Annotated in this window: 56 protein-coding genes (2 of these 56 running past the window's edge); 26 read left to right on the top strand and 30 right to left on the bottom strand. The window is 43.9% G+C overall.

Translation table 11 applies throughout. The features are described 5' to 3' along the window. The 3 genes in view from J502_RS00790 to thyA are tightly spaced (at most 27 nt apart) and all read right to left on the bottom strand, a layout consistent with a single transcriptional unit that may run on beyond the window. On the bottom strand, positions 1–6 hold the start of the coding sequence (locus tag J502_RS00790; protein ID WP_005405678.1) for an Lnb N-terminal periplasmic domain-containing protein. Its footprint begins 1,050 nt before the window's first position; 6 of the gene's 1,056 nt are visible here — the first part of the coding sequence; it begins with the start codon at positions 4–6; its stop codon lies beyond the left edge, outside the window. Positions 7–33: 27 nt separating this feature from the next. Continuing rightward, positions 34–546, bottom strand: a complete 513-nt coding sequence (locus J502_RS00785; RefSeq protein ID WP_005405827.1) for a dihydrofolate reductase — start codon at positions 544–546, stop codon at positions 34–36. Then, positions 543–1,385: a thymidylate synthase gene (gene thyA, locus J502_RS00780; RefSeq protein ID WP_005023318.1), complete on the bottom strand. Its 843-nt coding sequence runs from the start codon at positions 1,383–1,385 to the stop codon at positions 543–545. The genes J502_RS00785 and thyA overlap by 4 nt, the downstream gene beginning before the upstream one ends. 367 nt (positions 1,386–1,752) lie before the next feature. On the opposite strand from thyA, the gene J502_RS00775 reads away from it, so the two are divergent. From J502_RS00775 to J502_RS00760, 4 genes are read left to right on the top strand one after another with little or no spacing between them, the layout of a single operon-like run. Continuing rightward, positions 1,753–2,739, top strand: coding sequence for an acyl-CoA dehydrogenase family protein (locus tag J502_RS00775; RefSeq protein ID WP_005405908.1), 987 nt, complete (start codon positions 1,753–1,755; stop codon positions 2,737–2,739). Next, a complete protein-coding gene (locus J502_RS00770; protein ID WP_005405847.1) occupies positions 2,727–3,506 on the top strand; it encodes a PIG-L deacetylase family protein in 780 nt (259 codons plus the stop codon). The genes J502_RS00775 and J502_RS00770 overlap by 13 nt, the downstream gene beginning before the upstream one ends. Continuing rightward, the gene (locus tag J502_RS00765; protein ID WP_005405792.1) at positions 3,499–4,095 is read left to right on the top strand and encodes a class I SAM-dependent DNA methyltransferase; all 597 of its coding nucleotides are present in this window, start codon (positions 3,499–3,501) and stop codon (positions 4,093–4,095) included. The genes J502_RS00770 and J502_RS00765 overlap by 8 nt, the downstream gene beginning before the upstream one ends. Continuing rightward, positions 4,092–4,763 carry a glycosyltransferase family 2 protein gene (locus tag J502_RS00760; protein ID WP_005016618.1) on the top strand — a complete coding sequence of 224 codons (672 nt, stop codon included), beginning with the start codon at positions 4,092–4,094 and terminating at the stop codon, positions 4,761–4,763. Before J502_RS00765 ends, J502_RS00760 begins: the two co-directional genes overlap by 4 nt. A 48-nt stretch (positions 4,764–4,811) precedes the next feature. Here the strand turns inward: J502_RS00760 and J502_RS00755 are convergent, their stop codons facing one another. The 3 genes from J502_RS00755 to lgt all read right to left on the bottom strand — a co-directional run bounded on the left by J502_RS00755 (position 4,812) and on the right by lgt (position 6,450). Then, positions 4,812–5,183, bottom strand: a complete 372-nt coding sequence (locus J502_RS00755) for a hypothetical protein (RefSeq protein ID WP_005405700.1) — start codon at positions 5,181–5,183, stop codon at positions 4,812–4,814. Beyond that, a complete protein-coding gene (locus tag J502_RS00750; RefSeq protein WP_005405707.1) occupies positions 5,183–5,569 on the bottom strand; it encodes a hypothetical protein in 387 nt (128 codons plus the stop codon). Before J502_RS00750 ends, J502_RS00755 begins: the two co-directional genes overlap by 1 nt. Positions 5,570–5,640: 71 nt before the next feature. Beyond that, complete coding sequence (gene lgt / locus J502_RS00745; protein ID WP_005405807.1) at positions 5,641–6,450, bottom strand: prolipoprotein diacylglyceryl transferase; 810 nt, start codon at positions 6,448–6,450, stop codon at positions 5,641–5,643. Positions 6,451–6,544: 94 nt separating this feature from the next. On the opposite strand from lgt, the gene J502_RS00740 reads away from it, so the two are divergent. Further along, positions 6,545–7,330, top strand: coding sequence for an NRDE family protein (locus J502_RS00740; protein WP_005405928.1), 786 nt, complete (start codon positions 6,545–6,547; stop codon positions 7,328–7,330). 40 nt (positions 7,331–7,370) lie between these two features. Here the strand turns inward: J502_RS00740 and J502_RS00735 are convergent, their stop codons facing one another. From J502_RS00735 to tatA, 4 genes are all read right to left on the bottom strand, one after another. Then, positions 7,371–9,701, bottom strand: a complete 2,331-nt coding sequence (locus J502_RS00735; RefSeq protein WP_034675074.1) for a PhoX family protein — start codon at positions 9,699–9,701, stop codon at positions 7,371–7,373. Between the two features lie 158 nt (positions 9,702–9,859). Continuing rightward, positions 9,860–10,642: a twin-arginine translocase subunit TatC gene (gene tatC, locus J502_RS00730; RefSeq protein WP_034682698.1), complete on the bottom strand. Its 783-nt coding sequence runs from the start codon at positions 10,640–10,642 to the stop codon at positions 9,860–9,862. Beyond that, positions 10,639–11,100: a Sec-independent protein translocase protein TatB gene (gene tatB / locus J502_RS00725; protein ID WP_005405961.1), complete on the bottom strand. Its 462-nt coding sequence runs from the start codon at positions 11,098–11,100 to the stop codon at positions 10,639–10,641. The genes tatC and tatB overlap by 4 nt, the downstream gene beginning before the upstream one ends. A 10-nt stretch (positions 11,101–11,110) precedes the next feature. Further along, complete coding sequence (tatA, locus tag J502_RS00720) at positions 11,111–11,335, bottom strand: twin-arginine translocase TatA/TatE family subunit (RefSeq protein WP_005405724.1); 225 nt, start codon at positions 11,333–11,335, stop codon at positions 11,111–11,113. 152 nt (positions 11,336–11,487) lie between these two features. On the opposite strand from tatA, the gene J502_RS00715 reads away from it, so the two are divergent. Beyond that, a complete protein-coding gene (locus J502_RS00715) occupies positions 11,488–12,363 on the top strand; it encodes an AEC family transporter (RefSeq protein WP_005405935.1) in 876 nt (291 codons plus the stop codon). 58 nt (positions 12,364–12,421) lie between these two features. Here J502_RS00715 and rdgB read toward each other — a convergent pair whose 3' ends face one another. From rdgB to J502_RS00680, 7 genes are all read right to left on the bottom strand, one after another. Continuing rightward, a complete protein-coding gene (gene rdgB, locus J502_RS00710) occupies positions 12,422–13,054 on the bottom strand; it encodes an RdgB/HAM1 family non-canonical purine NTP pyrophosphatase (protein ID WP_005023345.1) in 633 nt (210 codons plus the stop codon). Between the two features lie 110 nt (positions 13,055–13,164). After that, positions 13,165–13,755 (bottom strand): tetratricopeptide repeat protein, encoded by a 591-nt coding sequence (locus J502_RS00705; protein ID WP_005016576.1) that lies wholly within the window; start codon positions 13,753–13,755, stop codon positions 13,165–13,167. Next, entirely contained in the window at positions 13,752–14,345 is a 594-nt protein-coding gene (metW, locus tag J502_RS00700; protein ID WP_005016574.1) for a methionine biosynthesis protein MetW, read from the bottom strand. The genes J502_RS00705 and metW overlap by 4 nt, the downstream gene beginning before the upstream one ends. Continuing rightward, entirely contained in the window at positions 14,345–15,505 is a 1,161-nt protein-coding gene (metX, locus tag J502_RS00695) for a homoserine O-succinyltransferase MetX (RefSeq protein WP_034428673.1), read from the bottom strand. The genes metW and metX overlap by 1 nt, the downstream gene beginning before the upstream one ends. Before the next feature lie 84 nt (positions 15,506–15,589). Next, a complete protein-coding gene (gene leuA, locus J502_RS00690) occupies positions 15,590–17,287 on the bottom strand; it encodes a 2-isopropylmalate synthase (RefSeq protein ID WP_034682697.1) in 1,698 nt (565 codons plus the stop codon). Positions 17,288–17,626: 339 nt separating this feature from the next. Then, positions 17,627–18,310 carry a Fe2+-dependent dioxygenase gene (locus J502_RS00685; RefSeq protein ID WP_034682695.1) on the bottom strand — a complete coding sequence of 228 codons (684 nt, stop codon included), beginning with the start codon at positions 18,308–18,310 and terminating at the stop codon, positions 17,627–17,629. 102 nt (positions 18,311–18,412) lie between these two features. Then, complete coding sequence (locus J502_RS00680; protein ID WP_005405988.1) at positions 18,413–20,641, bottom strand: TonB-dependent receptor; 2,229 nt, start codon at positions 20,639–20,641, stop codon at positions 18,413–18,415. 499 nt (positions 20,642–21,140) lie between these two features. Here J502_RS00680 and tig point away from each other — a divergent pair, with 499 nt between their 5' ends. From tig to J502_RS00660, 4 genes are all read left to right on the top strand, one after another. Next, positions 21,141–22,472, top strand: a complete 1,332-nt coding sequence (gene tig, locus J502_RS00675; protein ID WP_005023356.1) for a trigger factor — start codon at positions 21,141–21,143, stop codon at positions 22,470–22,472. Positions 22,473–22,668: 196 nt separating this feature from the next. Next, the gene (clpP, locus tag J502_RS00670; protein ID WP_005016556.1) at positions 22,669–23,274 is read left to right on the top strand and encodes an ATP-dependent Clp endopeptidase proteolytic subunit ClpP; all 606 of its coding nucleotides are present in this window, start codon (positions 22,669–22,671) and stop codon (positions 23,272–23,274) included. Between the two features lie 28 nt (positions 23,275–23,302). Beyond that, entirely contained in the window at positions 23,303–24,619 is a 1,317-nt protein-coding gene (gene clpX, locus J502_RS00665) for an ATP-dependent protease ATP-binding subunit ClpX (protein WP_034682694.1), read from the top strand. Positions 24,620–24,770: 151 nt separating this feature from the next. Further along, positions 24,771–25,505 carry a DUF2846 domain-containing protein gene (locus J502_RS00660; RefSeq protein ID WP_005405667.1) on the top strand — a complete coding sequence of 245 codons (735 nt, stop codon included), beginning with the start codon at positions 24,771–24,773 and terminating at the stop codon, positions 25,503–25,505. 120 nt (positions 25,506–25,625) lie between these two features. On the opposite strand, the gene J502_RS00655 is transcribed toward J502_RS00660, so the two are convergent. Continuing rightward, entirely contained in the window at positions 25,626–27,152 is a 1,527-nt protein-coding gene (locus tag J502_RS00655) for a fumarate hydratase (RefSeq protein ID WP_005016550.1), read from the bottom strand. Positions 27,153–27,687: 535 nt separating this feature from the next. Here J502_RS00655 and J502_RS00650 point away from each other — a divergent pair. Then, on the top strand, positions 27,688–28,296 hold the full coding sequence (locus J502_RS00650) for a class I SAM-dependent methyltransferase (protein ID WP_005405924.1): 609 nt from the start codon (positions 27,688–27,690) through the stop codon (positions 28,294–28,296). Positions 28,297–28,364: 68 nt separating this feature from the next. On the opposite strand, the gene pta is transcribed toward J502_RS00650, so the two are convergent. The 4 genes from pta to J502_RS00630 all read right to left on the bottom strand — a co-directional run bounded on the left by pta (position 28,365) and on the right by J502_RS00630 (position 33,864). Further along, entirely contained in the window at positions 28,365–30,509 is a 2,145-nt protein-coding gene (gene pta, locus J502_RS00645) for a phosphate acetyltransferase (protein WP_005405832.1), read from the bottom strand. Positions 30,510–30,563: 54 nt separating this feature from the next. After that, a complete protein-coding gene (locus tag J502_RS00640) occupies positions 30,564–31,778 on the bottom strand; it encodes an acetate/propionate family kinase (RefSeq protein WP_005016542.1) in 1,215 nt (404 codons plus the stop codon). 278 nt (positions 31,779–32,056) lie between these two features. Beyond that, positions 32,057–32,470 carry a hypothetical protein gene (locus tag J502_RS00635; protein WP_005023368.1) on the bottom strand — a complete coding sequence of 138 codons (414 nt, stop codon included), beginning with the start codon at positions 32,468–32,470 and terminating at the stop codon, positions 32,057–32,059. A gap of 128 nt (positions 32,471–32,598) precedes the next feature. Continuing rightward, positions 32,599–33,864 carry a glutamate-5-semialdehyde dehydrogenase gene (locus J502_RS00630; protein ID WP_005405421.1) on the bottom strand — a complete coding sequence of 422 codons (1,266 nt, stop codon included), beginning with the start codon at positions 33,862–33,864 and terminating at the stop codon, positions 32,599–32,601. A gap of 309 nt (positions 33,865–34,173) precedes the next feature. Between J502_RS00630 and J502_RS00625 the strand changes: the two genes are divergently transcribed. Next, positions 34,174–35,493, top strand: coding sequence for an alpha/beta fold hydrolase (locus J502_RS00625; protein ID WP_005023373.1), 1,320 nt, complete (start codon positions 34,174–34,176; stop codon positions 35,491–35,493). A gap of 23 nt (positions 35,494–35,516) precedes the next feature. Here J502_RS00625 and J502_RS00620 read toward each other — a convergent pair whose 3' ends face one another. Both J502_RS00620 and nagZ read right to left on the bottom strand, forming a co-directional pair. After that, positions 35,517–36,371, bottom strand: coding sequence for a class I SAM-dependent methyltransferase (locus J502_RS00620; protein ID WP_005023376.1), 855 nt, complete (start codon positions 36,369–36,371; stop codon positions 35,517–35,519). A gap of 84 nt (positions 36,372–36,455) precedes the next feature. Continuing rightward, entirely contained in the window at positions 36,456–37,481 is a 1,026-nt protein-coding gene (gene nagZ, locus J502_RS00615; RefSeq protein ID WP_005405761.1) for a beta-N-acetylhexosaminidase, read from the bottom strand. A 194-nt stretch (positions 37,482–37,675) separates the two neighbouring features. Between nagZ and J502_RS00610 the strand changes: the two genes are divergently transcribed. From J502_RS00610 to J502_RS00545, 14 genes are all read left to right on the top strand, one after another. Continuing rightward, on the top strand, positions 37,676–39,865 hold the full coding sequence (locus J502_RS00610) for a carboxy terminal-processing peptidase (RefSeq protein WP_034682692.1): 2,190 nt from the start codon (positions 37,676–37,678) through the stop codon (positions 39,863–39,865). Positions 39,866–40,011: 146 nt separating this feature from the next. Continuing rightward, on the top strand, positions 40,012–41,289 hold the full coding sequence (locus tag J502_RS00605) for a glycosyltransferase family 4 protein (RefSeq protein WP_005406005.1): 1,278 nt from the start codon (positions 40,012–40,014) through the stop codon (positions 41,287–41,289). Positions 41,290–41,317: 28 nt separating this feature from the next. Next, the gene (locus J502_RS00600) at positions 41,318–41,869 is read left to right on the top strand and encodes a phosphatase PAP2 family protein (RefSeq protein ID WP_005023384.1); all 552 of its coding nucleotides are present in this window, start codon (positions 41,318–41,320) and stop codon (positions 41,867–41,869) included. Positions 41,870–41,956: 87 nt separating this feature from the next. Then, positions 41,957–42,157, top strand: coding sequence for a Fe-S cluster assembly protein IscX (iscX, locus tag J502_RS00595; RefSeq protein WP_005023385.1), 201 nt, complete (start codon positions 41,957–41,959; stop codon positions 42,155–42,157). Between the two features lie 114 nt (positions 42,158–42,271). Then, positions 42,272–42,703, top strand: a complete 432-nt coding sequence (gene ndk / locus J502_RS00590; RefSeq protein ID WP_005016515.1) for a nucleoside-diphosphate kinase — start codon at positions 42,272–42,274, stop codon at positions 42,701–42,703. A 122-nt stretch (positions 42,704–42,825) separates the two neighbouring features. Beyond that, positions 42,826–44,061: a dual-specificity RNA methyltransferase RlmN gene (gene rlmN / locus J502_RS00585; protein WP_005016509.1), complete on the top strand. Its 1,236-nt coding sequence runs from the start codon at positions 42,826–42,828 to the stop codon at positions 44,059–44,061. Positions 44,062–44,085: 24 nt separating this feature from the next. Beyond that, positions 44,086–44,889, top strand: a complete 804-nt coding sequence (pilW, locus tag J502_RS00580) for a type IV pilus biogenesis/stability protein PilW (RefSeq protein WP_005016505.1) — start codon at positions 44,086–44,088, stop codon at positions 44,887–44,889. Next, positions 44,880–45,683 carry a helix-turn-helix domain-containing protein gene (locus J502_RS00575; RefSeq protein WP_034682691.1) on the top strand — a complete coding sequence of 268 codons (804 nt, stop codon included), beginning with the start codon at positions 44,880–44,882 and terminating at the stop codon, positions 45,681–45,683. The genes pilW and J502_RS00575 overlap by 10 nt, the downstream gene beginning before the upstream one ends. A gap of 22 nt (positions 45,684–45,705) precedes the next feature. Then, positions 45,706–46,821 carry a flavodoxin-dependent (E)-4-hydroxy-3-methylbut-2-enyl-diphosphate synthase gene (ispG, locus tag J502_RS00570; protein ID WP_005016500.1) on the top strand — a complete coding sequence of 372 codons (1,116 nt, stop codon included), beginning with the start codon at positions 45,706–45,708 and terminating at the stop codon, positions 46,819–46,821. Further along, positions 46,818–48,113, top strand: a complete 1,296-nt coding sequence (gene hisS / locus J502_RS00565) for a histidine--tRNA ligase (RefSeq protein ID WP_005405955.1) — start codon at positions 46,818–46,820, stop codon at positions 48,111–48,113. The genes ispG and hisS overlap by 4 nt, the downstream gene beginning before the upstream one ends. A gap of 31 nt (positions 48,114–48,144) precedes the next feature. After that, positions 48,145–48,849, top strand: a complete 705-nt coding sequence (locus tag J502_RS00560) for a YfgM family protein (RefSeq protein WP_005016495.1) — start codon at positions 48,145–48,147, stop codon at positions 48,847–48,849. Continuing rightward, entirely contained in the window at positions 48,849–49,997 is a 1,149-nt protein-coding gene (bamB, locus tag J502_RS00555) for an outer membrane protein assembly factor BamB (RefSeq protein WP_005405755.1), read from the top strand. The genes J502_RS00560 and bamB overlap by 1 nt, the downstream gene beginning before the upstream one ends. Positions 49,998–50,165: 168 nt before the next feature. Next, complete coding sequence (gene der / locus J502_RS00550) at positions 50,166–51,575, top strand: ribosome biogenesis GTPase Der (protein WP_005405976.1); 1,410 nt, start codon at positions 50,166–50,168, stop codon at positions 51,573–51,575. A gap of 106 nt (positions 51,576–51,681) precedes the next feature. Further along, entirely contained in the window at positions 51,682–52,314 is a 633-nt protein-coding gene (locus tag J502_RS00545) for a 4'-phosphopantetheinyl transferase family protein (protein WP_005405786.1), read from the top strand. Positions 52,315–52,363: 49 nt separating this feature from the next. Here J502_RS00545 and secF read toward each other — a convergent pair whose 3' ends face one another. The 6 genes from secF to J502_RS00515 form a co-directional block, all read right to left on the bottom strand. Continuing rightward, entirely contained in the window at positions 52,364–53,329 is a 966-nt protein-coding gene (secF, locus tag J502_RS00540; protein WP_005404573.1) for a protein translocase subunit SecF, read from the bottom strand. An 8-nt stretch (positions 53,330–53,337) separates the two neighbouring features. Then, on the bottom strand, positions 53,338–55,239 hold the full coding sequence (gene secD, locus J502_RS00535; protein ID WP_034682689.1) for a protein translocase subunit SecD: 1,902 nt from the start codon (positions 55,237–55,239) through the stop codon (positions 53,338–53,340). A 54-nt stretch (positions 55,240–55,293) separates the two neighbouring features. Then, positions 55,294–55,623: a preprotein translocase subunit YajC gene (gene yajC, locus J502_RS00530; protein WP_005016486.1), complete on the bottom strand. Its 330-nt coding sequence runs from the start codon at positions 55,621–55,623 to the stop codon at positions 55,294–55,296. 105 nt (positions 55,624–55,728) lie between these two features. Beyond that, a complete protein-coding gene (gene tgt / locus J502_RS00525; protein ID WP_005405794.1) occupies positions 55,729–56,859 on the bottom strand; it encodes a tRNA guanosine(34) transglycosylase Tgt in 1,131 nt (376 codons plus the stop codon). Between the two features lie 154 nt (positions 56,860–57,013). After that, positions 57,014–57,580, bottom strand: coding sequence for a LemA family protein (locus J502_RS00520; RefSeq protein ID WP_034428670.1), 567 nt, complete (start codon positions 57,578–57,580; stop codon positions 57,014–57,016). 21 nt (positions 57,581–57,601) lie between these two features. Continuing rightward, positions 57,602–57,671: the 3' end of a hypothetical protein gene (locus tag J502_RS00515; RefSeq protein WP_005405844.1), read on the bottom strand. It continues 962 nt past the right edge of the window; only the last 70 of its 1,032 coding nucleotides appear in the window; the start codon falls outside the window, past its right edge; the stop codon is at positions 57,602–57,604.

Here is a 57,671-nt window from a genome sequence, read left to right as displayed (position 1 = left end):
GTGCATTAGTGATCAAGTCAGTCTGAGTCCCTTCTATTTCTGATAGGTTGCAAACTCAAACTCAATTCCGCTTTTGTCATCTTTTTGTGGCGTACTTTGAATCTTTTTAAAAACTTCAGGAATTTCAGGATAATAAGCTTCACCCTGCACATTTAGTTTAACATGAGTAAGCTCCAGACGGTCAGCCATCTCCAGCGTCTGTCTAAAGATTTCTCCACCCCCAATGATGAATAAACTTTCAGGTTTTTCACTGGTTTTGACATCAGCGATGGCCTGTTCTAGAGCATCCTCGATGCTATGTGCAACCTTGGTACCTTCAAACGACCAGTCTGGATCACGGGTAATTACCCAGTTGACCCGTTTAGGTAGAGCACGTCCCATGGATTCCAGGGTCTTGCGGCCCATGATTACTACACCGCCCTGAGTAATCTCTTTAAAATGCTTGAGGTCAGCTGGAATGTGCCAAGGCAGATCATTATTTTTGCCAATACAGCGCTGCTGGTCCATCGCAACTACATGTACAACTTCTAAGCCTTGAAAACTCATACAGCCACCGGTGCCTTGATTGCAGGATGCGAGTGATAATTTATAATGTCAATATCTTCAAATTTAAAGTCAAAAATACTTTTTACTTCTGGATTCAGTTTTAACTGACACAGTTCTAGCGGATCACGGCCCAGCTGTAATCTGGCTTGCTCAAAATGGTTGGCATACAGGTGTGTATCACCCCCGGTCCAGACAAAATCACCAACTTGAAGGTCACAGACTTGAGCAATCATATGAGTGAGCAGGGCATAACTCGCAATATTGAAGGGTACACCCAGGAATACATCGGCACTGCGCTGGTAAAGCTGGCAAGACAATTTGCCATTTTGTACAAAAAACTGAAACAGGGTATGGCAAGGTGGCAATGCAACCTGGCTGGCTTCTTTAGGATTCCAGCCAGAAACGATGAGCCGGCGTGAATTCGGATTGGTTCTGATCTCATTAATTAGCCAGGAAATCTGGTCAAACCCGTTTTGCTGATAACTGCCATCTTCATTCTGGGTCGCACCAAAGTTACGCCATTGATGTCCATAGACTGGTCCCAGTTCTCCGGCAGGACGCCCAAAGCGGGCAGTTTGTTCAGCTGTTGCCCATTCATCCCAGATTGTTACTTTATTATCCTGTAAATATTTCACATTGGTATCGCCTTTTAAAAACCATAACAGTTCAACGACGATAGAGCGAAAATGGACCTTTTTTGTGGTTAAAAGTGGAAAGCCTTTAGAGAGGTCAAAGCGCATCTGATGACCAAATACAGAACGAGTACCTGTTCCGGTACGATCACCTTTATCACCACCATGTTCAAGGATATGTTGTAAAAGGTCTAGATATTGGCGCATGGTTCTCTCACTAGGAAGGGCCTAAGAAAATCGAAGGGCTTAAGAAGATCAGAGATAAGTATCAGCTGACCGTACATATTAGCTTTTTTTAGCCTGACTGAAAACCGCTACATTAAAAGACGAGGTTCATCATGGTTTTATTTTCCAACCACATTCCTGAATATCAACAGAACCGGATATAAAAATAATTACTGAGTAAGTTACTTTTAATAATATTTTTTTACAGAACCTGACTGAATGAAAGGTATAACAACTCTATGAGTATCAAGTTATTCAATGTTATAAGTTTTTAATTATAAAAAATTCATCATAATCATTGAGCTCGCTGTGTTCTTTTTAAAGTAATACAGCTATATCTGGGAGTTTTATGACCACCCTGAATACCATATTGACCAAGTTTGAGCAGGATTCTTCTCATCTTTCAGACAGTTTGATCACGACATTTAAGCAACTTTGCAATTTGAGTAGCGAAATTCCTCATCCTGCAAGCGGCCAGACGTATGAACGCTGGAAAGTTCTGGCAAAAGTCGCGGCAACTAACCTGAATCTGGTGAAATGGTTTGAATCCCATCTGGATGCTTTGAGTATTTTGCATGAGCTTGGTTACAGCAAGGTGCCTGTGGGAGTCTATGCTGTCTGGGCTGCAGAGGGTGGCATACAACCACTTTATTACCAAAATGAGCAATGTTCAGGTAATAAGTACTGGTGTTCGGGTGCAGGGCTGGTCGATTATGGACTCATGACTTATCGGGATACACAGAATAATTCACAGCTGTTAATTGTTGACATGCACCAGCCAGATATTTGCATCGACCATAGTGGATGGAATGCTATAGGAATGGCTTATACCCAGACTGCAAAAATCAGTTTTAATAAAGTTGTTGCACAAACGGTAGGGCAGCCCGGACAATATCTAGACCGATCAGGATTCTGGCATGGTGCTGCTGGTGTGGCAGCTTGCTGGTATGGTGCGGCTACCCGTCTGGCCCATACATTACAACAGGCCTGTCAGGAGAAACCCAATACTTTTCGGCTAATGTATCTAGGTGAAGTAAATAGTGCGTTAGCTACCACCCGTGAATATTTCAAATATGTAGCAGCACAAATTGATCAGCATCCTACGCAAAGTCACGAGCTGATTATTCGGATGTTGCGTATTCAGACTGAGCAGACTGCACAAAAGGTTCTGGACTTGGTTGGTAAGGCATTGGGAGCACGGCCTTTCTGTGAAAACACCATGTTTGCCCAAATGGCAGCAGATTTACCAGTTTTTTTAAGACAAAGCCATGCGGCTTTTGATCTGGAACAGATTGGTGAGCGTTCGGTTATGGAGGATACTACATGGATGTTATAAATAGTCCGGTAGGAGACCGCCTGATCTATGGAAATGGCACGACCAAACGGGCCTGGCAGCAATGGAGCGGGTTACAGTCATTACAGACGCTTGTCCCTGAGCAAGCCTTTCCGGCAGGGCAACGTATACTGATTATAGCACCGCATCCAGATGATGAAATTTTAGGATGTGCTGGCCTGATACAGCAACTCAGTATACTGGAACGTGAAATTCTGCTGGTGGCTGTGACTAATGGTACACAAAGCCATCCGGACTCACAGCTTTATACACCACAGCAGCTGGATCAGCTGCGGCCTCAAGAAAGCCTGAATGCGCTTAAAGTATTAGGCGTGCAGAATCGGGTAAACCGGATTGCACTACAGCTGACAGATGGTGAACTGACTGCTGAGCAGCAAAAGTTGTATGCTGCTCTGAAAGAGCTGGTCAGACCCGATGATATTCTGGTGTGCACATTTGCAAAGGATGGTCATCCTGATCATGAAGCAACTGGTCAAACTGTACAGCGGCTGGCAGATCAACAGCAGCTTAGCTGTTATCAAGTCCTGATCTGGTCATGGCACTGGGCCAGGCCACAGGACAACCGTATTCCCTGGAAATCTGCCTGCAAGCTGGAACTGACAGCCGCACAGCTCAGGCTCAAGAAACAGGCGGTTCAGTGCTTTAAAAGCCAGCTTGAAACAGACCCAAGCACCGGACAGGCACCTATTTTATCTTCACATACGGTAGAGCGAATCCTGATGCCCTGCGAGGTTTATATACATGCCTGAACAGGATTACTTCGATACGCTCTATCATCATAATGATGACCCATGGGGTTATACCCAGCGCTGGTATGAACAGCGCAAACGGCAGATTTGTCTGGCCTTGCTACCCCGGCAAAGGTACGGACGCATATTGGAACTTGGCTGTGCCAATGGGGTTTTTAGTCAAGAGCTGGCCAACCGCTGTGACGAACTGCTTGGTTTGGATGCAAACAGCAAAGCAGTCGAGTTGGCCCGGCAGCGCTTAAAAGGACAGCTACATATTGATATACAGCAGAAACGGATTCCCCAGCAGTGTCCTGAAGAAAAATTTGATCTCATCGTGATCAGCGAGATTGCTTACTATTTAAATGAGAATGAACTGTTACAGCTGATTGAATGGGCACAACGGAGTTTAAATGACACCGGTACTTTGCTGTGCTGTCACTGGCGTTACCCAATTGACGGGTTTAGTTTAAACGGGAATTTAGTCCATCAGCTGTTAAAGCAGCACCTGAAACTTTATCATTATCTTGGGTTAGACGATCCGGATTTTCTGGTCGACCTCTGGACTACAGACTCTGGCAGCTTGGCACATCAGGAGGGACTAATATGATTGGTATTGTCATTCCTGCCCATAATGAGGAAGAGCATCTGTCTGACTGCCTGCTGGCCATTCAACAGGCTGTAGATGAACTGCCGGCTTCCGTTCAGGTAAGAGTTCTGGTGGTGCTGGATAGTTGTACCGATCAGTCTCTGAAACTGGTACAACGTGCAGGTATAAACTACTTGCAGTGTGCAGTGCGCTGTGTAGGCCATGCCCGCGATCTGGGTGTTCGTACTCTCATTGCTACTGGTGCCCGCTGGATTGCCTGCACTGATGCAGATTCGAAAGTAGACCGCTTCTGGCTTAAGCAGCAGCTATCGCATCAGCCTGCTGATGTAATCTGTGGCGTGGTTGAGGTAGATAGCTGGCAACATCTGTCGTCACTTACCCGGCAACGCTATCTGCAGCATTATTGTGATGATATGGATCATCGACATATTCATGGCGCCAACTTGAGTTTTAGTGCCGAGGCCTATATCAAGTCTGGCGGGTTTGGAGCACTAACCTGTCATGAGGATGTAGGTCTGGTGAAAAGAATGTTAAACCTGCAATACAAGGTGATATGGAGTAACCGGGTAAGGGTCATGACCAGTAGCCGCTTAATAGCCCGTACACCTCAAGGTTTTTCGACTTTTCTAAAACAGCTTGAAACCACAGCTTATTGTCCTGAAACCTGAAATGCCTATAGTTCAAATATATATCTAGCGTTCTGGTTGGCGAAAAATTTATTTAAAGCGTCTGGCGCGGTTTTCATAGATCGATACGATAAATATTCCTAATGCAGTAAACCCTAGCACCTGTAATCCCAAAATCATTTTATGTTCATCAGGCAATACATAAAGCAAAATAAGGAAAACAGCAAAAGGTACGCTATAGAGCAAAATAGAAAGGCCATTTTTATAAATATTATTTTGTTTTATTTTAAGATTCAGCTGTCTGAGTAGATGTATTGATATGCCCAACCCGAGACTAAATCCTGTCAATACAGCCGACAAAGCCTGCACAGTAGAACACAGGTAAATCATGGCACAGGTCATAATGCAAACTATCAGCTTAACCTGACGGGTGCAGCGTGCTGAATACCAGAAATCAAGCATTACATATTCTCTTCTGGATTTTTGTTGTTATGTAGAAGGGATAAAGGCGAGAACAGACAAACGGCCAGTGCCATAAAACCAATTCCCTGTGCACCTGGCAGTAAAATTTCGCCCTCTTTCATGTTCATAAAAATCAGGGCAAGCAATAATGCTATGGGAATCCAGGTTAACAGACGATAGAGCAAGCCAGCGGGCTGCCCGGCTGCAAAGTGCATTTTGCAGTAACGACAGATTAAAAAAATGATACCTGTGCCCGAAAACATTAAAATAGCGTCTAATGCCAACGGCTGCATCCCATACAGCACAGCAGTAATTATTGCAATAGACACAAAGATCAGCAATTTACGTGCGATGGAAACTTTAGGATCAAACCAGAACTCAAGCATAGTCTTTTGAAATCAAGCAGAACAGCTCAGAACTTTAGCATAAAAAAGAGGAGCAATTGCTCCTCTATGTATCAGGTGTTTTTCTGTGGACCCCAGTCATAAATTTTTCTGTGGTAGGCGTACCACATCATCCACAGGCCGATCAGTATCATTGGCAGGGTCAGGAACTGACCTTTACTCATCCAGCCAATAAAGAGCTGGCCATTGTCCGGTTCACGGAAGAACTCAACCACAAAGCGTGCAATACCATAACCGATCAGGAACAGCGCTGAAACTGCCATACGTGGACGTGGCTTGGAACTAAACCACCACAATACGATAAACAGAATCAGACCTTCACCTAAAGCTTGATAGAGCTGGGATGGGTGACGTACCAAATTATCTACATGCGGAAAAACCATTCCGAAGGGATAGTCTGGATTGATAACTGGACGACCCCAAAGCTCACCACCAATAAAGTTTCCGATGCGTCCAAACATCAAACCAGTGGGGACACATGGCGCAATAAAGTCCAGTGTTTGGAACCAGGTTTTCTGATATTTACGGCACCAGAGCAGCATTGCTAGCATGACTCCCAGAAAACCGCCATGGAAACTCATGCCCCCGGTCCAGACCTCGAATAACCAGAGCGGGTTTGTCAGGAACTGATCAAGTCCGTAAAAGAACACATAACCCAGCCGTCCACCGATCACAACACCAAGTGCGCCGTAGAAAACCAGATCAGATACCATATCGGTGGTCCAGCCTACACGCTGTTTAACCCGGTAGCTGGCCAGTCCCCAAGCAAACAAGAAGGCCAATAAATACATCAGCCCATACCAGTGAACTTTTAAAGGACCCAGTGCCAGCGCGACTGGGTCAATACTCGGATAGGTCAGCATTACAGCTCCTTTATGTATTCGTTTTGCACAGATTCTAGCGGAATGTTTCTAAAAATGTTGTACATTCAATGTGTAAAGATCATGAGAGATGCCTATGTGTATTGTGGCTTTAGCCTGGCAAGTGTTAGATCATATGCCATTATGCCTGATTTCTAACCGGGATGAATTTTATCAGCGACCTACGCAAGTCTTGAATCACTGGGAGAACAGTCCGGTTATAGCTGGCAAAGATTTACAATCTGGTGGTACGTGGATGGGCATTACAGCATCTGGACGCTGGGCAGTGATTACCAATTTTCGTGATGGCAAAGACCGGCAGCATTATCCGACCTCGCGTGGTCATTTAGTGCAGGCCTTTTTGGAATCTGAGCAGAAACCCATTCGCTTTGCTCAGATGCTTGAGAAACAACAGCAGGAATATGCTGGTTTTAACCTGGTGATAGGAGATCAAACGCAGGCAGTATATATGAGTAACCGAGGCGAGGCTCCTCAGGTGCTGGCCAGTGGCGTATACGTAATTTCTAACGGGCTCATGAGCGACTCCTGGCAAAAGACCTTGCATTTACGAAAGCGCTTTACCCAGGAATTTTTACCTATGCTCCAGCGTCCTGTTGCTGAGCACATACTGGAGTCAGCTGTCTGGGATATTTTAGAAGATGAGCGCAAGGTAGATCAGAATGCCCTGCCAGAGACGGGTATCAGTCAGGATATGGAACTGCTACTTTCTTCTACTTTTATTCAAAGCCCGATGTACGGAACCCGGTGTTCAAATTTTTTAAGGTTGTACCATCATGCATGGAATTGGCTGGAAAAGACTCAGCAAGGAGAGCAGAGCGGGCAGATTGTGCAGCAGCGGATTTCTCTGACTCAACAAAAATAAATATGCCGGTCAATAGGCCGGCATATTCATAAAAAGAGGATTAACCCGCAATTGCGCCGCCGTCTTTACGGGTAATTACGACAGTTGCCGAACGTGGGCGGGCTGTAGTGTTATTCCGGTCAGTTTGGGTTGCCGGCCAGTGACTTGCAGGAGTTACATAGCTGGCAGAGTCTTCGCCCGGATGCTGCACATTAATGAAAATAGCTTTGTAATCAGGGGTCATGGCGATCCCGGTAATTTCACACTGTTTTGGCCCTACCAGGAAACGGCGCAGGGTTGAGTCTGTTACTTTTGCACCCATTAATGTCTGCTGTCCGCTGGAAGTAGTTGCGGTAGTACCATCACCAATCTGGCCTGGCAAAGCAGCAAGCATCATACAGTTTGTGACATCGGTATAAGCTCCATCATCTGTTTGAATCCAGAGCACACCACGCGGGTCAAACCACATTCCGTCCGGTGAAGACAGATCATTGTTATCAGTCAGACCAGACAGGTTAATATTTGATGCCATAGAGGCTTCGGCACCAAACAGATAAATATCCCACTTGAAGGTTTCAGCTGTAGTTTTATCATCGGTTTCTTTAAAACGGATAATATGACCATTTACGTTGCCACTTTGAGTCTTTTTGTCTTTAAGGTCATCATAATTACGCGGGTTAGCTGCATCTGTCGGGTAACTGGTTCCCCGATTCGAGTTGTTGGTCAGGGTAACGTAGATTTCACCATTTACCGGATTAACGGTCGCCCATTCTGGACGGTCCATTTTTGTTGCGCCGACAGCATCCCCCGCTAAACGGGCAAATGTCACCACATCGGCTTGAGAGGGGAAGGGATAAGTACTGCTACTTTCATTCAGACCATTTTTACCATAGCTTAGTTCAATCCACTGGCCTGAACCATCACTGTTAAACTTGGCAACATACAGTTTTCCTGAGTTCATGTATTTATCGCCAGCAGTATAGCCGCGGTTTACATCTTTCGGGTCCCATACTGCACTCGAGACAAATTTATAGATGTATTCGCCTTTAGAGTCGTCACCCATATAAAATGCCAAAGGTTGGCCCGCTACTGCACGGCAGGCACTGTCTTCATGTGCAAAACGGCCTAAAGAAGTACGTTTAACCGGTCTCTGACCGCCATCAAACGGGTCAATCTCGACCATCCAGCCAAAAGTATTGGGTCCGTTACGATAGTCCTGAGTAGGCTGATCCGCTTTTACATCAGCATTCCAGCGGTCATATAGATCCTGTGACTCAACCTGTCCAATGACAGTTTCCCAAGCATAGCGTGAGCTTGCGCCCAAATAGACTGGTCGACCCTGATCATCAATATTTGGTATTAAATTACCATTTGAATCTTTTCTATAAACAATTTTGCCATCTTCACCCTTTTTAGGAGCGCCCTGCTCATCCAGCTCATAAAGATAAGGTTCGTCTTTTTTTAGTCCCAGACCATAACGTTTTAATGCGATTTTCTCGGCATTTGTACGTTGGTACTCGTCATGTCCTGAACGCTGGAAATAGCCAATAAAGTTTTCTTCGGTAGTTAAATAAGTACCCCAAGGTGTATAGCCATTGCCACAGTTGTTATGTGTACCACGTGTTTGACGTCCGGCAGGTGAAAAACGTGTAGCAAGCAGACTGGAACCTGCAGCAGCACCGGCAAAATCCATTTCTGTTGAGGCAGTAATACGGCGGTTAAAAACAGAGTTTTTAACAATTTCTACTTTTTGAGTTGCCGGGTCCTTTTTAATATGGACTACAGATACGCCGTGCGCATTGGTTTCACGAATAACTTCATCCTCAGGACGGCGTCCTTCAACCTTGGTTGGACCTTTAGGATGAAGGAAGGTCTGGTTGATGTATTCATGGTTCATTACCAGCAAACCTTGTGCTGAGACCGTATCATCAAAGCGGTCTGTAGCGCTGTTTAAACCAAAGAAATGCATACCATCATGGCAGTCACCAGAACGGAACTGGAAGCTTGGACCAGGTGGAATATCATTATCATTCCAGTCCCCAAGCATTGGATTAATTGGGTCTCCCAACGCATAGATTACAGTAGCTTGATAGCCTTCAGGTACAGTCACAATGTCATCCAGATTTTTAGCCACTGGAGTAAATGAAAGTTTGCTAGGCTTCTGGTTAGGGTCATTCGGAGTAACTGGTGCTGTTCCGCTATTACTATTGTCGTCATCATCATTACAGCCAGTCAGTGTAGAAGCCAGCGCCAAGGCAACTGCTCCACTTGCTGTCTTGGTAATGAGACTGCGGCGCGTCATGCGTTGCTCTAAAATGTCACGGAAATGGATATTAGATGAAGTATTATTATCAAGTTCTTGATCTTCATGATATGGCGTCAGCTGCGTCATGTTTTTTTCCTAAATACAAGTAAGGTGTTGTTAAGTTGTAACTAAATTAGGTGATAAATATGACGGGACCTTGACGGTTAAGTGACATTCAGGTGAAGAAAATAAGACAGTATGATGAAAAAAGCAGACCGAAGTCTGCTGAAATAAAGTTGAAGATCTTAGACTGCTCTACGCCTTTCAATGAGTTTTCCAAAGAAAAGTCCAGCTTCGAAAAGTAGCCACATTGGAATAGCCAGCATAACCATGGAAATTGCATCTGGTGGAGTAACAAACATGGCGATAAAAAAACCCCCGACAATGATAAAACGTCTTTTCTCGACCAGTTGTTGTGTAGATACAACCCCAATCAAAATCAGAAGCAAAGTAATAATCGGAATTTCAAAAGTCAGTCCAAATACCAGGAACAGTTTCAAACAGAAAGCTAGGTAACTATTAATGTCTGTCATCGGTGCCACTGTTTCAGGTGACACACTCATGAAGAAATGCAGAATTGAAGGCAGAGCAACAAAATAGGCAAATGCAATGCCGGCATAAAACAAGCTGATACTTCCTACCAATAAGGGCAGGGCTAAGGATTTTTCTTTTTCATATAGCGCCGGTTTTACAAATGTCCAGAGCTGATAAATGATAAAGGGCATGGCAATCATGAGGGCGATAAAGAAATTCAGCTTGAAGGGCGCCATGAACGTCGCGGTTACATCGGTCGCAATCATGGTTGACGAGCTGGGTAACTGGGCCCTTAGTGGTTCTGAAAGTAGCTGATAAGTCCGGTTTGCAAAAGGCAGCAGACAAAAAAATAGAGCAATCAGAATAGCAACAATTTTAAAAAGATGGCGGCGCAAAATCATTAAGTGCCGGGTAATGGGCATCTCTTCAAGTTGGGCTTGCGACTGCTCATTTAATATTGGGCCTGGGAGCTGTGAAGGAGAAAGTTGACTCATACAGCCACCTTGAGTTCAGGATAAGAAGACTGTACAGGGCTTTCTGGCTGTTCAGTAATTTGGCAAAAGCAGGCCAGCCGTTCTGGTTGACGAGTCAGAACCAGAGACGGGGCTTGTTCAATAAAAAAGTACTGCGTGGATAAATTTTTATTATGAGTATTTGCATGTTCTTGTAGAGCGTTATCTGCAAAGTTTTTCTGTTTTTGTAGTTCATGCATCTGGGCTTGCATTTTCTGTTCCAGCTCTTGAATACGGACCATTTCCTGCTGCATCTGCTCACGGAGTTCTGAAAGGCGTAATTCACGGTCCAGATCAGCCTGTACATTACTGACCATACGTTTGATCTTGCCATACCACCTGCCAGCAAAGCGTGCTGCCTCTGGTAACTTTTCCGGCCCAAGCACCAATAAAGCAATGATGCCAAAAGCCAGCAGCTCAGTCATACCAATATTGAGCATGAAAAATACCCTAGTGTTTTACAGTTGAATTTGTGTCAGCACTAATATTTTGGTGTTCAATAGTGCGCGGTTCCTGAAGAGCTACAGTTTGCTGCTCATCTTCGCGGATAGATTTTTTAAAGTCTTTAACTGCACCACCGACATCTTTACCTAAATTTTTAAGTTTTGACGTGCCGAACAGTAAGATAACAACAATTGCAAAAATGACCACATGCCAAATAGATAGTCCAGCCATAGAAAATTCTCCTGTTTTAACTAGAAGATATCTCAACAGGTCTGTATGACAGCCTTGTGACTTATATATTGCAGTTTAAAGACAGCCTGCTATTTAGAGCATTTAATTAATGTTAGTGCTACCATAGCGCCACAACACCAGAGGAAAACCACGTGGCATTGCTTTTACCCCTTTTTGCATTTTTATGTGGTCTGGGACTGGCGACAACTGCATATGCCTCTGCATTAAAAACTGTGCTCGCAACCCTGCTGGCACGAGTATTTATACCCGCTGTCATTATTTATAATATGGTGTTTTATCAGACAGGCAGCCTTAGCCTGATGATATTTAGTTTTATTGTCGCGGTAATTCTATTTTATTTTTTCTGGCTCATTTCTCAAGACAAGCTCCAGTCTTTATGTTTTAGCTATGTAAATATGGCTTGGCTCGGGTTTCCTTTTGCGATTGCTTTATTTGGGCCTGAAATCAGTGCACCAATGGTAGCTTTATATATTGGCGGTTCAATTTTTGGCAACATCTGGGCAGTGACTGCGGTCAGTTCGGAGCAGCAGTCCTGGAAGAGTATTTTGCAAAAAGTGCTTCAATCACCACCAGTAATTGCCCTGACTATTGCTGTATTGTGCCGCTTATTCGGTTTTCAGTATATGCCTGAGCATAAATGGATTGATATGCTTTACGGTCTGGCCAAAATCGGTATGAGCTTTGCGGGGATGTGCGTGCTAGGCATGTGGCTGCGCCGGACGAAAGTTCAGCTAGACGATATAACTTATAGTGTAAAACTGGCTGTACTTAAACTGTGCTGTGGACTGGTTTTATGTAGTCTGACTTATTTTTTTATTTCTATTCCACATATCGGGCAGTATATAGGAGTCATGTTTCTACTGTTCTGTTTGCCGCCGGCGGCAAATATTGTGGCGCTAGAAACTCATTATCAGGGTACTGGAATCTCTGCCAAGTATATTGCTTCAGGTACTATGGTGAGCTGCGCAATTATTCTGATTTATGGTCTGCTACTACACATCGTTTAAAGTTCCTTTCTTAAAGAAAAGGAACTTTTCACCCTTTAAAACGAATTTAAACTGTGGCTTATTGATGATTCTGCAAACTTCGTTGGAATAACTGCATGGCCTGCCCGCGATGACTGATTTTATTTTTCTCTTCTTTTGGCAGCTCGGCACTGGACAGGCCAAGTTCTGGTAACCAGAACAGGGGATCATAACCAAAGCCATGTTCACCACGTGGTTTTTCCAGAATCTCTCCTTGCCACACGCCCTCAAAAATTTGCGGTAGCGGATCTTCAGCATGTTGTACTAAGGCCAAAACACAGACAAACATGGCTTCAACCGGTTCTCCGGGTCTTCGCAGAGATTTTAATTCTTCCAGTAAGCGAGCATTATTGGCTGCATCATTCCCATGTTCTCCAGCATAGCGAGCCGAGTAGATACCGGGTGCTCCATTTAAAATCGGGACACAAATCCCCGAATCATCGGCAATCGCCGGTTTGCCAGAAATACGTGCAGCATGACGGGCCTTAATAATGGCATTTTCAACAAAGCTCAACCCGTCTTCAATTGCATCAGCAATATTTAGCTGACCTTGAGGAATGACCTCAACTGGAAGTGCCAGCTGTTCAAACAGTTTTTCAAACTCGGCAATTTTCCCTTTGTTGTTACTGGCCAGAACCAGACTTTCCTGAGATAACCATGTATTTGCAGACATTTTATTGTGCTCGTCACTTTAAGAAACAGTTTAAATATTTTACCTCAAATCGAATGCTTTATTGAGACCATAAAAAAGCGCCCGAAGGCGCCTTAAATACAAGCTTCAAATTATTGGGCCTGAATCCATTTGTCTGCACGGTCACGTGCCATACGAATCTGTTCCTGGGTAAGGTTAGCTGCCAGTGCAGTTTTCTTGCCCTCAGACAGATTAATAACTTTAGTGTCGAGCATACCGTCGCGGGTAGACAGTTCATACCACTGATAAGCACCTACATAGTTCTTTTTCTGCTCTTCCATCATTGCCAGGTTAAAGCTGGCACGGTTGTCACCGCTGCTGGCGGCTTTTTCAAAATAACGGCGAGCCAGAATCTCATCTTTTTTTACGCCGATCCCGTCTGCATACATCCGGCCCACATTCAGTTGGGCAGCAGACAAACCTTGGTCAGCGGCAGCTTTAAACCAGGCAAATGCCTGCTTTTCATCCTTTTGAATATCTTTACCGTACTGGTAATGGGTGGCTAAATAGAACTGGGCACCTGGCTGGCCTGCTTTTGCAGCTTTAACCAGATCATTGATCCCCATAGTTGAATAACGCGCTGCCTGGGCTGCTGTAGATTGTTGTTGTGGAATATAGTCAGCATGCGCCTGGATAGTTAAAAGTCCAAATACCAATGTGCCAATTAAGGTCGTTTTTTTCATAGAGCGCTCACTCGATAAATAGCGACTTCACCAAACAGATTCGGAACATGTTTACTCAGTAAACTACCTTGCTGATTCCCATTCACGGCGAGTCGGTTAATAATTTGGATATCATTTTCCGCGCATAAGGCTTCAAAATCGCGGAACGTACATAAATGAATGTTTGGGGTGTTATACCACATATAGGGTAGAGCATCCGAAACAGGCATTTTCCCTTTAAGAGCCAGAAAAGAACGGGTTTTCCAGTGGGCGAAGTTCGGGAAAGTAATAATAGCCTGTTTCCCTACACGCACCATGTCACGCAGTAACACATCTGGTGCATCGACCGCCTGTAAAGCCTGTGCCATGACTACATAGTCAAAAGACTGATCATCAAAACGGCTCAAACCCAGGTTCAAATCCTGCTGGATAATATTTAACCCGCGACTGATGGCAATTGCAATCTTTTCTTGATCAATTTCTAGTCCATAGGCCTGAATTTGATGCCGGCGGCTCATATGGGCCAGTAATTCTCCATCCCCACAGCCAAGATCAAGGACTTTGGAGCCCGGTTTGATCCAACGTTCTGCCAGCTGCTGATCAATACGCATTATACCGTCTCCTTCGGGGTGGACTTCAGGTGTTCTTCGCCGCCAAGAAAAGCACGCAAGGTTTTTACATAAAGCGGAATCGGGAACAAGAACGAGTCATGCCCCTGTTCAGCGTCAATATCCAGATAACTGACCGGTTTATGATTGGTAATCAGAGCTTCTACAATTTCTTGTGAGCGCTTTGGAGTAAAACGCCAGTCTGTAGTAAAGGAAATGACCAGAAAACGGCATTTGGTTTGGCTCATGGCCCGGGTTAGGGACTCTTCATATTCACGGGCGGGATCAAAGTAATCCAGAGCTTTGGTCATGATCAGATAAGTATTAGCATCAAAATTACGGCTAAACTGTTCACCCTGATAACGCAGATAGCTTTCAACCTGAAACTCGACATCAAAACCATACATGAATTTTCCGGACTTCAAGTCACGGCCGAATTTTTGCATCATGGCTTCTTGCGAAAGGTAGGTAATATGGCCGACCATACGCGCTAAAATCAGACCGCGTTTTGGATAACTGTCGTGTTCCAGATAGCGCCCATGATGGAAATCCGGATCAGAGAGAATAGACTGGCGTGCGACCTCATTAAAAGCAATATTCTGTGCAGATAGTTTAGGTGCACTAGCAATCACCACACAATTCTTCAAGCGGTCCGGATAATCTACTGACCACTGTAGTGCCTGCATGCCGCCGAGTGAACCACCCACAATCGCGTACCAGACATCAATTCCTAACCGGTCTGACAGGAGTGCCTGGGTTTTTACCCAGTCACGTACAGTGACCAGCGGAAAATCCGGACCATAGGGCAGGTTATCATTATCAGGGTTAGGGGAGGTTGGACCGGTTGAGCCATGACAGCCACCAATATTATTCAGGGCCACTACAAAAAACTTATTGGTATCAATGGCCTTGCCAGGCCCAATACAGGCATCCCACCAGCCCGGTTTTTTATCATCTTCATGATGATAACCTGCGGCATGATGATGACCAGACAATGCATGGCAAAGCAGAATCGCATTGGACTTGTCTTGGTTCAAGGTACCATAAGTTTCAACCATCAAGTCAAAACGGGGCAGAATACGTCCACATTCTAGTTCGAGTGGTTCTTCAAATTGAAACTTTTGCGGGGTGACCAGGCCCACTGAGTCGCTTGGAAAAGACACGGGAATGGTTCGCCTTAAATCTTTAAAAATGAATAATAAAAAGGATACCAAGCTCAGGGTATCCTTTCAAAAGGGAATTGTATATTAAATCGCGGCAGCAATGACCTGTTCAGGGTGTAATACGCCCTGATCAATCAGGCGGTTAGTACAGGCAAGGATGGCCTCAATTGAAGAGGTTACGATATTGTCGTGTACGCCGGCACCAAAAGCATTTTTACCCGAACCTTTGACTTGCAGTTCGACCAGTGCCAGTGCTTTTGCATTAGCACCTGAACCAATACTGCGTTCTTCATAGTTCAATACATCAATCGGCAGTTGCAAGGCATCCAGAATAGCCGAAATTGGCCCATTGCCTTCTCCACGGATCTGTTGCTTCTGGCCATTCATGGTCACTTCAAGTTCAATGACCTGATTACCATTATGGTCGGAAAGCTTATAGTTCTGTGCAATGTAGTGAGTATTTTTAGCTTCGACATAGGTCTGCTTGAACAGTGACCAGATTTCCTGGGCAGTAATCTCGGTTGCGGTCGCATCTGTGTGCTCTTGTACTACTTGTGAGAATTCAATCTGCAAGCGACGTGACAATACAACGTTATAGTTAGATTCAAGCAAATAGGCGATACCGCCCTTACCTGACTGTGAGTTGACGCGAATTACTGCATCATAATCACGGTCCAGATCTTTGGGATCAATTGGCAAATAAGGCATATCCCAGATTTCTTCATTTTTCTGGAATTCAAAACCTTTCTTGATGGCATCTTGGTGCGAGCCAGAAAATGCAGTAAAGACCAGATCACCTGCGTATGGATGGCGCGGGTGTACAGGCAAACCGGTACATTCTTCAACTGTAGCAATTATTTCATTAATATTGGAAAAATCCAGGTTTGGTGCCACACCTTGAGTGTACATATTCAGGGCAATTGCTGCGACATCAACATTCCCAGTCCGTTCGCCATTACCAAATACGCAGCCTTCCACACGGTCTGCCCCTGCCATAATGGCCAGTTCTGAGGCAGCAATACCGCAGCCCCGGTCATTGTGGCAATGAACTGAAATAATTACGCCATCACGACGTTCAATATTGCGGTGCATCCATTCGATCTGGTCTGCATAAACATTTGGCGTAGAAACTTCTACAGTAGCTGGCAAGTTTAAAATAACCTTATTTTCCGGAGAGGCTTCCCAGATTTCAGTTACAGCATCACAAACGTCTTTGGCAACCTCAAGCTCGGTTGCAGAGAAACATTCAGGGCTGTACTGAAAAATAAAATCAGTTTCAGGATACTGCGCTGCATATTCTTTCACTTTTTGTGCTGCATTAATCGCTAACTGCTTGGCACCATTGATATCTACATTTAATACCTTGTTACGGAAAGTCGGTGAGTTGGCATTATAGATATGCACAATCGCGCGTTTGGCACCTTCCAGCGCTTCAAAAGTGCGTTGAATCAAGTGGTCACGTGCCTGAACCAGAACCTCGATATAGACATCATCTGGAATATGATTTTCTTCAATCAGCTTACGGGTAAAGTCAAAATCAATCTGTGAAGCAGATGGAAAACCAATCTCAATATGTTTAAAACCGATCTTTATCAGCATCTGGAACATCTTGAATTTCTGTTCAAGATCCATCGGTTCAAAAATGGCCTGATTACCATCACGCAGATCAGTACTCATCCAGATAGGCGCTTGATTGATTTCTTTATTTGGCCACTGGCGGTCTGGTAAATCGACACGCTGATACATACGACGGTATTTTTTACTTGGGTCAGCCAACATCATGAGGGAACTCCTTATGTAGCAAGGTGGCTCGGATCGAATTTAAGCGCAACGTACTACTTTTATATTAACTATATTTTGTCAAACTATTTAAAATTTCAGGGTATCTTTTAGCCTTATACAGGCAGGTATATATTTTATGCGCGCGCGAGGCGCAGCATCAGGGGCAAGCTCAGGAGGGAGCCTGTAGGGAGGAGGGCGAGAATATTCGGGTATATATTCATGCCCTTAAAATTACGTGATAAAAAATAAGCTGTCAATCGTTATCTGTAAAATAATCAGACAACTATAATTAATAGAAAAAGCCTATTAAAATAACAGTTTATTTTTTCTTTAACTGTCTTAAAGCTCTGCCCATTTACGCATCAGGTTGTGATACAGATTTGTGAGCTTGATAACTTCCTGATGCTGGTCACCCAGCTGTATGCGCAGGTTTTGTATAGTCTGGTCCAGATTAAACAGCATATGACGTTCTGCATCATCACGTACCATACTTTGTACCCAGAAAAATGAAGCAATCCGGCAGCCTTGGGTGACTGGTGTGACTTCATGCAGACTGGTTGAAGGGTAGAGAATCATGTCTCCGGCTGGCAGCTTGACTTCGTGATAACCATAAGTATCTTCTACTACCAGTTCACCTCCTACATACTCTTCCGGCTCACTTAAAAATACAGTACAGGACAAATCGGTCCGTAACCGCTCATTGGTCCTACGGATACGGCGGATAGAGTTGTCGACATGAAAACCGAAAGCCTCATTATTTTCATAGCGATTGAATAATGGAGGAATGATATCAAGAGGAATGGCGGCCGATAAAAATAATGGGTGCTGCCCTAAAGATTCTAAAATAATTGTACTTAAATGATGAGTAAGAGGATGGTCTTCTGGAAGCTGCTGATTTTGTTTGACTGTGGCTGACAGCGTCCCTGCAGTGACTTTACCATTGACCCACTCAATTTTAGCCATTTCTTCCCGAAAATGCTGGACCTGGGTTTGAGTTAATACATGAGGAATATGATGGATCACGGCTTTCACCTGTCTTAGTAAAATATGGATATAAAAATAGCCCCTATATAGAGGCTATTTTAAGCTAAAAACCATAAAAAGATTATGGTTTTCGGCACGAGATTAATATTTAAAGTTTAAAGACAGTACAGCATTGCGGCCTTCTGCTTCTGTAGCATAGTGAGAAGCATAGGCTTTAGTGAAATAGCGTTTGTCTGAGAGATTGTTAAGGTTCAGCTGCAGATCAACATTTTTATTTACGTTATAGCGTGCCATGGCATCGTAACGGACATAGCCCGGTACATACTTGGTATTGGCTGCATCACCATAAACTTTATCCGAATAAAATGCGCCAGCCCCTAACGTTAACTGTGGCAATACTTTATAGGTCGTCCATAAAGTTGCACTATTTTCTGGCACATTAGGTAACTGTTTACCTTTTGCAGGGTTAGGGTAAGTACATACACCGGCACGGGTGCAAGATGGGCCTGGATCAGTTAACTCACTATCCAGATAAGAGTATCCTGCTGTAATATCCCACTTGTCTGTAATTTTACCGGTAGCAGAAAGCTCAACGCCATCGACCTTACTTTCACCGCCATTTGTATAGGTGCTTGCATCAAGCTGAATACGCGTATTTTGTTTTTCTGTACGGAAAATGGCAGCAGTAAGATTCAGACGGTCATTAAGAATATTCCACTTTGTACCTATTTCAAATGTACGACTTTCTTCTGGTTTTAAATCCATATAGGCTTGACCAATAGATTCTGAACCATCACCACCATCTACACCTACAGGGTTGGCTGAAGTAGCAAAGCTTGTGTAAATAGAGCCGTTCTTAACAGGTTTAAAAGTTATACCTGCTTGATAAGTAAAGAAGTCTTTATCATTTTCAATTTTTTGACCAGTAGCATGAGTTACTTGTTCTGTGTCAAATTTATCCCAGCGAGCACCTAAATCAACTAACCATTTTGGATTTAATTCAATATTATCAAGCAGGTAAACTGAAGTAACTTTGGTTTTAGTTGTTGTGGTTGCTTTATTGGCTATAGCTGTACCTAACCACTGATCTTTAGAATTCGGGTTGGTAAGAGAGGTACACCAGGCATCATTTATGGCACAGTCACTGTTGAAACCACCTGTAGTAGTGCCTGGATAACCAGGATATGAAGTATTATAGTTGCCCTTATCAGATTTCTGGTCACTATACTCAGCACCCATATTCAATTTATGCTGGATAATGCCGGTATTTAGTTTGCCGGTTAAAGCAAGTTGATCCGTGAAGATTTCTGTATCTGTAATACGAGAATTAATTCGACGCCAGACTTTATCATTGACTACATTACCTTTTGAATCATCAGGCTGCGTCCATAAATAATCATTTTTAGATTTATTAAAAACAGCCGTATTAGTCAAAGTAAAGTTATCATTAATATCATGTTCTACTTTGATCGTACCAATCTGGTTTTCTTGTTTCTGGAAGTCACGATCAAGCAGCCCATAATAGATACCCTGTTTCACATTTACAGGCTTACCAACTGTAGTTTTTTTTGCAATATCATAGTTATATGGAACGCCTGAGTCTGGAGTATCATCAGATTTCAGATAGTAATAACTTAATGTTGTACGCGTATCTGTATCTAAACCAAATGTAATACTTGGTGCAATACCGGCACGTTTATATTCAGCCCCATCAGACTGGCCGGCTTTTTCATTGTGGTGCCCCATAATGGCAACGCGGGCTGCTATCCCATTACCGAAGTCTTTATTACCATCTAGCGTTATACGCTGATAATTATCTGTACCATTTTCAACAGAGCCTTCTAGAAAGTCGCCTTTTTTAGCTACTTTAGAAATCAAGTTGATACTGCCGCCCACTGTACCTGCTCCGCCCATAGCAGAAGCAGAACCTTTAGTGACTTCAACCTGTTCTACAGCAAACATTTCACGGTTTTGAGAGGTAGCGTTACGAACGCCATCAACATACATTGAACTTTCAGAGTTATAACCCCGAATAAATGGTCGGTCTCCATTTGGATTTCCACCTTCACCTGCTCCTAGGGTAATTCCAGGCACAGTGCGTAAGGCATCACTTAAAGTCGTTACTTTAGTATCTTCAATCAGCTGATTCGAAATAATAGAAACTGATTTAGGGGTATCTAGTAAAGGAGCAACAAATTTGCTATTTGCAGACTGGTCTACCTTTAAGCTTTGTTGTTCTGTGGTGGCTTGGGAGTGAATAGTTTCAAGTTGAGCAACTTGATCTTGTGCAACAGCATGCCCCGCCATCACTGAAAGTGATGAGACAATCGCAGAAGATACGATTTTCTTACGTGTTTTGATGAAAGCCATTTCTTACTCAAAATGTATAGTGTGAAATTGTATGCGAATAATAATGATTCTTATTTTTTATCACCATATTTTTGTATTGGTATTGGCAATAAATTTTATATATTTAATTCAATAAATTAATGTTATATAGTAACTTAGACTTTATAAGTTTTTGATAATTAATGTTTTGTATTACATATGGGAGTTTATAGCTCTTAATAGAATATTTAAATAAAAACAAAATATTCTGATAAATGCTTCTTTATAAAAATTAAAATTGATTAGCGCTTTATTAAAAGGGCAAATTTGATGGAGTTTCCAATATTTTTAATTCTCTATCGATATTAAAGAAGGAAGTTAATATTTAATTCGGGACCAAATTTAAAATAATCTTCTTAATTTCATGCAAATCAGGCGAATTCAGGTAGTTTCTTCGGTGTATTTTGTATATCTTTAAATGTTGTCATATAATGTGGCACTTTTTAAAACTGTTATTACTAACACACATATCGAGGAAGCCATGCAAGTAACTTCTGAAGCGGTTTCGGGCGTTGCCCGTCGTTTAAATGTTTCTGTACCGACGAGCCGTATTAACGAGCAGTTTGAAGCTCGCTTGAAACGCACTGCCAAAACTGTGAAGATCAACGGCTTCCGCCAGGGCAAAGTGCCTGTAAACGTTGTACGCCGTGAATATGGCGCTGGTATTTATCAGGAAGTGGTGAACGATATTATTCGTGACACTGTATTTGAAGCGATTCAACAAGAAAAAATCAATGCTGTTGGCATGCCAAATATTGATAAAGTTGAAAATAAAGATGATGCGCTGGTATATGAAGCCACTGTAGAAGTTTATCCTGAAGTAGAAGTTAAAGCTCTAGATACTCTTACTGTTGAGCGTAAAACATCTGAAATTCAAGATAAAGATGTTGACCAGATGATTGAAAACCTGCAAAAACAGCGTCAAACCTGGGTTGAGACCAAAGGTATGGCGAAAAAAGACATGCAGGTCACTTTTGACTTCGAAGGAACAATCGATGGTGAAAAATTTGAAGGCGGTTCTGCAACTGACTTTAAACTGGTCTTAGGCTCAGGCCGTATGATTCCTGGCTTTGAAGATGGCATCATTGGCATGAAGAAAGGCGAAGAGAAAGTGATTGATGTTACTTTCCCTGAAGACTATCAGGCTGAAAATCTGGCAGGTAAAGCGGCACAATTTAAAATTACTGTAAAGCAGGTTGAGAAAGCAAAACTTCCTGAACTGGATGCTGAATTCCTGCAAACCTTTGGTGTTTCTGAAGAAGAAGGAATTGACAAGTTAAAAGCTGACGTTCGTAAAAATATGGAACGTGAAGTTCGTAACGGTCTTCGTAACCAGGTAAAACAGGCTGCATTTGATGCACTGGTTGAAGCAAATGAAGTTGAAGTTCCAAGTGCCATGGTTGCTCAGGAAATCGACCGCCAACGTCAACAGATGATCCAGCAGTTTACCCAGCAGTTTGGTGGTGCAAACGCGCAAACTTTTGACAAGAGCATGCTTCCTGATGAACTGTTTAAAGAACAGGCAGAAAAATCAGTAAAACTTGGTGTACTGGTAAGCAAGGTTTTGGCTGATGCTAAACTTGAAGTTGATCCGGCTCGTGTAGAGGCTTATATCGAAGATATGGCTTCTTCTTATGAAGACCCAACTGAAGTTATTGAGTACTTCAAAAATGATAAACAGCAACGTGCTCAAATCGAGGCTGTTGTGCTTGAAGACCAGGTTGTTGACTATATTCTTGCTGCAGCTCAGGTTTCAGATACAGAAGTGAGCTATGAAGATTTGCTAAAAGAACAGCAAGCTCGTCGTGCTTAAATCTGACTGATACAGAAAAAGGCGCTTAATGCGCCTTTTTTTATACACGTCGTAAATTTGTTAAATTAGTTTATATACACGATATTTCCCCGTTTTTTATTCAATATTCACTAGGGAAAATTTTGCATTTTTGCAAATTATCCCTCATATTGTGGCTATGAGCTGAGTCATAAGAATTTTAGGAATAAATAGCCCTATGTATGTCCCAAGTATTGAAAATGCTTTAGTTCCGGTGGTGGTTGAGCAATCATCTCGTGGTGAACGTTCTTTTGATATTTTTTCACGGCTTCTGCGTGAGCGTGTAATTTTTTTAACTGGTGAAGTTGAAGATAACATGGCCAATCTGATTGTGGCACAAATGTTGTTTTTAGAGGCAGAAAATCCTGACAAGGATATTCATCTCTACATCAATTCACCAGGGGGATCAGTCACTGCAGGTATGGCAATTTACGATACCATGCAGTTTATTAAACCAGATGTAGTGACCTATTGTATGGGACAGGCGGCTTCAATGGGGGCATTTTTATTAAATGCCGGTGCCAAAGGTAAGCGTTTCTGTCTGGAAAATGCCCGTGTCATGATACACCAGCCTTTGGGCGGTTTCCGTGGTCAGGCTTCAGACATTGAGATCCATGCACGTGAAATACTGTTTATTAAAGAACGCCTGAACCGTCTGATGGCTGAACACAGTGGTCAGGACTATGAACGTATTGCACGTGACACTGACCGCGATAACTTTATGACAGCTCAAGCTGCCAAAGAATATGGCCTGGTTGATGAAGTTCTCAGCAAGCGCCCTTAATTTTTAAGATTCAAGTATTGGAGTAAATATGTCCGAACATCCTCAAGGACAAAAGCATTGTTCATTTTGCGGTAAAACGCAGTCTGAAGTCGGGAAACTGATTGCAGGCGAGGACGCTTATATTTGTAATGAATGTGTGGACGTATGCTTGGACCTTGTACAAACCAGCCAGCAAGTCGAAACTGGTGACTGGGCAAGCCGTCCTTTGCCAAAACCGCACGAGATTCGTGCTGCGCTTGACCAATATGTGATTGGTCAAGATATTGCTAAAAAAACATTGTCTGTAGCTGTCTACAACCATTACAAGCGTCTGAAAGTCAGCCAGAATGGACAGAAAACAGAAGATAAGGTTGAAATTGCCAAAAGTAATATTTTGCTGATCGGACCGACAGGTTCAGGTAAAACCCTGCTTGCACAAACTCTTGCCCGTCTTCTGGATGTACCATTTGCTATGGCAGATGCCACCACTTTAACTGAAGCTGGTTATGTGGGTGAAGATGTCGAGAATATTGTACAGAAGCTTTTGCAAAAAGCTGATTACGATATCGAGAAAGCACAGAAGGGTATTATCTATATCGATGAGATTGATAAGATTACCCGTAAGTCTGAAAATCCATCGATCACCCGTGATGTTTCTGGTGAAGGTGTCCAGCAGGCTTTACTGAAAATGATTGAAGGTACAGTGGCTTCTATTCCACCTCAAGGTGGACGCAAGCATCCACAGCAGGAATTTATCCAGGTAGATACCTCAAATGTCCTGTTTATCTGTGGCGGCGCTTTCTCCGGATTGGAAAAAATTGTACAGCATCGTCAGGAAAAAGGTGGAATCGGCTTTACTGCAGAAGTAAAAAGCAAAGATGAAACTAAAAAGCTTGCCGAGCTGTTCCGTCAGGTAGAACCGGCTGATCTGGTTAAATTTGGCTTGATTCCAGAATTTATTGGTCGTCTGCCAGTGATTGCGACACTTGAAGAGCTGGATGAAGATGCACTGATGCAGATTCTGATAGAACCTAAAAATGCATTGACCCGTCAATACCAGTATCTTTTCAATATGGAAGATGTGGATCTGGTATTTGAAGATTCTGCCCTACGTGCTGTTGCTAAAAAGGCACTAGAACGTAATACCGGAGCACGTGGTCTACGCTCTATTTTGGAAAATGTCCTGCTCGAAACCATGTATGCCCTGCCAAGCCGTAACGATGTCGGGACAGTGGTCATCAATGAGGCAGTAATCAATGATGGTGCTGAGCCAGAATATCGTTCTGAGCGTTTGCCGCGTCAAGAAGGCGAAGAAGGGGCAGTCCCTAAATCTGAGCTGAAGGTTGTGAATACCAAATCTGCCTGAATCTGATTGGCTGTTCATCTGAAACGTGCCGAGTGTAATCCGCTGGGCACGTTTTTTTATTTTCAAATTTACATGCGGGTGTTAAGCTCAATAGAATGTTGATGCAACATGACAAAAATTTAAAATAAGAAAAACATGGTAAGGGATAATCATGCGTTATTTATTGCTGACAATACTTGGTAGCGGAATGCTATGGGGATGTCATACTCAACCTGTTTCGCCTCCAACTCCGGCTTTGGTCTCTACGTTAAAAAATATAGATCTGAGTCAGTCGCCTTCTATGTTAGAGCAGCACCGGGTTGGAATGTTTTCAGTCGGTTCCTGGGTAAACCAGAAACCGGGTCAGCTTTTTCAGCGAGTTAAGCCCCAACATCCGCAAGCTGCAGTAGTATATCTGTACCGTCCGGATAGCCGCTGGAACCGGCAGGAAGTGGTAGCACCTAATTTTTTTCTGAATGGTGAGCGTATTCCCAGTCTGATCAGTAATCATTATTATTGGCTGGAACTGGCCGAGGGTCATTACCGCTTGACTATTAGCCGGCCCTTAGGCGTAATACATTTTCAGAAGCCTGTGGTGGCTGACTTTAAAGTGAGTGCTGGTCAGCAGTATTTTCTGAAGTATGAAGAAGAGAAATTTCGGGGCTCACCTGACCATAATCTTGGTTTATTGCGCGCAGGACCATTAATACAAATGCCTGTCAAACAGGGACTCCGTGAAATTCGCACTACCCAGCTTAAAAGTCCCGGACTTAACTTCGCTGCTTTTACTGATGCACAGGGTAAATTAACTGAACCCAAGCGTAAAATTGTCAAACAAAATTATGAAGAAGGTGAAGAGCTGGCTTTAAAGAAGCGTTTTAAACTCTGGAATCCTTTAACTTGGTAAAATTAGTTCTTTTTTCTTAATGTCTAACTAAGCAAATAAAGGCACAAGATTAGAGAAAATATTTTAATTAAAGAAATAAAAAAGCATCCATGATTGGATGCTTTTTTAATTTATATTAGTTTAAACCGCGGCAGCATCTACCACCGGGATTTTACCAATTTTGGCTTGCCAGATTTTAGGTGCGGTTGCATGCACTGAAGTGCCGTTTACATCGACTGCTACAGATACAGGCATATCTTTTACCACAAATTTATAGATTGCCTCCATCCCTAAGTCTTCAAAAGCCACCACTTCTGCTTCACGAATAGCTTTAGAAACCAGATATGCAGCGCCACCGACTGCCATCAGGTAGGTCGCTTTATTATCCTTAATCGCTTCAACCGCAGCAGGACCACGGTCTGCTTTACCGATCATACCGTAAAGACCAGTCGCTTCTAGCACTTGTCGGGTGAATTTATCCATACGTGTTGCTGTTGTCGGACCGGCAGGACCGACCACTTCATCGCCTACAGGATCTACCGGACCAACGTAGTAAATAAACTTACCTTTTAAATCAACAGGAAGTTCTTCGCCGTTATTCAGCATATCAACCATGCGTTTATGGGCAGCATCACGGCCAGTATAAATTGTACCATTAAGAAGTAGGGTATCGCCCGGTTTCCAGGAATTCATCTCTTCTTGAGTAATGTGGTCGAGATCAACACGTTTAGAAGTTGAAGAATCCCAAGTTACAGCAGGATAGTCTTCAAGGCTCGGCGCTTGAATATGCGCTACACCTGAACCATCTAGTGTAAAGTGTGCATGGCGGGTCGCGGCGCAGTTTGGAATCATGCCTACTGGCTTGCCAGCAGCGTGGCAAGGATAATCCTTGATCTTGATATCCAGTACTGTAGTCAAACCGCCCAGACCTTGTGCACCAATACCTAAGGCATTAACTTTTTCGAAGATTTCAATACGCAGCTCTTCCATCTTGCTTTGTGGGCCACGACGTAGCAGCTCATCCATATTGATTTCTTCCATGAGAGCTTCTTTAGCAAGCATCATGGCTTTTTCAGCAGTACCACCGATACCAATTCCGAGCATTCCAGGAGGACACCAACCTGCACCCATAGTTGGGACAGTTTTTAAAACCCAATCCACGATTGAGTCAGATGGATTGAGCATTGCCAGTTTAGATTTGTTCTCTGAACCACCGCCTTTTGCTGCAACCGTAATATCTACTTTATTACCTGGAACGAGTTTATAGTGAATCACTGCCGGGGTATTATCTTTGGTGTTTTTGCGACCAAATGCCGGATCAGCCAGAACTGAAGCACGTAAAACATTAGTATTTTCCAAATAACCCTGACGTACACCTTCATTAATGGCATCGTCCAGGCTCATGGTTAAATCGAATTTAACATCCAGACCCACTTCAAGAAATACGTTGACAATACCTGTATCCTGACAGATTGGGCGATGACCTTCAGCACACATGCGTGAGTTGATCAGGATCTGTGCAATTGCATCTTTAGCAGCCTGGTTTTCTTCACGGTCATACGCACGGCTCATTGCCTGAATAAAGTCTTGCGGGTGGTAGTACGAAATGAACTGAAGCGCATCCTTGACCGAAGTGATCAAGTCGTCTTGCTTGATAATAGTTGTCATATCAAATGTCTCTTGAGCGGGCTGTTAGCTAGCGGCCAAAATTATAAGACAAAAAGCATCCGCTGTGGGTATTTCCGGCAAGGTTTTGGGCGAAAGTTTAATAGTAAAAAGAAAGGTAGCGCAGGATGGCATAAAATGAATTCTTGGCAGGTCTTTTAAATGCGTTTTCTGTGATATGACACTTCGGTAATAGTTGCATACCTGAAAATCAAGGTTTTTTAGTCATTATTATTTGATTTATATAAAGTTATTTTAGTAATATAAGTTTTAAGAAAATTGTCATAAAGTTGTCATAAAACTTTCGCATAATGCCGGTATCCACTACATAGAGTCATCAACAATGACAGTATCTAGCATTCTCATGGTTATTGCATTTATGATATTTATTGCTGCAACCTGGTTCTATGGTCAGTTAGAAGATCAAGCCTAAGCTTCATCTTTTTTCTAGATTGTTCTCTTCTTCATCTGCTTCTAGCCTGTAACCTCTCTTGGCATTCTGCTATTCTTTTCCTGAATTTTAAAACTATCATCAGGTATGTCAGATCAACAATACGCAGATAATATTATTCCGATCTATAAAAAATATGCGATCGAATGGGATAAGGTACGCTCCCAGCATTTTTATGAACAAGCCTGGCTTGAACAGTTTTTAAATCTGATTGCTGATCAATCATCTATTCTTGACCTGGGTTGCGGTACTGGTATACCAACCGCTCAATATTTTTCTGCAAAAAAATGTCAAATTACAGGTATAGATAGTTCAGCTGCCATGCTCGAAATAGCTAGGAACCGTTTTCCTGAGCATAACTGGTTAGAAGCTGATATGCGTCAACTGGATTTGAAGCAAAGCTTTAATGGCATTATCGCTTGGGACAGCTTTTTTCATTTGACTCATAATGACCAGAGAGCAATGTTTCATATTTTTAAGAAACATGCAAAAACCGGTACGGCATTAATGTTAACCACTGGCCCGAGTCATGGCACAGCTCTAGGGGAAATGCAGGGTGAAGTTTTATATCATGCAAGTCTGGACCCGGATGAATATAAGAATCTGTTTGAGACGTTCGGTTTTAGGGTGGTAAATATGCGGTTTGAAGATCCTGACTGCGCCCGACATACCATATGGTTGGCCCAGTTAATGTAAAGGAAAGTGTTTTTAGAGCAAAATAAAACAGCCCCAATTGAAATACTGGGACTGTTTTATTTAAAAATTTATACTGTCGCCTGTTGTTCTGCCTGAATGGCAGTCAAAGCAATCGTAAAAACAATATCATCAACCAAAGCGCCGCGTGACAGGTCATTTACCGGCTTGTTCAGTCCTTGCAGCATTGGGCCAACACTTACGACATTTGCAGCACGCTGTACAGCCTTGTAAGTTGTGTTGCCAGTATTGAGGTCTGGGAAGATAAAGACATTGGCGCGCCCTGCTACAGGTGACTCAGGTGCTTTCTGGCGGCCCACGCTTTCAACAGACGCAGCGTCATACTGCAAAGGACCATCAATCAACAGATCAGGGCGACGTTGACGGGCAATCTCTGTTGCTTCACGAACTTTATCAACATCGGCACCGGTACCTGAGGTTCCGGTTGAGTAACTGATCATGGCAATACGCGGGTCAATACCAAAGGCCCTGGCTGAATCTGCGGACTGGATGGCAATCTCAGCAAGCTGCTGGGCATCTGGATCGGGATTAATAGCACAATCCCCATATACATAGACTTCATCTGGTAACAGCATAAAGAATACTGAAGAGACCAGCGAATATTCTGGAGCTGTTTTAATCAGCTGAAATGCCGGTCGCACTGTATTAGCCGTGGTATGTACCGCCCCAGAAACCAGTCCGTCAACCTGATCCAGTGCCAGCATCATGGTGCCCAGCACTACAGTATCCTGTAACTGTTCTTTGGCCTGAATGTCATTGATTTTGCCTTTTCGCAGCTCGACCATACTGCTAATGTACTGGCTACGAATAGTATCCGGATCAATGATTTCAAGATCGTCTGGTAATTCAATATTACGGGCTTTGGCAATTTCTAAAACTGCTTCTGGTTTGGCTAGCAAAATACAGTGAGCAATTCCGCGAGACTGGCAGATCGCTGCAGCCTGAATAGTACGAGGTTCATCACCCTCTGGTAGAACGATGCGCTTTTTCGCAGCAATCGACTTCTGGACCAGTTCATGCCGGAAAGCTGAAGGGGACAGGCGGGGAGTTGCATTACCATTGATTTGCTGGGTCAGCCAGTCCAGATCAATATGGCTAGAGACAAAACGGGTAACCTGCTCGGCACGTTCTGTATCGTCAACTGGTATTTCATTACTCAGATTTGCCAGACGCTGTGCTGTTTCCAGAGTAGTCAGCTGCGTATGTAAAATGGGTAGTCCCTGTTTGATAGCATTCTGGCAGAAATTTAGAATCTGGGCATTGGGTGCCTGACGCTCGGTTAGTACTAGGCCTGCTAGCGGTATACCATGACTGGTAGCTAAACTGCTGGCAAGTAGTACATCGGTACGTTCGGAAGCACTGATAATCAGTTCACCGGCAACAAATTTGTTCAGCTCATATTCAATACTTGAGGTAATCAGGCTGCTATGTAATACACGACGCTGCCGTGCTTCTCCCTGATGAATCCATTCGCCCTGAATCAGACGGGCAATGTCCAGTGTACGTGGAACACTCAGGGTATTGCTAAATGGAACCAGACCAATAATCGGTAAGTCAGCAGTCCCTAAATAACGGTTATATTTTTGCAGCTCGATCGTGAAGGTTGCAATTTCTGCACTTAAACGCAGTGAAGGATCAATGGTCACCGGAATCTGTGCAACTTCTTCAGGTAAGCCTTTAGTTCGCATGAACAGCACACCTGCTGTACGCTCTGAAGCAGCGCCACCGAACTGGCGTAGATGTGCTTCAATTTTTTCAGCAGTTTTACGCGGATTCTGTACGTCTGCAGTACTGACTAGGATTACCTTGGCATCTAGTGCTTGTGCAAGGGCGGCATTTAACTCACCTGCAAATTGGTCCTCATGATTTGGCAATAAGCCTTCTACAATAATCACATCATGTTTGGCGGCAACACTGCGATGCAGGCTGACTGCTTCTTCAAGCAGTTCATCCATTTCTTCCATTGCGATCAGCTGGCTAACTCTTTCATATGCAATCGGTTCAACCGTACTGGTCTGGAATAAATGTTCAAACAGGCTAGTGGTACGGTTCTGATCATTTTCCTGAAAAGATTCAGAAAAAGGTTTTAAAAATCCTGCCTTAATACCATTACAGTCCAGTGCATAGATCATTCCCAGGCAGGCTGAAGTCAGACCGACACCTTCTCCAGTTGGAATCAGTAGAATTGTATTCATAGGAGCCTTAAAAAATTAAATAAAATATAAATCACAGAAGGTTAAAGCCCGCAATTAAGCAGGCTCTACAGCAAGTTCAGACTTTTTTGATAGTAAACTCGTCTGTGCAGCTACTTGACGGGTTTCTTGGGCGATACGTGCCTCTTCATCGGTTGGAATCACCCATATTTGTGGGCCATGGCCTTGGTCAATCCGACCTTCAGTACCACGTTTTAATTCATTGTTTTGGGTTTTATTTAAGTTGAAGCCAAAGTGTGGCAGATAGGAGAGCGTCTTTTCACGAATATAAGCTGAGTTTTCCCCAATACCCCCAGTAAAGATCAGTCCGTCAATACGTGGCAGACCACAGCTGATGGCAGCAAGAGATTTGGCAAGACGGTAACAGAATACTTCAATTGCCAGCGTGGCATCTTCATTGCCCTGTTCAGAAGCTTCAATTAAAGTTCGCATATCATTAGAAAGATCAGATAAGCCCAGCAGGCCACTTTCCTTGTTCAGCATGCGGTCAATCTTGTAGACATCCCAGCCGAGGTTGGCTGCTAAGAAGCTGTGCAGACTTGGATCAACATCGCCACTGCGTGTGCCCATTACTACACCTTCAAGAGGGGTAAGCCCCATTGATGTATCTACGCTCTGACCATTCCAAATGGCGCAAGTTGAACTGCCGTTACCCAGATGTGCAGTTAGCCAGCCCCCTTGTTTAAGGTTTCCAGCCAGTTCTGAACCACGCTCAGAAACGTAAGCATGACTAGTGCCATGGAAGCCATAGCGACGGACATTATGTTCTGTGTATAGGAATTTTGGTACGGCATAGCGATAAGCATGCGCCGGCATTGTCTGGTGAAAAGCAGTGTCGAAAACTGCAACCTGAGGAAGCTCAGGAAACAGGCGCATGGTGGCATCGATACCTACCAGATGAGCCGGGTTATGCAATGGTGCGAGCGGAGTTGCTTCACGAATACGTTCTACAATCGTATCAGTCAGTAGTTCGGCCTTGGTTAGTGTGCCGCCGTGAACTACCCGGTGACCAATTGCTTGCGGTTTGTATTGTGACAGGCGGCTTAAAATGGTTTCTAGTGCCTGTTCGTGATCAGCATGAGGGATCGAAAGTTCAAGTGGTTGTCCACCAATGGTAACACCTTTGATACGTGCATCAGCAGAGCCCAGATTTTCTGCCAAACCATAGATACGATCTTTTGCCTGCTCAGAGATTAAGGCATATTTAATAGATGAAGAACCGCAATTGATGACTAATACTGATGTAGACACGTTGGATACCCGAATTCTAATTGAAATAATCTTGTCCCTCTGATCTTGAACCAGTGTACAGGCTAGAGATCATGAGTATGTTTTAACACGTGTATTTTTTCTGTCCAACCTAGACTTTAGCCGATTAGACTTAAGCACTATGGATGGTCTATTCAATAATATTTAATATTAATCAGTTAATTGTTATAGCGTAGCACAGGAATAAAAAAATCATATTCGGTTTTACGCAAAGCTAAAGTATCGTTGCAAATTTCATCTATAGTTCATTTCTTTATTTATTACTCTTGCCCCTGAGATTTATATTTCATCTCGGCCCATCTCACCAGAACATAGGCAATCAGTGCCACCATGAAAAATACCAGCATCATCCAGGCTAAACCTTGCAAAGTTTCGATAATTGTCCGGTAAATTTCCAGAAACCAGCGCTCATTCGTCAGTTCAATAATAAAACGTTCATCTTTGGGGCCGTAGTTGACAGGATTAATATATTTTTCCATATCGTAGATGCGAACTCCGGAAGAGGTACCTACGACCATGCCGGCAAATTTTGTATATTTGGCCCAAGCTGTATAAATAGGATCATGAATGATACGGGCTAAAATAGTATTAATAGAGCTGGAAAAAATTCGCATCACAATGAAGGAAACCAGCAGTGCTAAAATGAAAGTACTCAACATTAAATAAAAGAACATATCCATCTCCTTGTTTTTATAATTATTAGACTGAAAAGAGAAATTCTGGAGTATTTGGGCTGTTTAGCACCAGAGTTTGATGCTAAACATCAGGATTTGTATACAGGTAATCCTAATTAAACAGGAAATTAATGACGGATTTGTCCATCACCTAAAACGATCCATTTTTGTGAGGTTAGCCCTTCGAGACCCACCGGACCACGGGCGTGAATCTTATCAGTTGAAATGCCGATCTCGGCACCCAGACCATATTCAAAGCCGTCAGCAAAACGGGTCGATGCATTGACCATCACTGAACTTGAGTCTACTAGGGCCAGAAACTTACGTGCCAGAGAGAAGTTTTCAGTAATAATGGCATCAGTATGATGCGAGCCATATTTATTGATGTGCTCAATTGCTTCATCAATACCACTCACGACTTTTACTGCCAGAATTGGCCCAAGATATTCAGTGTACCAGTCTTCTTCAGTGGCGGCCTTGACTGAAGTACCCAAAATACGACGGGTTTCAGGACAGCCACGTAGCTCAACCTGCTTTTCCTGATACAGCTCGGCAATATGGGGTAGAAAGTCATCAGCAATCTGTTCATCGACCAGCAGGGTTTCCATGGCATTACATACGCCGTAACGATGAGTCTTTGCATTTAAAGCAATTGGCAAGGCTTTATGCAAATCTGCCTGTGCCTCTACAAATACATGGCAGTTACCGTCTAAATGCTTGATCACAGGAATACGTGCCTCTTCTGTGATTCGTTCAATCAGGCTTTTGCCACCACGTGGAACAATAACATCGACATATTCGGTCAAGGTAATCAGTTGGCCTACAGCAGCCCGGTCGGTGGTTTCCAGTACCTGAACCGCATGTTCGGGCAGTCCGGCAGTTTTTAAACCATGTTGAATAGCCGCTGCAATCGCCTGATTCGATTCGAATGCTTCAGAGCCACCACGTAAAATGATGGCGTTGCCTGATTTAAGCGCAAGAGAGGCAGCCTCTAGGGTAACATTCGGACGGGATTCATAAATCATACCGACTACGCCTAAGGGCACACGCATTTTACCGAGCTGGATGCCTGAGGGACGATAGGACATGTCAGTAATTTCACCAATCGGATCTACCAGACCGATGACATCCTTTAAACCCTGCAGCATACCTTTGAAACGGCTGGGAGTCAGTTCCAAGCGATCGAGCAGTGCACTGTCCAAATTATTGTTACGGCCTTTGGTCATATCCATCTGGTTAGCCGTGAGAATTTGTGTTTCACTGTTCTCAAGCGCTGTGTAGATTGCGGACAAGGCATTGTTTTTAGTATCGGTAGAAGCACTGGCCAGCAGACGCGAAGCCTGACGAGCCTGTTGTCCGACCGTTTGCATATACTGTTCAATCGAATTGTGCATAGCGGTTTGATCACTCAGAATTTTCTTTGATAGTAACAGTCTCCGCCTGCGCAATGAAGGCTTGTCTCAAAAAAAAACTGTCATGTAGTGCAGTATAAAAAAGTTTTGGAAATACTTTCAGCGCTAAAACTAGATGAACGGTAACGAAAGCAGTTGCCCAAAAATAAAGCATTTGTATACTATGAAATGCATTCTATAAAATGAATAAAAAATTATAGAAAACAAAACGTCTATAAAAGGTAGAGGAATACCTTGGTTTTAAAAACCGACTTGCACAATAAAAAATAAAGCAAGCGTTGAGGAGGGAGTATGAATTCCATTATCCAACTGGACATGGATGCCGAAGGGAAGCAACACCGTCATTTTTTTGATTTTTACCATAAGGACATTTTTAAACAACCTCCACGCATGACCTGGATTGACGGCTGGAAAGTTGAGTATATGGCTATCGCCCAACCTGCGACAGTGCATAAAACTCCTATCGTTATTGTGGGTGGAGCATTTCAGAATTTCAATTCCTACAAGTATTGTGTTGAACAGCTTTTTGCCAGTGGTCCGATTATTCTGATTGACTTGCCTTCTATGGGGGCTAACCAGCAAATTATGAATCATGACAGCGGTGTGTCTGCCGGAAGTCTGGAATTGCCAGACCTGGCGGCTATGCTTGGTCGATGGCTCGACATTGAAGGACTGGAAAAAGTATCAGTTATGGGTATGTCCCTTGGGTCTGTAGTAGCGGCTTATTTTGCTGAGCAGCGACCTGAACTGGTAGAGCGTATGATTCTGATGGGCGTAATGCAAAAAACCCGGAAAAGCTGGCGCATGATTTTAGAAGAATCACTCAAACTTATGCAGGAAGACCGGATGGAAGAGTTCGGTCAGGCAGTGATTCTGTATCTGGTTAATCATGCCAAGTTAGATAAGACCCGTATGTCACCTACTGCCAAACGATTGTTTTTTCGGCAAATGGCTGAGTTTCAGTCTACTGAACGTGAGCGTTATGCGATTAATTGCAGTCGATTACTCAGATTACAGCATGTTCCTGCTCCTGCCTGTAAAACACTTGTTGCAGCTGGACAATATGACAGTTTTACACTACCTCATGAAAACGCATATTTTGCCTTGCAATGTCCGGATATGGAGTTTGCCCTGATTGCCAATGCTGACCATGTTCCACAGTTACAGCGGCGTAAAGAAACTATGCGTCTCTTTTCAGCCTTCCTAAATGCCGAAGCGCTGGAAGGACTCGAAGGCATTATTCCCATGACTCGTGAAGAAATCCTGACGATGGAGCGCCGTGGAGAAAGACGTATCTCTATGTACGGTCAACTTTCACAACTGTCACACCGTTACCTGTCTGTAGAATTTCAAGTGAATATTTCTGACATCAGCTTTTTTGGTGTGTATTTAAAAATTCCTGACCCGCAGCAATTAAACCTGATACAGCAATATCCACGTGATCTGGCACTTCACCTTGAAGATGATCAGGGAGTGTTTCAAATAGAGTGTCTGATTTTTGAAGCAGAACAGCAGGGTATACGTGCACTGTTCAAGCATGGCAGTTTTGAACTGGCAGAACGTTTACTTCATTTTATTGCCTGTCAGCAGGAAGCTATGACTTTAGCTTGATTTAAAATATTAAAAAAACAGCGTCATATACGCTGTTTTTTTTGTGCATGAACCATCCAGACAATATCGTGTGACCGGGCCTCTTGAGCCGGCTTGGAGCCTTTTGAATAAAGAGAATCTGCAGGTTGAATAACCTCACCCTCATCAAAACCTGCGTTCTGTATAAATTGCTGTACTTCAGCCGGATTTTGAAAATGGAAAGTAAAAGCACTACGTGACATCCATTTTAATAATTTACTGCTGCTCCACATGACCTTTGCCAGACGTCTGCCTTGGGGCTGGGGATAAAGATCGGTCAGATAATGTAATGTTCTAAACTTACTGCCATAAAGAGAAATATTGCTGATCAGCTGTTTTAAGTGAGTCAGGTCAAAATAGTTGACTAATCCTTCACTGATAACAACTAAAGGACGTTTAGGATCAAAAATTTCAAAAACCTGTTTAAAGTTTTCACTAAATAAATCAACAGATAAAACTTCTGGGCTATTAGGGTCAATCTGCTGTAGTGCTTGTTGCTTGATGTGTGCCATTGCTGGCAAGTCCAGTTCACGATAGTCGATTTGTGGATAATGTTTTCTAAACCACCAACCACGTGGTGATAATCCACAGGCAATTTCCAGAACCTGTAAATTTGGTGTTTGCTCAAGCAACTGTTTAAGCGCATCATCTAGCATTTCATGACGCTGTTTCAAAGAGCTGCGCATACTGGCGCCTATAAATTTCTCTGCCCAGCTTTCTACCGGTTTAACCAGCATCGCCAGACTTTTACCCTTGGACGTAGCAAGTTCAGGATGTGAAATTCCCATCTGATACCAAATATAACCAGTATAATGAGCAGTAAAAGAAATATGCCGGTGTCTAGACAGCTCTCGTGTCATGAATAAATCCTCATTTTTATTTTAATCAGTTGCTATTTATATAAGAAAAAAGAGCATGTGTAATGCTCTTTTGACTTTAACCGCTTAATGGCAGCTATTGGCTTTAAATGCTTCAATTTCCTGTTTGATTTGTTGCCATTCGGTACCCAGTTCAAGTCCTGATTTAGGTAAAATATCTGGGATTTTACCGCGCATCCGTTCCAGGCGTTGCTGGTCTGGTAATGGGAAATCCTGAATGGCGCTCAGTGCCAGACGGGCAGCTGTACGGTCATTGCAAACCAGACCCATATCACAGCCAGCTTGCAGTGCAGCTTGTATACGCGCATCAGCACCACCAGCCACACAAGCGGCCTGCATGGTCAGGTCATCTGAAAATAATACACCATCAAATTTAAGTTCTTTACGCAAAATATGTTGTACCCAAAACTCGGAAAAACCGGCTGGTTTAGAATCAACCTGCTCATAAACCACATGAGCCGGCATGAGTGCATCCAGTTCGGACTGTAATTGAATAAAGGGCTGCATGTCATTCTGATAAATTTCATCATAATTACGGTTATCAATGGCAGCGGCCACGTGAGAGTCTGCTTTGACATTACCGTGGCCTGGGAAATGTTTACCTGTAGTGGCCATACCGGCACGGTGCATACCTTGAATAAAAGCGTGTGCAAGAGGAATAATATCAGCCTGGGTCAAAGCAAAGCCCCGGTCACCAATGACATCACTAATGGCATTGATATCGAGCACGGGCGCAAAACTAAAATCGATCCCTACAGCAAGAACTTCAGTTGCCATAAGCCAGCCACATTTTTCTGCGAGGTCCAGAGCGGCTTCTGGATTCTGCTGATAGACTTCACCAAAACGACCCATGGCAGGTAGCAGGGTGAAGCCGGTTTTAAGGCGCTGTACCCGGCCACCTTCCTGATCTACCGCAATTAAAATATCTGGACGAATCAGACGCATATGATCAGTCAGCGTACGGACCTGTTTAGGAGACTCAATATTCCGTGAAAATAAAATCATGCCGCCGACTTGCGGAGCCTTTAATAGTTCAATATCTTCTAAGGTCAGGGTTGTACCGGCGATATCGAGCATTAGTGCGCCAATCATATGGGGTTCCGTATTAAGATCTTTAATTAAAACAATACCTGAATTCAGCAATGTTTTGCTACATTTTGTGGGTACAGAATATGATAAAACTACACGATACAACTTTTCGGCCTGTTTAAGATATTGAATTCGCTTTGTTCATTTCGGAAACATCGTGGTGTAATTGGGAATATCCAAGGAAGTATTAATTATTTATGAAACTTCAAATGCTCGCTTGTGCAGTTGCAGTGGCAACTGGGGGACTGTTCTTTTCACATGCCATTAGTCAGGCAACTGCTGCAACCAATCAAACGGCTGTTTCTTCTGTATCGCTTCAGCCGACCCAGGAACAGGCTCTGGTTTCACGTCAGTTGGCAACTTTGGTAGACCGTCAGCATTACTTAAATATGCGTCTTGATGCCCAGACATCCAATCGGATTCTGGAGATGTATCTGGACAGCCTTGATCCAGACCACTCACTATTTCTACAGCCGGAAGTCGAGCAATATAAAAATAAATACGGCTCAAATTTTGGCGCATCCTTAAAGGCGGGAGACCTGTCTGGTCCCTATACAATTCATGCACAGTACCGTCAGCGTCTAGCTGCGTTTTACCAGTTCATGCTTAATGAACTCAAGAAACCGCAGAATTTGAAGCAGCCGAATGTCTTCATTGAAACGGACCGAGAGAAGGCACCTTATTTTAAAACAACTGCCGAGCAGCAAGATTTTTGGCGGAAAATGCTGGTGTCCCAGCTGATTAACCTGACTATCACTAAAGAAGAAGAACTGGCCAAGCAAAAAGCGATTAAAGATAACCCGGAGCTGGCAAACGGCCAGGATCTTTCCAGTTTTGAGGACTTGTCCCCGGTTCAGACCCTCACCAAACGGTATACCCGTCAGCTGGAACGTATCAGTCGCATTAAGAGTGACGATGTGCTGGACAAAACCTTGAATGCTATGCTGGCAACTTATGATCCGCACAGTAACTATTTCCCGCCAATTGATGCAATGGAGCTGAACCGTCAGACCACTTTACAGCTTGAAGGCATCGGGGTATCAATCCGGCCGGAACGTGGTAATGAAGACTACACTAAAATTGAAACAATTGTAGAAGGTGGTCCGGCTGGTAAATCGGGACAAGTGAAATCTGGTGACCGAATTATCGGGGTGTCACAAGATGGCGGCAAAATGATTGACGTCATTGGTTGGCCAAGTGCAGAAATTGTTGGACTGATTCGAGGCAAGCGTGGCACCAAAGTAACCTTAAAGCTTTTAGGTAGTGGAGCTTCAATGGGACAGGCCCGTACCGTCACTTTAGTTCGTGATGTCATTCAGGAAGAAGATGCAGGAGTCCGTTTACGGACGGTTGAAATCAACCGTGATGGTAAAAAACATGTGTTTGGTGTAATTGAAATTCCGTCATTCTACCTGAACTACCGCGCACGTCGTGCAGGTACGGAGTATCGCTCGGTTTCAGAGGATACCAATAATGCATTACGTGCACTTTCTGCTAAAAATGTAGAAGGAATAATTATTGATCTGCGCAATAATCCTGGAGGCTCACTAGAAGAAGTCGCACGTATGCTGGGTCAGGTCATCAAGGAAGGCCCGGTAGTGCAAATCCGTGATGGTAACGGTAATGTCAGCGTCTTTGAAGATAATGATGGTGGATTACAAACCTATGCCGGCCCATTGGCGGTACTGGTCAATCTGGCTTCTGCTTCAGCAAGTGAAATCTATTCAGCAGCTATTCAGGATTATGAGCGTGGTATTGTAATTGGCAGTACTACCACCGGTAAGGGGACTGCTCAAGTGCAGCTGGATACTCTGGCATATGGACAGGCTACACTGACACAGCGTAAATTCTACCGCGTTACAGGTGGCAGTACCCAGAATAAGGGTGTCATTCCTGATATTAAACTGGTCGATATTTATGATGAGGAATTTGGCGAGCGTAAAGCTAAAAATGCCTTAAAGTGGGATACTATTCCAACTGCACCTTTCAAGCGTGAAGGATCTATTCAGCCTTATGTTGCCCAACTGGCCCAGTTATCCAGCCAGCGCGTAAAGCTTGATCCACAATTTAAGTATCTGGATCAACGTAAAGCCATCTCTCAGGCCGGCAAAGAGAAAAAACAGCTTGCGCTGGACATTGATCAACGCAAGGCTGAGTTAAAGGATCTTGAACAGAAAACCTTGGCTGCTGAAAATGCCCGTCGCCAAATCGCAGGCCAAAAACCTTATGCTAATTGGGAAAGCTATCAGGCTTCACTGGAAGCATTAGCAGAATCACGTGCCAAGATGAAAGCTACTCAACGTCCACCATTACCCGAGGAAGAAACCTTCGTTTCTGAAGCTGCAAATGTGCTTTTAGACTATGCCAAGTTAAAAGGTCAAGCTTAAAACGCTAGGGTGTATCAGTGAAAAAAGCACGCTTCGGCGTGCTTTTTATATGAGCTGTCAGAAAACTGTCATGACCTGATCATATTTCTGTCAAGCATGACTTCTATAGTGAATATATGAGAATAACTAGATCAGTCAGGTGACGTATGTCTAATCCATACGCTACAGCCTTCAAGCAGCAGGATTTTCCAGAAAATTTCAGATTCTATTTTAAAAACCAGCAGCTTAATTCTACCTCTGAAGTTGAGCTGATTCAGGGAATAGTCCGTCCACGCCTGAAAATTGCCTTGGTCACCGAAACTTGGCCACCCGAAATTAATGGCGTAGCTTTATCTTTGCTACAGCTTTGTAAAGGTCTGCAACAGCAAGGCCATAAAATTTTACTCATCCGGCCACATCAGCATCAGACATGTCCACATTTTACTCCCAACCGGGAATGTCTGGTGGTTTCGCAAGCGATTCCACGCTATCCGGGACTGCATTTTGGCTGGCCCCAGTATTTAAAGGTCTCCCAGGCACTAGATGATTTCAAGCCTCATGTGGTGCATATTGTGACAGAAGGGCCGCTAGGATTAACAGCATTACAGGCGGCAAAGTCAGCTGGTATTCCTGTTTCAAGCGGTTTTCATTCTCCTTTTCAGGATTTTAGCCGTTTCTTTGATTTGGCTTTTCTGGTGAAACCTGTCCAGAAATATTTATGCTGGTTTCATAATAGTACCCAATTGACCTGTATACCCAGCAAGGATACCGAGCAGTTGCTAAAAGATATGGGGGTCTCTTGCCCTTTAAAAGTGATCGCGCGTGGAGTAGATCCACAACAATTTAATCCGGAGAAACGTTCTGAGCAGTTGCGCAAAAGCTGGGGAGTAAATGCCGATACGAAAGTTCTGTTATATGTGGGGCGGCTTTCTCCTGAAAAAGAAGTGGATGTGCTGATTGAAAGTCATGCACGGCTCTATAGCAATAAAGAGTCATCACCTAAATTAGTCATTGTTGGCGATGGACCGGACCGTTTACGCTTACAAAAAATGGTCCAGAATTCGAATGTGATCTTTACTGGTAATCTAAGTGGAGAAGTATTGGCGACTACATACGCTAGTGCTGATGTATTTACTTTTGCCAGCCAGGTCGAAACATTTGGAAATGTAGTTTTAGAGGCAATGGCTAGCGGTTTACCTGTAATCGCTTATGATTATGCTTGTGCCCATGTATATGTTGAACACGGACAAACGGGGTGGCTCAGCCCTTTAAAAGATATAAATGGTTTAAGCAGGGCAATTGAGAACCTGCCTGAGAATGCTGTTTTAAGAACAATGGGCCTAAACGCCCGCAAGAGGGTTCAGCATGCAGGCTGGCAGCAGCCGGTACAACAGCTTGAGCAGGCGCTCTACCAAGTCGTGCAGGAGTCCGTCATGACCACCTAGCATCCTTTTTCTAAAGAGGAGAATAATAATGAGATTTAGAAATGCCAAAATTAGAATATTAGACCTTGATTTAAAAGGTTGCCTATATCTTAATCACTTTTCCCATTCACAGCGTATAGCCCTGTTTTTCAAAATAATCAGCCGGCTAGGCGATGGAGCTTTCTGGTATGTAATGCTGGCAGCTGTCTGGATGCTTAAAGGATTGGCTTATAGTCTGCAAATTATCTATTTATCATTGGGTGGGCTGCTTGGAACAGGTCTCTATAAATTCTTAAAATGTAAAACTACTCGACCCAGACCTTATCAGGTACATCAGGTCATCATTCTGGGTGAGCGCCCTCTGGATCACTTCAGCTTTCCTTCAGGACATACGCTACATGCAGTATTGGCGACGGTAAGTTTGGGCTATGTACAGCCTGTACTCATGATACTTATGCTGCCTTTTACGGTATTGGTAGCTGTTTCACGCATGGTTCTAGGACTGCATTATCCGAGTGATGTACTGGTTGGCGCTATTCTGGGTGCAGGCGTTGCAGGAGTATTGATCTACTGCGCTCCTTGGTTTGAGCTTATACTTTAAGTTATAAGTTTTTATTTCCAGACTATCTCTACCCAGATGGAATTGATAAAGTAGCGTAACAGTAAATAAATGATGGAAACTTGGATTATGGGCTTACGCTGGACAGATACCATTGATATTGCCATTGAGCTCTCTGAAGCACACCCTGAAGTGGACCCACAATGGGTGCGCTTTACTGACCTGCATGCCTGGGTTTGTGCATTACCTGAGTTTAGTGATAATCCAGAAAAATCAAATGAAGGACTACTTGAAGCGATTCAAATGGCCTGGATTGATGAAGTCCGCTAAAAATAGCTAAAAAAACCTAAACTTTTTACATATTCAAAGCTGCTTATCGCGTATGACCTCAGGTATAATGCGCCAAATTTTTTGACGTTTAAATTTTCAGTTAAGGAGCCAATCATGGCAGTTGAACGTACTCTATCTATTGTTAAGCCAGATGCAGTAGCTAAAAACCACATCGGTGATATTTTTGCTCGTTTTGAAAAAGCTGGCCTAAAAATCGTTGCAACTAAAATGAAACACCTGACTCAAGCTGAAGCTGAAGGCTTCTATGCTGAACATAAAGAACGCGGTTTCTTTGGTGACCTGGTTGCATTCATGACTTCTGGTCCAGTAGTTGTATCTGTACTTGAAGGTGAAAATGCAGTGCTTGCTCACCGTGACATTCTAGGTGCCACTAACCCGAAAGAAGCAGCTCCTGGTACTATCCGTGCAGATTTCGCAACTTCTATTGATGAAAATGCTGCTCACGGTTCAGACTCAGTTGCATCTGCTGAGCGTGAAATTGCTTACTTCTTTGCTGACAACGAGATCTGCCCACGCACTCGTTAATTGACAGCATTTAAACCAGATAAGTGTTATTATACTTATCTGGTTTTTTTATTCTCTAAAGAATTTATTGCTTGAATATTGAGCAACTCCCATTGATCTCTGACATGAGTTAGGTAATACACATGAGTTCTGAAGTGGTCGTTTCATCTCCGTCAACAGATGAACAACAGCCTTCACCTGCTACTCAAGCCTCAAATAGTGCGCTGAAAAAGGTGAATCTGCTGGGCATGTCTCGTGCTGAGCTGGAAAATTTTTTCGAAAAGCTTGGAGAGAAAAAGTTCCGTGCCGGTCAGGTGATGAAATGGATGCATCAATATTTTGTGACCGACTTTGCCGAGATGACCAATATCTCTGGAAAGCTGCGTGCCAAGCTAGAACAGTTATGTGAAATTAAGGCACCTGAAGTGGTGCATCGTCATTATTCTAAAGACGGTACGCGTAAATGGGTTTTTCGTGTTGGAGATGGCGCAGGCTCACTGGTAGAAACCGTACTGATTCCAGCAGAAGATAAGACCGGTTTGCGCAAAACCCTATGTATTTCTTCACAGGTTGGTTGTGCTTTGGACTGCTCGTTTTGCTCTACCGGTAAACAGGGTTTTCAGCGTGATTTAACACCTGATGAAATTATCGGGCAGTTATGGGTAGCTAACCAGTCTTATATGGAAGATGTACCGGTAGCTGAACGCACCCGCTCCGTGACCAATGTGGTCATGATGGGAATGGGCGAACCGCTTTTAAACTATGATGCGGTTTTAAGCTCCATGTATATTATGCTGGATGATTTTGCTTATGGGATGTCCAAGCGCCGTGTCACATTGTCGACTTCAGGCGTAGTGCCTAAAATTGATCAGCTGGCACAGGATATTGATGTAGCCCTGGCAATTTCTTTACATGCGCCAAATGATGAACTGCGTAATGAGCTGGTTCCCATCAATAAAAAGTATCCGTTGGCGCAGCTGATTGCTGCCTGTCAGCGTTACATCAATAAAGATGGCAATGAAAGTGCACGCAAACACGTTACGATTGAATATGTCATGTTGGACGGGGTAAATGACTCACTTGAGCATGCCCAGCAGATGATCAGGCTGTTAAAGAACCTGCCAAGCAAAATTAACCTCATACCGTTTAATCCGTTCCCGCATGCTCCTTATGGCCGCTCTAGCCGCAACCGTATTATTGCTTTTCAAAAAGCTTTGTCGGATGCGGGTTTTGTGTGTACGATTCGTCAGACTCGTGGTGATGATATCGATGCAGCCTGCGGCCAGCTGGTTGGCCAGGTTGCGGACCGTACCCGTCGTGCTGAACAGTGGAAAAAGAAAGTAGCAGAGCGCAATGAAATTATGCGCTCTCATGGATAGATAAACCTGAGAGGAGAAAAGCAGTTGAGAAAGCCGGTGTATAAAACATTTGTATTACTTACAGTGACTTTGTCGGCCTTGCTTGTTACTGCTTGCCAGACTCCAGATACCCTCAGTAAGGATCCAGAAAAGGCAGTCAAGGTTCGAACCCAGCTGGCAGCGGAATATATTAAATCGGGTGATCTGGATGCTGCTAAACGGGCACTAGACCAGGCACTTGAAGTTGATTCCAGAGACGCCACTGCGAACATGATGATGGGAGTCCTGCTCCAGCAAGAGGGGAGTCAGCTAAATCTGGACAAGGCTGAGAGTTATTTCAGACGCTCTATTTCAATTGAGCCTAAAAATGCACAGGCGCGTAATAATTATGGCGCCTATTTGTACCAGATCGGTCGTTATAAAGATGCGATCGAACAACTGGAAATTGCTGGTGCAACTTTAGGCTATGAGCAGCGTTACCAGGCGCTTGAAAATCTGGGACGAATTTATCTTAAGCTCGGCAATGTTGCGAATGCTGAAAAAACATTCAAACAGGCATTGCAAGCTAACCGCGATTCTTCCATTTCAATGTTAGAGTTAGCGGAAATTTTCTATTTGCGGCAACAGATTCCTGCTGCTACACAGCTTTATGAACAATATGTGCGTCGTGTAGGGCAAAAGAATCAGGGTGCGCGTGCTCTTTGGATCGGAATTCGAATTGCGCGTGCCAATGATGATAAAATGGGAACACAAGTTTTGGTGAACCAGTTACGTGCCTTGTTCCCGGACAGCCAAGAATATCAACGTTATTTGCAATTACAGCACAGTACTGAGGCCGTATGGAAGTAAATCCTAATTCACAGCAACCTACTGGTTCTAGCTCTAACGTAGCGCCGAATGCGTTAGGAAATGTTCAGCGTCCTGGTGAGTATTTACGCCATATTCGTATTGCAAAAAACCTTGAACTTGAAACTGTGGCGGCTGACCTTAAAATACCTTTAAAGACTTTGAAGGCGCTTGAGCAGGATGATTATAAAACCCTGCCTGAGGCAGCCTTTATTAAAGGTTATTACCGCTCTTATGCTAAATATCTGGGTACGGATGCAACTGCCATTATCCAGCGGTTTGATGAGATTTATGCCAATGATACCGGCCTGCTGCCAAATCATGCACTGAATAACTCCCCGATTAAAATTATGGGTAAACTGCCTGGTTCTAACAGTGACCGTAACCGGAAATGGATAAAACGGGCTATTGTGGCGGCTGTGATTCTACTGCTAGTCTGGCTGGGGGGGGCTGCTATCCAGAACTGGACATCAGGTAAAAAGGACGAAACTGAGCGGCCAGCTGTAGCCCAGTCAGAGGTTCAGATTGTTGATCTGGATAACAGTCTTAATGCAGCAGCATCTGGTGATCAGCTGGTCTTGAATTTTACCCGGCCTACCTCTGTTCATATAGTTGATGCGACAGGTAAGGTGCTGGCGACAGGACGTCAGGATTCCACTCTGACACTAAGCGGTGAAAGCCCATATCAGATCCGTCTTGATGATGCGACCGCAGTATCACTCAGTTTAAATAGTGAGCAGATTTCATTGTCTCCATATACGGTGAACGGAAAAGCAGAATTCCGTTTGTCTCGCTAATTCGCAACAGTAGAGCGATGCAATGATTGAAAATCCGATTAAACGCCGGCCGACACGTAAAATCCGTGTCGGTTCAGTGTATGTGGGAGGTGATGCTCCCATCAGTATCCAGAGTATGACCAATACCGAAACCTGTGATGTGGCTGCAACAGTTGCACAGATTCAGCGCTGTGTAGATGTTGGAGCGGATATCATGCGGGTTTCAGTGCCAAGTATGGAAGCGGCAAAGGCATTTGGTGAAATCCGTAAGCAAGTAAGTGTGCCTTTGGTGGCTGACATTCACTTTGACTATAAAATTGCCTTGGCTGTTGCTGATTTTGGCGCAGATTGCCTGCGTATTAATCCTGGAAATATTGGTTCTGAAGCCAAAATCCGTGAAGTGGTCGCTGCAGCCAGACACCATGATATCTCTATGCGTATTGGAGTAAATGCTGGTTCACTGGAAAAAGACATTCAGAAAAAATATGGTGAACCGACCGGGCAGGCATTGCTTGAGTCAGCGATGCGCCATATTGACATTCTTGATCGCCTGAATTTTCAGGAGTTTAAAGTTTCGGTTAAAGCTTCTAATGTATTTCTGACTATGGATGCTTATCGCCTCTTGTCACAGCAGATTGATAATCCGCTGCATCTAGGTGTGACTGAGGCAGGTGTCTACCGGACAGGCTCTGTCAAATCCGCCATTGCGCTAGGCGGTTTGTTAATGGAAGGCATTGGAGATACCATGCGTATTTCCCTGGCGGCTGAACCTGAAGAAGAAATTAAAATCGGTTTTGATATTTTAAAATCGCTCAGTCTGCGCTCCAATGGTATCAACTTTATTGCCTGTCCAAGCTGCTCACGTCAGGAATTCAACGTGATTAAAGTTATGCAGGCCTTAGAAGAGCGTCTGGAAGATATCCGTACACCTATGGATGTTTCCGTAATTGGCTGTAAGGTCAATGGTCCGGGCGAGGCTAAAGAAGCCGATATTGGTGTAGTGGGTGCAAGTCCACGTTCACTGGTGTACCGTAATGGTGAAAAAAGTCATTTAATTGATACCAATCAGCTGGTTGATGAAATCGAAACTATGGTTCGTCAACGTGTTTCCGAGCTTGAAGAAGCTAAATCTAAAGAGATCATTCGTAGTTCATCATGAGTTCAATTGTCGCAATCAAAGGTTTTAATGACATTCTTCCAGCACAGACCCCGGCCTGGAGACGTCTAGAGCAGCATCTGTCATCTTTGATGGATACATATGGCTATCAACAAATCCGTTTGCCGATAGTTGAACAGACGAATCTGTTTAAACGTTCGATCGGTGATGCAACCGATATTGTTGAAAAAGAGATGTATACATTTCTGGACAAAGGTAATCCGCCGGAGTCTCTGACATTACGTCCTGAAGGAACGGCAGGCTGTGTGCGTGCAATGCTTGAGCATAACCTGCTGCGCGGAGCGACGCCTCGTGTGTGGTATATCGGTCCGATGTTCCGTTATGAAAAACCGCAAAAAGGCCGCTATCGTCAGTTTCATCAGTTTGGGGTCGAAACTTTTGGCGTAGCAACGCCAGATATGGATGCAGAGCTGATTCTGATGACTGCACGTCTGTGGAAACGTATGGGGGTGGCAGACAAAGTTCAGTTAGAGCTAAATACCTTGGGTGAAGCTGATGAACGTGCAGCTTATCGTGCAGCATTGGTCGGATTTCTAGAATCACATAAAGCAGATCTGGATGAAGATTCACAGCGCCGTTTAACCACGAATCCCTTGCGGATTCTGGATTCCAAAGATGCTAAAACTCAATCTATTTTAGAAAATGCGCCAAAACTTCATGACTTTATGGGTGAGGAAACATTGGCGCACTTTAACCTGTTGCAACAGTATTTGAATGATGCAGGCATTAGTTTTGTCATTAATCAAAAGTTGGTACGGGGCCTCGACTATTACAACAAAACTGTCTTTGAATGGACCACCACTCATTTAGGCTCACAGGGCACAGTGTGTGCCGGTGGCCGTTATGACGGTTTAGTAGGCCAGCTTAAAGGTAAAGCAGACCAGTCTGTACCGGCTGTGGGTTTTGCTATGGGGATGGAGCGTTTATTACTTCTGCTTGAACAGGTTGAAGATAATACTGCCGTGCGTGACTGCGAGATATTCTTGCTGGCAGAACCTGCTTATCAGGGGAAAGCCTTGGTCATGGCAGAACAGTTCCGTAACCAGTTTGAGGTAGCTAGCAGTCCATTCCGCCTAAAAACCGGATCACAGGGCAGCATGAAAAGCCAAATGAAAAAGGCCGATCAGTCTGGAGCAATTTTTGCCGTGATTCTGGGGCAGCGCGAATGGGAAAACCGGAAGCTGACAGTAAAACGTCTGGAAAATGCAGAGCAGGTTGAAGTTGAAATAGACAATCTTACTCCGTACCTGATTGAACAGCTTGCCTCTGAATAAGCTGAGAATATAAACAAAAAAGGATAATCACATGAACGCATTAAGTGATGAAGACCAGCTAGATAATTTAAAGTCATTTACCAAAAAATATGGCTCTGCCATTATTAGCGGTATTTTAATTGCGTTAATTGCCTTTTTTGGCTGGGAATACTGGCAAAAGAAAACTCTGGCTGAGAACCAGATGCGTACTGCCAAGGTGCAGCAGCTTATGGATGAAGCCAGAAATGTAAATAGTCAGGATATTAATGCCCTGAATGCACTTTCACAATCTGCTGACAAGATTGTGAAAGAAGCGCCTGATTCTGTACACGCACTTCAGGCCCAGTTTGTAATGGCTAAGCAGGCTTATGATCGTGGTGATTATGCTGCAGCAGAAAAAGCACTCAAGCGGGTAGAAGCCACTAAACTCAAGGATGAAGGTCTGGTTCATGTGCTGAAACTGCGCTTGGCTTACGCCCAATTGGCTCAAAACAAATATGATGCGGCACTTAAAACCCTGGCTGACGTAACTGATCCGGCTTTTAAAGCTACTGCTGAAGAAGCACGTGGCGACGTGTATGTGGCAAAAAATGATATTGCCTCAGCAAGAAAAGCTTATCAGAGCGCATGGGATGCACTTGCTGAGCGTAAAAAAGAACGACAAATTTTACAAATTAAACTCGAAAGTGTAGGCGTTTTAGTTGATGATCCTGAAATCGAACGCCCTATTTTGGAAACACAAGTGGATGAGTCTTAATGGATAGAAAATATAAAATATCATTTGCAATGGCAGTATTATCAGCTGCGCTGATCGGTTGCTCAAGTAATAAAATTAAAGTAGAAGAGGCCAAACCGAATCCACTGCCAAAACTTGCGCAAGCAAAAAGTCTGGTGCCTGTATTTTCGCAAAATGTTTCTTCTACCGATGAAGCTGATCCACTCCGGTTACGACTCGCAGTCGATAACGGTGTTATTTTTGCAGTAGATCCTAAAGGCGAAGTAACAGCTTTTCGTGGTAAACAGCGTCTCTGGCAGACTCGTGTCAGCAAGCAAGGGCTAAGTGCCGGAGCTGAGGCAGCTGATGGCGTGGTGGTTGTCGGTAACCGTAAAGGTCAGCTGTTTGCCCTGGAACAGGCAACAGGCAAGCAATTATGGACTGCGCAGTTATCAGGGGCTTTACTCAGCCCCTCACTGATACAAGCTGGTCGTGTTATTACTGTGGCAAATGATGGGAATGTCTTTGCACATGACCTGGCCTCTGGGCAAGAGGTCTGGGCATACCGGTTGCCAAATGCACAGTTTAGTCTGCGTGGCCAGGCAGCCCCAGTTTCTGCTGATCCGCGTACAGTACTGATTGCTTCATCTAATGCCTATATTTATGCTTTGGATGTATTAACGGGTGTGCCGCGAATGCAGCGCCGTGTAGCGGTCAGTAGCGGTCGCTCGGATGTGCAGCGCCTGATTGATATTGATGGCGATCCTGTGATGGCTGGCCAGTTTTTGGTGACGACCAGTTATCAGGGGCAAGTTACTGTAACTGATCTGGCATCACAACAGGTAGTCTGGAGTGAAGATGCCAGCAGTACACAGCGTCCGGAAGTTTTTAACAACACGGTTTTTGTTGCACAAAACGATGGTAAAGTCACGGCATTTAATCTCACGACAGGTGAACAGCTCTGGCAGAATGATAGCCTGCTCAACCGTCGGTTAAGTAATCCGGTGATACTTGGTCAAGATCTGGTGGTTGGTGATCTGGATGGCGTATTACATTTGATTGATCCAGCCTCTGGGCAACTGGTAGGTCGCTCTAAAACCGGTGGCGAAGTACGTTCACTACAGGTAATTGATGGGCAGCTCTACGTTTCTACCAGAAAGGGAGCGTTAAGCGTCTGGCAGAATCGTTAATTCTTCTCTGCTTGTGCTAAAATAAACCCAACCGTATTTTTTGAAACGCGGGGTAATTGAAATTTCAATGCCCCGTGTTTTTATTTAGATCTGTGATCTATTATTTTCTTCCAAAGTTTCTGATGTTCAGACCAGACCAACTGGCTGATCTTGAATAAAGGTTAATCTATGAAACCCGTAATTGCGCTCATTGGTCGTCCGAACGTCGGAAAATCAACGTTGTTCAACCAGATTACCAAGAGCCGTGATGCCCTTGTAGCCGACTTCGCCGGCCTAACACGTGACCGCAAATATGGCGATGCTGTGTATCAAAACAAATCCTTTATCGTAGTCGATACAGGCGGTATTGGCGAAAGCGAACAGGGAATTGACTCTTACATGGCAGAGCAGTCTAAAACTGCAATTCATGAAGCCGATCTCATTATTTTTGTAGTTGATGCGCGTGCGGGGCTGTTGGCCTCTGATGAACAGATTGCGCGTGAACTACGCACACTTGGCAAAAAAGTCTTTCTGGTAGCCAATAAGGTAGACGGCGTACATGCGGAAGCAGCGGTGGTCGAGTTTTATAAACTCGGCCTTGGTGAGCCCATGCATGTTGCTGCAAGTCATGGTCGCGGTGTGGCACAAATGCTGGAAGAAGTGCTGGCAGATGTACCTGAAGATGAGAATCGGGAAGAACATGATAAAGCTACAGGCCTGCGTCTGGCTATTATTGGCCGTCCGAATGTCGGTAAATCTACTCTGGTTAACCGGTTGCTTGGTGAAGAGCGCGTAGTTGCATATGATGAGCCTGGAACTACACGCGATTCAGTCTATATTCCGTTTGAGCGCGATGGTCGTCAATATACTCTCATTGATACTGCTGGTGTGCGCCGTAAAGGTAAAGTCGATGAAATGATCGAGAAATTCTCGGTAGTAAAGACTTTGCAAGCCATGAAAGATGCACATGTAGTGGTAGTGGTGCTCGATGCCCGTGAGGGCGTGGTAGAGCAGGATCTACACCTGATCGGCTATGCACTTGAAGCTGGCCGGGCCATGGTAATTGCGATCAACAAATGGGACAACATGTCTGAATATGACCGCAAGCAGTGTAAACTGGATGTAGACCGCCGTTTTGATTTTATTCCTTGGGCACGTATCCATCTGATTTCAGCCTTACATGGTACTGGTGTAGGTGATCTTTATCCTTCAATCCATCGGGCTTATGATTCATCTCACCTGAAAGTATCACCAGCTAAATTAACACAGATACTTAATGATGCAACCGAAGCACATCAGCCACCTATGGTTGGTGGCCGCCGGATTAAAATGCGTTATGCTCATATGGGTGGACAAAATCCGCCAACGATTGTGATTCACGGTAACAAGGTCGACAAGACTCCTGCAGATTATCGCCGTTATCTGGAAAATGTTTTCCGTAAAGTTTATAAGCTTGAAGGTACACCTGTTAAAATCGACTTTAAAACTTCAGAAAATCCATTCGAAGGACGTAAATCACAGCTTGATGAGCGTACTGCTGCACGTCGCCGTCGTTATATCCAGAAATTTAAAAAAGCTGAGAAAAAATTCAAGCGTTAAGCTAAATAGTGCTTTAATATAATTTAAAAACCCAAATTTCGATTTGGGTTTTTTTGTTTATTCATGAACCGTTATACTGCTTGTAATTTAGTGAACCGGATAAAATATGCTGCGTGTTGATATCTGTGCTATGAAGCGTTTCGAACAGGTTACTCCACAACAGGAACTGCGCCAGCAAATCCAGCAGCGTAAGCAGGCTATTTACGCTTATCGAAATCGTCTGCTTAGTGAAATACTAGGACAGCCCGTCACTGCCTTAAGTTTTGCTTATACATGCCACGGTAAACCGTACTTAAAAGAACATAATCTGGCAATCAATCATACCCATAGTAAAAAAATCTATGCATTAGTAACCAGTTCTGAGCAGCAGGACATAGGAATTGATGTTGAAGATCTGGAACGTCAAGTAAGGCTGGATGCTTTGGCACAACATGCATTTCATGAAGAAGAATATCAAACCTGGAAGTCTATGGATGAAGACAGGCTATACTGGTTTAAAGTCTGGACAGCAAAAGAAGCAATTTTAAAGGCCAGTGGTTTAGGCATCCGTTTAAGTCTGAAAGATATAAATACCAGAGTCCATCCCATGTATGATAACTCACAGATGCAGCATGAATCTCTTGGGTATTTTGCTTACCAGCATTTTGAAGTTGCCCAGAGCCTGATTACCATCGCTTGGCGCACCGGACAGGGCTGTGGTGAATTTATTTTCCCGCGTATTCAGATTTATCGGCATTAAAAAGCCTATCCGGAGATAGGCTTTAATGAAATATTGCTCCGGGGTGAAATTATGGAATTTCATCCTCGAACTCTGGTTTTACCTGTACGATAAAGTCCTGACGGTTCAGACCACGCCACAGTGCAAATGAAGTACCAATATAAATAGAAGAATAAGTACCTACAAATACGCCTACAAACATGGCTACAGAGAACCAGTGCAGACCTTCACCACCCATGAGCATCATGGCGATAACTACGAGTAACAGGGTCATCGAGGTGTGAACGGTACGGCGCAAGGTTTCGGTAAGCGCAATATTAACAATCTCGCGTGGCTCGGCACCACGAATTTTACGGAAGTTTTCCCGAATACGGTCAGAGACTACAATATTGTCATTTAGCGAAAAGCCGATAAGTGCCAGAAGTGCTGCCAGTACGGTCAGGTCAAATGGCCACTGCATCATGGCAAAAATACCGATTGTCACGATGATATCGTGGAACAAGGATAATACTGCCCCGATTGCCAGTTTAAACTCAAAACGGATGGTGACATAAATCAGCATCAGGACAAGTGCTAGCGCTACTGCACCTGCTGAGCGTACATACAGTTCATTACCAACCTGACCCCCTACCGAATCAATCTTGCTAACTTCAGCAGGGTTATTTGGCAGTTGGGCTGCTTTAGTCAAGGTACTGTTGAGGTCTTCAACATTTATGTCTTGTGCGGGCATACGTATCAAGAGATCACTATTGCTTCCCAAGGTTTGTACAACTGCATCTTTAAAACCGGCATCATTTAACGCACGGATAACTTCTCCCTGATTGGCTGCCTGTTTATAGTTCAGCTCGGCAGAGATACCGCCTGTAAAGTCCAGCCCGAGATTTAGGCCTTTAGTAACGATAAAAAACAGGCTACCGACAGTAAGGATTATCGAAATAATAGCTGCCGGTAAGGCAATTTTCATAAAGTCGATAACGCGCTCATTATCAGGACGGCCGTACTGTTTTTGCTTTGGTTGAGTATTCTCAGTCATCATCGATCTCCTTAAATGCTCAACTTCTTCAAGTTACGACGCTTGCCATAAATGATCTGTACGATCGCACGCGTTACCGTAATTGCAGTAAACATCGAACAGGCAATACCAATCATGAGTGTTACAGCAAAACCTTTGATTGGACCAGTACCGATCGCAAACAGGATAAAGGCGACGAGGAAGGTGGTCAGGTTTGAGTCAAAAATGGTGTTATAGGCTCGATCATAACCTGCCACAATGGCCTGTTTGGGCGAGGCCCCCCATTTCAATTCTTCTCTGATTCGCTCACAGATCAGTACGTTCGCATCGACGGCCATACCGATTGTAATAACAATACCTGCAATACCCGGCAAGGTTAGTGCGGCACCAATCCATGACATGACGCTTAAAGTCATTGCCAAGTTAAAAACCAAAGCAAAGTTGGCAATCAGACCAAATAAACGGAAGAAGACCACCATCCAGATAGCGACCAGCAAGAAACCGATTTGAGTAGAAAGCACACCCTTGTCGATATTTTCCTGACCTAGTGACGGGCCAACTACACGCTCTTCAACAAAGTACATCGGAGCAGCAAGTGCACCTGCACGTAGCATAAGTGCCAGTTCAGACGCTTCTTGTGGAGAATCGAGCCCGGTAATACGGAACTGCGACCCTAGTACGGCCTGAATGGTTGCAGCATTAATCACTACAGATTCTGCATAAGGTGTACGTACTTCAGTCTGTGTGCCGGTAACCGGATCAGTAACATAGCTGATACGCTGTTTGTTTTCGATAAACAGTACAGCCATGCGTTTACCCACAGCATTACGGGTGGCATCTGCCATCAGTTTGCCGCCAGCACTGTCTAAAGTAATATTAACTTCAGCACCACCTGTATCCTGACTAAAGCCTGAAGAGGCATTCTGGACCCGTTCACCTGTCAAGATACGGTTACGCTGTAACAATAATTGACGACCACTGTCTAGCGATTCATAAGCAAACAGTTCTGTGCCAGGAGGTAACGGCTGGCCATTAGATTTCCCGGTATAGGGATCAATATACTGATCATTTAAGTCAGAAACTAAGCGGAACTCCAGGTTAGCTGTGCGGCCAAGTACCCGTTTTGCTTCTGCTGTGTCCTGTACACCTGGCAGGTCGACTACGATACGATTACTGCCTTGGGTCTGAACCAGTGCTTCCGCCACCCCTAGTTCGTTAATACGGTTGCGCAGTGTGGTTAAGTTCTGGTTAACAGCATATGACTGGATTTCCTGTCTGCGTGCATCAGTATACGTGAGGCGCAACATAGGACCAGTACTGCTAGCCAGTGCTTGCTGGGTGAACTCATTGCCATTGCGGCGTAAAAAGTCCATTACAGCTTCACGGTCGTCATTTTGTGCAAACTGGAGATTGATCTGATTATTATTCAGAGTCAGGCTGTTAAACTTGAGATTATTTTCACGAAGCTGACGGCGCAAGTCGGTCGCGGATGTTTCCATACGCTGTGACAGGGCTTTATCCATATCCACTTCTAACAGGAAGTGTACACCACCACGCAAGTCCAAGCCCAATTTCATTGGTTTTGCGCCAATTTTCTGTAGCCACTCAGGTGTAGTAGGCGCCAAATTCAGGGCCACAACATATTCTTCACCCAGAGCGCGGCGTAGCACATCTTTTGCTTTGAGTTGTGCATCAGTAGAGTCTACACGCAATAGGGCAGCGTTATTGGTAAAGGTATTGTCATGAGACGGAATGTTCGCCTCTTTCAATATTTGCTCTGCTTTTTGTATCACACTCTGATCAATTTGAGTGCCGGCTTTTGCACCAGAAATCTGGACCGCCGGTTCATCGGGATACAAGCTAGGCAGTGCGTACAGGGTGCTGATCACCAGAACCACCAGGATCAGCAGATATTTCCATGCAGGGTAACGCATTTGCTGTCTTCTTAAAATGAAAAAGCCGTGCGGGGTGCACGACTGTTTTTATGATTAAAGGTTATTCAGGGTGCCTTCAGGCAAAACTGAAATGACACTAGCACGCTGGATTTTCACATCTACACCGCGGCTTAGTTCTACTACTGCAAAATCGCCTTCAAGCTTGGTAATACGGCCCATCAAGCCACCGGCAAAAACCACTTCACTGCCTACACCCAGACTTTCAACGAGTGTACGGTGTTCTTTGGCACGTTTGGCCTGTGGACGCCAGATCAGGAAATAGAAAATTGCAATAAATACCGCAATCATCAATAAGTTAGCCATCATGCTCGGGCCTTGCTGAGCCGCCGGTGCAGCGTGAGCAGTAGAGATTAAAAAGCTCATGTCGATTTCCTATTAAATATTAAAACTGTTGCCATTGTCATGACATTTAAATTGAGTTGACCTGCAATTTACCTTGTCTTTTTGTTGAGCGCAAATACTGCTTTCTCAATCTTCAGGGCAAGGCGGCACTTCCATTCCACGACGTGTATAGAAGTCCTCAACAAAAGCTTCAAAGGTACCATTGTCGAGTGCATCACGGATGTCTTGAGTGAAGCGCTGGTAATAGCGCAGGTTATGAATGGTTCCTAGCATGGAGCCCAGCATTTCACCACATTTCTCGAGGTGGAACAGATAAGCCCTGGTAAAATTCTTGCAGGTATAGCAGTCACAGTGCGGGTCAAGCGAGCTCTGATCATGACGGTATTTGCTGTTGCGAATACGGACCAGACCATCTGTCACAAAATAATGACCGTTCCGCGCATTTCGGGTAGGCATGACACAGTCAAACATATCAACCCCACGGCGGATACCTTCAACAATATCTTCAGGTTTACCAACACCCATGAGGTAGCGCGGTTTGTCATGCGGCATTCTGTTAGGAAGATAATCCAGCACTTTGATCATCTCTTCTTTCGGCTCACCAACAGATAAGCCACCAATTGCATAGCCATCAAACCCGATTTCAAGCAGGCCTTCTAGTGATTCATCCCGAAGATCTTCATACATGCCACCCTGAATAATACCGAACAACGCATTTTTATTGTCCAGAACTTCATGATGGTGGGTCTTGCAACGTTTAGCCCAGCGTAAAGACAGCTGCAATGATTTCTGCGCTTCTTCATGGGTCGCTGGATAAGGCGTACATTCATCAAAAATCATGACAATATCGGAGTTCAGAACTTTCTGAATTTCCATAGAAACTTCAGGCGAGAGAAAAACTTTTGAGCCGTCAATAGGTGAGCGAAAAGTCACACCTTCTTCTTTGATTTTGCGCATGGCGCCCAGACTAAATACCTGAAAGCCACCAGAGTCAGTTAAAATAGGCTTATCCCACTTAATAAATTCGTGCAGACCGCCGTGTTCTTTTACAACATCCAGGCCTGGACGCAAATACAAGTGAAAGGTGTTTCCTAAAATGATTTGTGCCTGAATTTCTTCAATATCACGTGGAAGCATGCCTTTAACAGTACCGTAAGTACCCACTGGCATAAATACCGGTGTTTCAACCACCCCATGTTCAAGTGTTAAACGGCCACGGCGGGCACGACCCGACTGACCCAATTTTTCAAACTTCATACCATGTCCAAATCAAGGCGAAAAAACAGTTCGCTGATGTGCAAAATAAAAAAGAGGTCTATTGTCCTTGATTCTGTCATGGAGTTCTACTGTTAAATGTAGCCGCAGCATATGAAAAACTAGATAGACCGATATGTTGCAAAACGGTGCGTGTTTAAAAGTTTGGACGATAGTCAAAGTTTTGTAGGGTAGACTGGTCACGAAACGGGCGAATAGCCTTTTTACCTGTAGTCAGCGTATTGATCATATTATTCGGAAATATCTGGATATGATTATTAAACAGTTCCACATTACGGTTAAAAATACTGATAGCGGCACTGACATTTTCATTTTGCTCATCAATTTCATTCATCATGCGCAGATAAATTTCATTAGCTTTAAGCTCAGGATAGTTCTCAACTATAACATTCAGATTACGCATGAGTTCATGACTCAAGCTTTCTACCCGTTGTAGCTGAGAGATATCAGTGCTTTTAAGATTAAGTTGCATAATCTGCTGACGTAGTTCGGTAACCCGCTCTAAGGTACTTTTTTCAAAGCCTGCGTATTGTTCGACTAGTGGGGCCAGTCCGTCAAGAACCTTGACTTTCTGCCGTTCATAGGTGGCTACATCTGCCCAGGCGCGCTGCGCAGCATTATAATGCCGGACAATCGAGTTCCGGATATAGATCACTGCAATGATCAAAACCACAAAAAATAAAATAAAGAACCCTAACCCCATCATTATTTTCCTCAAGTCTATTTATTGTAAAAGTTGCTCTAAGTTATTTAGCAGTTTTTCATAGGCGCCTAGACGCAAGGTTCGCAGGTGC

The organism is Acinetobacter sp. 1294596, assembly GCF_000582925.1.
Lineage (GTDB): Bacteria > Pseudomonadota > Gammaproteobacteria > Pseudomonadales > Moraxellaceae > Acinetobacter > Acinetobacter radioresistens.
This window is presented reverse-complemented; position numbering and strand designations above follow the sequence as displayed.

What these genes read in the sequence shown, in the direction of transcription:
- lgt (WP_005405807.1), bottom strand. Translation starts at nt 6,450, where the DNA reads ATGCTGACCTATCCGAGTATTGACCCAGTCGCGCTGGCACTGGGTCCT.
- nagZ (WP_005405761.1), bottom strand. Translation starts at nt 37,481, where the DNA reads ATGATTGGCGCACTAATGCTCGATATCGCCGGTACAACCCTGACCTTA.
- J502_RS00520 (WP_034428670.1), bottom strand. Translation starts at nt 57,580, where the DNA reads ATGGGGTTAGGGTTCTTTATTTTATTTTTTGTGGTTTTGATCATTGCA.
- leuA (WP_034682697.1), bottom strand. Translation starts at nt 17,287, where the DNA reads ATGATGTTGGCTGACCCAAGTAAAAAATACCGTCGTATGTATCAGCGT.
- thyA (WP_005023318.1), bottom strand. Translation starts at nt 1,385, where the DNA reads ATGCGCCAATATCTAGACCTTTTACAACATATCCTTGAACATGGTGGT.
- bamB (WP_005405755.1), top strand. Translation starts at nt 48,849, where the DNA reads ATGGATAGAAAATATAAAATATCATTTGCAATGGCAGTATTATCAGCT.
- secF (WP_005404573.1), bottom strand. Translation starts at nt 53,329, where the DNA reads ATGATGACTGAGAATACTCAACCAAAGCAAAAACAGTACGGCCGTCCT.
- clpX (WP_034682694.1), top strand. Translation starts at nt 23,303, where the DNA reads ATGTCCGAACATCCTCAAGGACAAAAGCATTGTTCATTTTGCGGTAAA.
- J502_RS00630 (WP_005405421.1), bottom strand. Translation starts at nt 33,864, where the DNA reads ATGCACAATTCGATTGAACAGTATATGCAAACGGTCGGACAACAGGCT.
- yajC (WP_005016486.1), bottom strand. Translation starts at nt 55,623, where the DNA reads ATGAGCTTTTTAATCTCTACTGCTCACGCTGCACCGGCGGCTCAGCAA.
- J502_RS00660 (WP_005405667.1), top strand. Translation starts at nt 24,771, where the DNA reads ATGCGTTATTTATTGCTGACAATACTTGGTAGCGGAATGCTATGGGGA.
- J502_RS00545 (WP_005405786.1), top strand. Translation starts at nt 51,682, where the DNA reads ATGCTGCGTGTTGATATCTGTGCTATGAAGCGTTTCGAACAGGTTACT.
- J502_RS00705 (WP_005016576.1), bottom strand. Translation starts at nt 13,755, where the DNA reads ATGAAAAAAACGACCTTAATTGGCACATTGGTATTTGGACTTTTAACT.
- clpP (WP_005016556.1), top strand. Translation starts at nt 22,669, where the DNA reads ATGTATGTCCCAAGTATTGAAAATGCTTTAGTTCCGGTGGTGGTTGAG.
- pta (WP_005405832.1), bottom strand. Translation starts at nt 30,509, where the DNA reads ATGAATACAATTCTACTGATTCCAACTGGAGAAGGTGTCGGTCTGACT.
- J502_RS00655 (WP_005016550.1), bottom strand. Translation starts at nt 27,152, where the DNA reads ATGACAACTATTATCAAGCAAGACGACTTGATCACTTCGGTCAAGGAT.
- secD (WP_034682689.1), bottom strand. Translation starts at nt 55,239, where the DNA reads ATGCGTTACCCTGCATGGAAATATCTGCTGATCCTGGTGGTTCTGGTG.
- J502_RS00620 (WP_005023376.1), bottom strand. Translation starts at nt 36,371, where the DNA reads ATGACACGAGAGCTGTCTAGACACCGGCATATTTCTTTTACTGCTCAT.
- rdgB (WP_005023345.1), bottom strand. Translation starts at nt 13,054, where the DNA reads ATGTCTGCAAATACATGGTTATCTCAGGAAAGTCTGGTTCTGGCCAGT.
- tig (WP_005023356.1), top strand. Translation starts at nt 21,141, where the DNA reads ATGCAAGTAACTTCTGAAGCGGTTTCGGGCGTTGCCCGTCGTTTAAAT.
- J502_RS00635 (WP_005023368.1), bottom strand. Translation starts at nt 32,470, where the DNA reads ATGTTCTTTTATTTAATGTTGAGTACTTTCATTTTAGCACTGCTGGTT.
- tatA (WP_005405724.1), bottom strand. Translation starts at nt 11,335, where the DNA reads ATGGCTGGACTATCTATTTGGCATGTGGTCATTTTTGCAATTGTTGTT.
- J502_RS00650 (WP_005405924.1), top strand. Translation starts at nt 27,688, where the DNA reads ATGTCAGATCAACAATACGCAGATAATATTATTCCGATCTATAAAAAA.
- tatB (WP_005405961.1), bottom strand. Translation starts at nt 11,100, where the DNA reads ATGCTCAATATTGGTATGACTGAGCTGCTGGCTTTTGGCATCATTGCT.
- metW (WP_005016574.1), bottom strand. Translation starts at nt 14,345, where the DNA reads ATGCGTATTGATCAGCAGCTGGCAGAACGTTGGATCAAACCGGGCTCC.
- J502_RS00735 (WP_034675074.1), bottom strand. Translation starts at nt 9,701, where the DNA reads ATGACGCAGCTGACGCCATATCATGAAGATCAAGAACTTGATAATAAT.
- iscX (WP_005023385.1), top strand. Translation starts at nt 41,957, where the DNA reads ATGGGCTTACGCTGGACAGATACCATTGATATTGCCATTGAGCTCTCT.
- J502_RS00750 (WP_005405707.1), bottom strand. Translation starts at nt 5,569, where the DNA reads ATGCTTGAGTTCTGGTTTGATCCTAAAGTTTCCATCGCACGTAAATTG.
- J502_RS00610 (WP_034682692.1), top strand. Translation starts at nt 37,676, where the DNA reads ATGAAACTTCAAATGCTCGCTTGTGCAGTTGCAGTGGCAACTGGGGGA.
- hisS (WP_005405955.1), top strand. Translation starts at nt 46,818, where the DNA reads ATGAGTTCAATTGTCGCAATCAAAGGTTTTAATGACATTCTTCCAGCA.
- J502_RS00605 (WP_005406005.1), top strand. Translation starts at nt 40,012, where the DNA reads ATGTCTAATCCATACGCTACAGCCTTCAAGCAGCAGGATTTTCCAGAA.
- J502_RS00765 (WP_005405792.1), top strand. Translation starts at nt 3,499, where the DNA reads ATGCCTGAACAGGATTACTTCGATACGCTCTATCATCATAATGATGAC.
- J502_RS00560 (WP_005016495.1), top strand. Translation starts at nt 48,145, where the DNA reads ATGAACGCATTAAGTGATGAAGACCAGCTAGATAATTTAAAGTCATTT.
- J502_RS00740 (WP_005405928.1), top strand. Translation starts at nt 6,545, where the DNA reads ATGTGTATTGTGGCTTTAGCCTGGCAAGTGTTAGATCATATGCCATTA.
- rlmN (WP_005016509.1), top strand. Translation starts at nt 42,826, where the DNA reads ATGAGTTCTGAAGTGGTCGTTTCATCTCCGTCAACAGATGAACAACAG.
- ndk (WP_005016515.1), top strand. Translation starts at nt 42,272, where the DNA reads ATGGCAGTTGAACGTACTCTATCTATTGTTAAGCCAGATGCAGTAGCT.
- J502_RS00770 (WP_005405847.1), top strand. Translation starts at nt 2,727, where the DNA reads ATGGATGTTATAAATAGTCCGGTAGGAGACCGCCTGATCTATGGAAAT.
- J502_RS00680 (WP_005405988.1), bottom strand. Translation starts at nt 20,641, where the DNA reads ATGGCTTTCATCAAAACACGTAAGAAAATCGTATCTTCTGCGATTGTC.
- ispG (WP_005016500.1), top strand. Translation starts at nt 45,706, where the DNA reads ATGATTGAAAATCCGATTAAACGCCGGCCGACACGTAAAATCCGTGTC.
- J502_RS00625 (WP_005023373.1), top strand. Translation starts at nt 34,174, where the DNA reads ATGAATTCCATTATCCAACTGGACATGGATGCCGAAGGGAAGCAACAC.
- J502_RS00760 (WP_005016618.1), top strand. Translation starts at nt 4,092, where the DNA reads ATGATTGGTATTGTCATTCCTGCCCATAATGAGGAAGAGCATCTGTCT.
- J502_RS00755 (WP_005405700.1), bottom strand. Translation starts at nt 5,183, where the DNA reads ATGCTTGATTTCTGGTATTCAGCACGCTGCACCCGTCAGGTTAAGCTG.
- der (WP_005405976.1), top strand. Translation starts at nt 50,166, where the DNA reads ATGAAACCCGTAATTGCGCTCATTGGTCGTCCGAACGTCGGAAAATCA.
- J502_RS00600 (WP_005023384.1), top strand. Translation starts at nt 41,318, where the DNA reads ATGAGATTTAGAAATGCCAAAATTAGAATATTAGACCTTGATTTAAAA.
- tgt (WP_005405794.1), bottom strand. Translation starts at nt 56,859, where the DNA reads ATGAAGTTTGAAAAATTGGGTCAGTCGGGTCGTGCCCGCCGTGGCCGT.
- J502_RS00785 (WP_005405827.1), bottom strand. Translation starts at nt 546, where the DNA reads ATGAGTTTTCAAGGCTTAGAAGTTGTACATGTAGTTGCGATGGACCAG.
- J502_RS00775 (WP_005405908.1), top strand. Translation starts at nt 1,753, where the DNA reads ATGACCACCCTGAATACCATATTGACCAAGTTTGAGCAGGATTCTTCT.
- J502_RS00575 (WP_034682691.1), top strand. Translation starts at nt 44,880, where the DNA reads ATGGAAGTAAATCCTAATTCACAGCAACCTACTGGTTCTAGCTCTAAC.
- tatC (WP_034682698.1), bottom strand. Translation starts at nt 10,642, where the DNA reads ATGAGTCAACTTTCTCCTTCACAGCTCCCAGGCCCAATATTAAATGAG.